At 62.5% G+C, this 55,588-nt stretch carries 58 protein-coding genes and 1 pseudogene (1 of these 59 cut by a window edge); 40 read left to right on the top strand and 19 right to left on the bottom strand.

The window, feature by feature from the left end:
• Positions 1-729 precede the first annotated feature (729 nt).
• Positions 730-1,482, top strand: a complete 753-nt coding sequence (locus JQ600_RS33815) for a hypothetical protein (protein WP_212387421.1) — start codon at positions 730-732, stop codon at positions 1,480-1,482.
• 64 nt (positions 1,483-1,546) lie between these two features.
• Here JQ600_RS33815 and JQ600_RS33820 read toward each other — a convergent pair whose 3' ends face one another.
• Both JQ600_RS33820 and JQ600_RS33825 read right to left on the bottom strand, forming a co-directional pair.
• The gene (locus JQ600_RS33820; protein WP_212387423.1) at positions 1,547-2,614 is read right to left on the bottom strand and encodes a putative sulfate exporter family transporter; all 1,068 of its coding nucleotides are present in this window, start codon (positions 2,612-2,614) and stop codon (positions 1,547-1,549) included.
• Between the two features lie 131 nt (positions 2,615-2,745).
• Entirely contained in the window at positions 2,746-2,967 is a 222-nt protein-coding gene (locus tag JQ600_RS33825) for a hypothetical protein (RefSeq protein WP_211997678.1), read from the bottom strand.
• Between the two features lie 206 nt (positions 2,968-3,173).
• On the opposite strand from JQ600_RS33825, the gene JQ600_RS33830 reads away from it, so the two are divergent.
• The gene (locus tag JQ600_RS33830) at positions 3,174-3,407 is read left to right on the top strand and encodes a hypothetical protein (RefSeq protein WP_212387909.1); all 234 of its coding nucleotides are present in this window, start codon (positions 3,174-3,176) and stop codon (positions 3,405-3,407) included.
• Here the strand turns inward: JQ600_RS33830 and JQ600_RS37325 are convergent.
• The 4 genes and pseudogenes from JQ600_RS37325 to JQ600_RS33845 form a co-directional block, all read right to left on the bottom strand.
• Positions 3,357-3,572 (bottom strand): SDR family oxidoreductase, encoded by a 216-nt coding sequence (locus JQ600_RS37325; protein ID WP_312010935.1) that lies wholly within the window; start codon positions 3,570-3,572, stop codon positions 3,357-3,359. The two genes, JQ600_RS33830 and JQ600_RS37325, sit on opposite strands and share 51 nt — an antisense overlap.
• A gap of 79 nt (positions 3,573-3,651) precedes the next feature.
• Positions 3,652-4,227: pseudogene (locus JQ600_RS37330) on the bottom strand (SDR family NAD(P)-dependent oxidoreductase); the annotation flags it as partial.
• Between the two features lie 21 nt (positions 4,228-4,248).
• Positions 4,249-5,169: a hypothetical protein gene (locus JQ600_RS33840; RefSeq protein WP_249136221.1), complete on the bottom strand. Its 921-nt coding sequence runs from the start codon at positions 5,167-5,169 to the stop codon at positions 4,249-4,251.
• 117 nt (positions 5,170-5,286) lie between these two features.
• The gene (locus JQ600_RS33845; protein ID WP_212387426.1) at positions 5,287-5,925 is read right to left on the bottom strand and encodes a TetR/AcrR family transcriptional regulator; all 639 of its coding nucleotides are present in this window, start codon (positions 5,923-5,925) and stop codon (positions 5,287-5,289) included.
• A gap of 163 nt (positions 5,926-6,088) precedes the next feature.
• On the opposite strand from JQ600_RS33845, the gene JQ600_RS33850 reads away from it, so the two are divergent.
• Together JQ600_RS33850 and JQ600_RS33855 are read left to right on the top strand one after the other, a co-directional pair.
• Positions 6,089-6,298, top strand: a complete 210-nt coding sequence (locus JQ600_RS33850; protein ID WP_192740598.1) for a ferredoxin — start codon at positions 6,089-6,091, stop codon at positions 6,296-6,298.
• Positions 6,299-6,362: 64 nt separating this feature from the next.
• Positions 6,363-7,586, top strand: coding sequence for a cytochrome P450 (locus JQ600_RS33855; RefSeq protein WP_212387429.1), 1,224 nt, complete (start codon positions 6,363-6,365; stop codon positions 7,584-7,586).
• 62 nt (positions 7,587-7,648) lie between these two features.
• On the opposite strand, the gene JQ600_RS33860 is transcribed toward JQ600_RS33855, so the two are convergent.
• Together JQ600_RS33860 and JQ600_RS33865 are read right to left on the bottom strand one after the other, a co-directional pair.
• Positions 7,649-8,617, bottom strand: a complete 969-nt coding sequence (locus tag JQ600_RS33860; RefSeq protein ID WP_212387431.1) for a tripartite tricarboxylate transporter substrate binding protein — start codon at positions 8,615-8,617, stop codon at positions 7,649-7,651.
• Positions 8,618-8,704: 87 nt separating this feature from the next.
• Positions 8,705-9,745, bottom strand: a complete 1,041-nt coding sequence (locus tag JQ600_RS33865) for a LacI family DNA-binding transcriptional regulator (RefSeq protein ID WP_212262716.1) — start codon at positions 9,743-9,745, stop codon at positions 8,705-8,707.
• Between the two features lie 213 nt (positions 9,746-9,958).
• On the opposite strand from JQ600_RS33865, the gene JQ600_RS33870 reads away from it, so the two are divergent.
• From JQ600_RS33870 to JQ600_RS33905, 8 genes are all read left to right on the top strand, one after another.
• Complete coding sequence (locus JQ600_RS33870) at positions 9,959-10,756, top strand: SDR family NAD(P)-dependent oxidoreductase (RefSeq protein WP_212387433.1); 798 nt, start codon at positions 9,959-9,961, stop codon at positions 10,754-10,756.
• Positions 10,757-10,769: 13 nt separating this feature from the next.
• Entirely contained in the window at positions 10,770-12,410 is a 1,641-nt protein-coding gene (locus JQ600_RS33875) for an NAD(P)/FAD-dependent oxidoreductase (protein ID WP_212387434.1), read from the top strand.
• 75 nt (positions 12,411-12,485) lie between these two features.
• Positions 12,486-13,019, top strand: coding sequence for a VOC family protein (locus JQ600_RS33880; protein ID WP_212387435.1), 534 nt, complete (start codon positions 12,486-12,488; stop codon positions 13,017-13,019).
• Positions 13,020-13,063: 44 nt separating this feature from the next.
• Positions 13,064-13,636 (top strand): carboxymuconolactone decarboxylase family protein, encoded by a 573-nt coding sequence (locus JQ600_RS33885; protein ID WP_212262708.1) that lies wholly within the window; start codon positions 13,064-13,066, stop codon positions 13,634-13,636.
• A gap of 63 nt (positions 13,637-13,699) precedes the next feature.
• Positions 13,700-14,125 carry a DOPA 4,5-dioxygenase family protein gene (locus tag JQ600_RS33890; protein WP_212262706.1) on the top strand — a complete coding sequence of 142 codons (426 nt, stop codon included), beginning with the start codon at positions 13,700-13,702 and terminating at the stop codon, positions 14,123-14,125.
• A gap of 189 nt (positions 14,126-14,314) precedes the next feature.
• Positions 14,315-15,304: a DUF2778 domain-containing protein gene (locus JQ600_RS33895; RefSeq protein WP_212387437.1), complete on the top strand. Its 990-nt coding sequence runs from the start codon at positions 14,315-14,317 to the stop codon at positions 15,302-15,304.
• Entirely contained in the window at positions 15,301-15,564 is a 264-nt protein-coding gene (locus tag JQ600_RS33900) for a hypothetical protein (protein WP_212037294.1), read from the top strand. The genes JQ600_RS33895 and JQ600_RS33900 overlap by 4 nt, the downstream gene beginning before the upstream one ends.
• 85 nt (positions 15,565-15,649) lie before the next feature.
• Positions 15,650-16,042, top strand: a complete 393-nt coding sequence (locus JQ600_RS33905) for a VOC family protein (RefSeq protein ID WP_212262702.1) — start codon at positions 15,650-15,652, stop codon at positions 16,040-16,042.
• Positions 16,043-16,214: 172 nt separating this feature from the next.
• On the opposite strand, the gene JQ600_RS33910 is transcribed toward JQ600_RS33905, so the two are convergent.
• Positions 16,215-17,255: a 5-methyltetrahydropteroyltriglutamate--homocysteine methyltransferase gene (locus JQ600_RS33910; protein WP_212387439.1), complete on the bottom strand. Its 1,041-nt coding sequence runs from the start codon at positions 17,253-17,255 to the stop codon at positions 16,215-16,217.
• Positions 17,256-17,663: 408 nt separating this feature from the next.
• On the opposite strand from JQ600_RS33910, the gene JQ600_RS33915 reads away from it, so the two are divergent.
• Together JQ600_RS33915 and JQ600_RS33920 are read left to right on the top strand one after the other, a co-directional pair.
• Positions 17,664-19,265, top strand: coding sequence for an alpha-amylase family glycosyl hydrolase (locus tag JQ600_RS33915; RefSeq protein ID WP_212387441.1), 1,602 nt, complete (start codon positions 17,664-17,666; stop codon positions 19,263-19,265).
• Positions 19,266-19,289: 24 nt separating this feature from the next.
• The gene (locus JQ600_RS33920; protein ID WP_212490319.1) at positions 19,290-20,297 is read left to right on the top strand and encodes a glycosyltransferase family 4 protein; all 1,008 of its coding nucleotides are present in this window, start codon (positions 19,290-19,292) and stop codon (positions 20,295-20,297) included.
• 25 nt (positions 20,298-20,322) lie between these two features.
• Here the strand turns inward: JQ600_RS33920 and JQ600_RS33925 are convergent, their stop codons facing one another.
• Both JQ600_RS33925 and JQ600_RS33930 read right to left on the bottom strand, forming a co-directional pair.
• Positions 20,323-20,565: a hypothetical protein gene (locus tag JQ600_RS33925; RefSeq protein ID WP_212262695.1), complete on the bottom strand. Its 243-nt coding sequence runs from the start codon at positions 20,563-20,565 to the stop codon at positions 20,323-20,325.
• 24 nt (positions 20,566-20,589) lie between these two features.
• Complete coding sequence (locus JQ600_RS33930; protein ID WP_212262694.1) at positions 20,590-20,832, bottom strand: hypothetical protein; 243 nt, start codon at positions 20,830-20,832, stop codon at positions 20,590-20,592.
• A gap of 316 nt (positions 20,833-21,148) precedes the next feature.
• Here JQ600_RS33930 and JQ600_RS33935 point away from each other — a divergent pair, with 316 nt between their 5' ends.
• On the top strand, positions 21,149-24,142 hold the full coding sequence (locus JQ600_RS33935) for an EAL domain-containing protein (protein ID WP_212387445.1): 2,994 nt from the start codon (positions 21,149-21,151) through the stop codon (positions 24,140-24,142).
• 24 nt (positions 24,143-24,166) lie between these two features.
• Here the strand turns inward: JQ600_RS33935 and JQ600_RS33940 are convergent, their stop codons facing one another.
• Positions 24,167-24,946: an SDR family oxidoreductase gene (locus JQ600_RS33940; protein WP_212387447.1), complete on the bottom strand. Its 780-nt coding sequence runs from the start codon at positions 24,944-24,946 to the stop codon at positions 24,167-24,169.
• A 191-nt stretch (positions 24,947-25,137) separates the two neighbouring features.
• Here JQ600_RS33940 and dctP point away from each other — a divergent pair, with 191 nt between their 5' ends.
• Genes dctP through JQ600_RS33975 form a run of 7 tightly spaced genes read left to right on the top strand, consistent with a single transcriptional unit; the run spans position 25,138 to position 32,944 of the window.
• Entirely contained in the window at positions 25,138-26,142 is a 1,005-nt protein-coding gene (dctP, locus tag JQ600_RS33945; RefSeq protein ID WP_212490320.1) for a TRAP transporter substrate-binding protein DctP, read from the top strand.
• 1 nt (position 26,143) lies between these two features.
• Positions 26,144-26,653 carry a TRAP transporter small permease gene (locus tag JQ600_RS33950; RefSeq protein ID WP_212387449.1) on the top strand — a complete coding sequence of 170 codons (510 nt, stop codon included), beginning with the start codon at positions 26,144-26,146 and terminating at the stop codon, positions 26,651-26,653.
• Positions 26,650-27,954, top strand: coding sequence for a TRAP transporter large permease (locus JQ600_RS33955; RefSeq protein ID WP_212490321.1), 1,305 nt, complete (start codon positions 26,650-26,652; stop codon positions 27,952-27,954). Before JQ600_RS33950 ends, JQ600_RS33955 begins: the two co-directional genes overlap by 4 nt.
• A 29-nt stretch (positions 27,955-27,983) precedes the next feature.
• Positions 27,984-28,988 carry a VOC family protein gene (locus JQ600_RS33960; RefSeq protein ID WP_212490322.1) on the top strand — a complete coding sequence of 335 codons (1,005 nt, stop codon included), beginning with the start codon at positions 27,984-27,986 and terminating at the stop codon, positions 28,986-28,988.
• A gap of 9 nt (positions 28,989-28,997) precedes the next feature.
• Positions 28,998-29,696: a GntR family transcriptional regulator gene (locus JQ600_RS33965; protein ID WP_212387453.1), complete on the top strand. Its 699-nt coding sequence runs from the start codon at positions 28,998-29,000 to the stop codon at positions 29,694-29,696.
• Positions 29,693-31,273, top strand: a complete 1,581-nt coding sequence (locus JQ600_RS33970) for a bifunctional 3-(3-hydroxy-phenyl)propionate/3-hydroxycinnamic acid hydroxylase (RefSeq protein WP_212387456.1) — start codon at positions 29,693-29,695, stop codon at positions 31,271-31,273. Before JQ600_RS33965 ends, JQ600_RS33970 begins: the two co-directional genes overlap by 4 nt.
• Before the next feature lie 57 nt (positions 31,274-31,330).
• Entirely contained in the window at positions 31,331-32,944 is a 1,614-nt protein-coding gene (locus JQ600_RS33975) for a GMC family oxidoreductase (protein ID WP_212387462.1), read from the top strand.
• Positions 32,945-33,119: 175 nt separating this feature from the next.
• On the opposite strand, the gene hemE is transcribed toward JQ600_RS33975, so the two are convergent.
• Positions 33,120-34,163 (bottom strand): uroporphyrinogen decarboxylase, encoded by a 1,044-nt coding sequence (gene hemE / locus JQ600_RS33980; RefSeq protein ID WP_212262688.1) that lies wholly within the window; start codon positions 34,161-34,163, stop codon positions 33,120-33,122.
• A 124-nt stretch (positions 34,164-34,287) separates the two neighbouring features.
• On the opposite strand from hemE, the gene JQ600_RS33985 reads away from it, so the two are divergent.
• From JQ600_RS33985 to JQ600_RS33990, 3 genes are all read left to right on the top strand, one after another.
• The gene (locus JQ600_RS33985; protein ID WP_212262686.1) at positions 34,288-34,509 is read left to right on the top strand and encodes a hypothetical protein; all 222 of its coding nucleotides are present in this window, start codon (positions 34,288-34,290) and stop codon (positions 34,507-34,509) included.
• A gap of 21 nt (positions 34,510-34,530) precedes the next feature.
• The gene (locus JQ600_RS37335; RefSeq protein WP_283814686.1) at positions 34,531-34,665 is read left to right on the top strand and encodes a hypothetical protein; all 135 of its coding nucleotides are present in this window, start codon (positions 34,531-34,533) and stop codon (positions 34,663-34,665) included.
• A 98-nt stretch (positions 34,666-34,763) separates the two neighbouring features.
• Positions 34,764-35,030, top strand: coding sequence for a hypothetical protein (locus JQ600_RS33990; RefSeq protein WP_192738391.1), 267 nt, complete (start codon positions 34,764-34,766; stop codon positions 35,028-35,030).
• 54 nt (positions 35,031-35,084) lie between these two features.
• On the opposite strand, the gene JQ600_RS33995 is transcribed toward JQ600_RS33990, so the two are convergent.
• Both JQ600_RS33995 and JQ600_RS34000 read right to left on the bottom strand, forming a co-directional pair.
• Positions 35,085-35,300 (bottom strand): SlyX family protein, encoded by a 216-nt coding sequence (locus tag JQ600_RS33995; protein WP_212262684.1) that lies wholly within the window; start codon positions 35,298-35,300, stop codon positions 35,085-35,087.
• Positions 35,293-36,045, bottom strand: a complete 753-nt coding sequence (locus tag JQ600_RS34000) for a rhodanese-related sulfurtransferase (RefSeq protein WP_212387464.1) — start codon at positions 36,043-36,045, stop codon at positions 35,293-35,295. The genes JQ600_RS33995 and JQ600_RS34000 overlap by 8 nt, the downstream gene beginning before the upstream one ends.
• A 201-nt stretch (positions 36,046-36,246) precedes the next feature.
• Here JQ600_RS34000 and ggt point away from each other — a divergent pair, with 201 nt between their 5' ends.
• The 7 genes from ggt (at position 36,247) to JQ600_RS34035 (ending at position 44,428) form a co-directional block, all read left to right on the top strand.
• Positions 36,247-37,833, top strand: coding sequence for a gamma-glutamyltransferase (gene ggt, locus JQ600_RS34005; RefSeq protein WP_212387466.1), 1,587 nt, complete (start codon positions 36,247-36,249; stop codon positions 37,831-37,833).
• Between the two features lie 232 nt (positions 37,834-38,065).
• Positions 38,066-39,313, top strand: coding sequence for an NAD(P)/FAD-dependent oxidoreductase (locus JQ600_RS34010; protein WP_409363285.1), 1,248 nt, complete (start codon positions 38,066-38,068; stop codon positions 39,311-39,313).
• 332 nt (positions 39,314-39,645) lie between these two features.
• Positions 39,646-40,125, top strand: a complete 480-nt coding sequence (locus tag JQ600_RS34015; protein WP_212490326.1) for a low affinity iron permease family protein — start codon at positions 39,646-39,648, stop codon at positions 40,123-40,125.
• A 90-nt stretch (positions 40,126-40,215) separates the two neighbouring features.
• Entirely contained in the window at positions 40,216-41,178 is a 963-nt protein-coding gene (locus JQ600_RS34020; protein WP_312017273.1) for a hypothetical protein, read from the top strand.
• A 203-nt stretch (positions 41,179-41,381) separates the two neighbouring features.
• Positions 41,382-43,517, top strand: coding sequence for a catalase (locus tag JQ600_RS34025; protein WP_212387470.1), 2,136 nt, complete (start codon positions 41,382-41,384; stop codon positions 43,515-43,517).
• 8 nt (positions 43,518-43,525) lie between these two features.
• Positions 43,526-43,861, top strand: a complete 336-nt coding sequence (locus tag JQ600_RS34030) for a low affinity iron permease family protein (RefSeq protein ID WP_212387472.1) — start codon at positions 43,526-43,528, stop codon at positions 43,859-43,861.
• Between the two features lie 108 nt (positions 43,862-43,969).
• Complete coding sequence (locus tag JQ600_RS34035) at positions 43,970-44,428, top strand: FKBP-type peptidyl-prolyl cis-trans isomerase (protein WP_211997718.1); 459 nt, start codon at positions 43,970-43,972, stop codon at positions 44,426-44,428.
• A 91-nt stretch (positions 44,429-44,519) separates the two neighbouring features.
• On the opposite strand, the gene JQ600_RS34040 is transcribed toward JQ600_RS34035, so the two are convergent.
• Positions 44,520-44,735 carry a CsbD family protein gene (locus tag JQ600_RS34040; protein WP_212262665.1) on the bottom strand — a complete coding sequence of 72 codons (216 nt, stop codon included), beginning with the start codon at positions 44,733-44,735 and terminating at the stop codon, positions 44,520-44,522.
• Positions 44,736-44,868: 133 nt separating this feature from the next.
• Between JQ600_RS34040 and JQ600_RS34045 the strand changes: the two genes are divergently transcribed.
• Both JQ600_RS34045 and JQ600_RS34050 read left to right on the top strand, forming a co-directional pair.
• Complete coding sequence (locus tag JQ600_RS34045) at positions 44,869-45,402, top strand: cupin domain-containing protein (RefSeq protein WP_212387474.1); 534 nt, start codon at positions 44,869-44,871, stop codon at positions 45,400-45,402.
• Between the two features lie 212 nt (positions 45,403-45,614).
• Entirely contained in the window at positions 45,615-46,046 is a 432-nt protein-coding gene (locus tag JQ600_RS34050) for a VOC family protein (protein ID WP_212262661.1), read from the top strand.
• A 123-nt stretch (positions 46,047-46,169) separates the two neighbouring features.
• Here the strand turns inward: JQ600_RS34050 and JQ600_RS34055 are convergent, their stop codons facing one another.
• Both JQ600_RS34055 and JQ600_RS34060 read right to left on the bottom strand, forming a co-directional pair.
• Positions 46,170-47,348 (bottom strand): hypothetical protein, encoded by a 1,179-nt coding sequence (locus JQ600_RS34055; RefSeq protein ID WP_212262657.1) that lies wholly within the window; start codon positions 47,346-47,348, stop codon positions 46,170-46,172.
• A 1-nt stretch (position 47,349) separates the two neighbouring features.
• A complete protein-coding gene (locus tag JQ600_RS34060; RefSeq protein ID WP_212262655.1) occupies positions 47,350-48,072 on the bottom strand; it encodes a FecR domain-containing protein in 723 nt (240 codons plus the stop codon).
• 284 nt (positions 48,073-48,356) lie between these two features.
• Between JQ600_RS34060 and JQ600_RS34065 the strand changes: the two genes are divergently transcribed.
• Complete coding sequence (locus JQ600_RS34065; RefSeq protein WP_212387884.1) at positions 48,357-49,565, top strand: phospholipid carrier-dependent glycosyltransferase; 1,209 nt, start codon at positions 48,357-48,359, stop codon at positions 49,563-49,565.
• Between the two features lie 213 nt (positions 49,566-49,778).
• Here the strand turns inward: JQ600_RS34065 and JQ600_RS34070 are convergent, their stop codons facing one another.
• Positions 49,779-50,408 (bottom strand): OmpA family protein, encoded by a 630-nt coding sequence (locus JQ600_RS34070; protein ID WP_212387476.1) that lies wholly within the window; start codon positions 50,406-50,408, stop codon positions 49,779-49,781.
• Positions 50,409-50,913: 505 nt separating this feature from the next.
• On the opposite strand from JQ600_RS34070, the gene JQ600_RS34075 reads away from it, so the two are divergent.
• The 5 genes from JQ600_RS34075 to JQ600_RS34095 all read left to right on the top strand — a co-directional run.
• Positions 50,914-51,144, top strand: a complete 231-nt coding sequence (locus JQ600_RS34075; RefSeq protein ID WP_212262649.1) for a hypothetical protein — start codon at positions 50,914-50,916, stop codon at positions 51,142-51,144.
• A gap of 57 nt (positions 51,145-51,201) precedes the next feature.
• The gene (locus JQ600_RS34080) at positions 51,202-52,371 is read left to right on the top strand and encodes a winged helix-turn-helix domain-containing protein (protein WP_212387478.1); all 1,170 of its coding nucleotides are present in this window, start codon (positions 51,202-51,204) and stop codon (positions 52,369-52,371) included.
• Positions 52,372-52,502: 131 nt separating this feature from the next.
• Entirely contained in the window at positions 52,503-53,837 is a 1,335-nt protein-coding gene (locus JQ600_RS34085) for an MFS transporter (RefSeq protein ID WP_212387481.1), read from the top strand.
• A gap of 156 nt (positions 53,838-53,993) precedes the next feature.
• Positions 53,994-55,100 (top strand): efflux RND transporter periplasmic adaptor subunit, encoded by a 1,107-nt coding sequence (locus tag JQ600_RS34090; RefSeq protein WP_212387484.1) that lies wholly within the window; start codon positions 53,994-53,996, stop codon positions 55,098-55,100.
• A gap of 38 nt (positions 55,101-55,138) precedes the next feature.
• On the top strand, positions 55,139-55,588 hold the 5' portion of the coding sequence (locus JQ600_RS34095) for an efflux RND transporter permease subunit (RefSeq protein WP_212387486.1). It continues 2,703 nt past the right edge of the window; 450 of the gene's 3,153 nt are visible here — the first part of the coding sequence; the start codon lies at positions 55,139-55,141; its stop codon lies off the right edge, out of view.

Below are 55,588 nucleotides of genomic sequence, written 5' to 3' on the forward strand. Positions count from 1 at the left end.
TTGAACCTCGGAACCGTGCAAGAGCCAAACATGTCTGGACGTCGTTTATCGCTGCGATAATTCGAAGCCGGGTTTTTAGCTTGTGCGCTGTCTCACAAGCGTGTAGCACAGCCTCAGTAACGGAGCGTGAAAAGCGCGTATTTTCAATGGGTTAGGTGCGATCTCGATGGGGTTCGATCCCTCCCGCCCAGGCTGGTGGCCGACCACCCTGAAAACGCCGGCTGAGGAGCCGCACAGTTCTGCGATACATTCCCTGCTGCAAGGATGTCGCGTGTTCCGATGGCTGTCCGTATCCTCCACCGCGAGACTAGCTACGATACCGTAGATCCTGTATCACGGACACCAGACACAGGTGACGTTGAACGCCTCGATTCATTGTTTTTGTTGAAGAAATTGTCCTTGTGGTAGCGGCTCCCTCTCTCGCTACCATCATCACCCCCTATGGAACGGGCGGGAACGCGAGCATCCCGGCTGGTTCGGACAGCCTGCCTTTGATGTCGATGGAGAAGCCGCTGGTGTTTGGTTCGGCGTGCACGATCACGTCCTTCACCAGCCGATCCTGAATCCGGCCGCCGCTCGGAAGCAACGGCGCAGACCGCTGCAGGATTACGCGCGCCCGCACGGGCCATCGTCGATCCGGATTTGCGCCCGGCTCGGAGTTTCCCGGATAACGGTCTTGAACGGGATATTGTGCTAGTTCTGTGAACCCATCAGCAGACGTCTTGTAGCATGCCTTCAGAATTAACGGCCGCCATCGAGGAAGCCTACCGGGTCTTCGGCGCGCATCGATTGGGCCGTGGCCTCGTCGTATGCCATTGCCGTTGTTGCATGACCGAGGAGACAGAACGACAGCTGGCCAACACGCCCTTGCGGTCAATCCCGGCCGATCTGCTGGCCGAGTACACCAACTCCGCGCATGACTATGACGATGGTCAGGTCTCGCGTGAGCTACGCTACTTCCTGCCGCGTTATTTCGAGCTGATTGCCGCGCATGATTACCCTGACCACATCGGACTGGATATTTGCCTGCGCCGGCTTGGCCAGGCCGACCACCGGAACAAGTGGCCTCGAGCGGAGGTGGAGAGCATCGACCGCTTCTTCGATGCATTCCTGAGCGACAGCCTGACCCGCCTCGACCTGGAGGTGTGGCCTGCTGGATATCGCCTCGCCTTCAATATCAGGAGCGTCGTCACGCTAGTTGTGACCGCAGGCGGCGATATCGATCGGCTGTTGCACAATTGGGTCGGTGCCGAGGACCCGGCCGCGGCCATCCATATGGCCGCGTTGCGCGAGTACGTGATCGAGGAGCGGGATAAGACCTATCTCCACTCTGCCTGCCTGGAGAGCCACGAGGAGGCGGCCAAAACAGTTGGTGAATGGCTATTGCAGCCGAACCTGACGGCACGAATAGAAGCCGCATTCTTCGCAGTAAGCGATCCCAGACTGCAGGCGATCCTGTCCAACGGAATGAGATCGGCCTAGAGATCAGCTGCTCTGACGCGCGGCTGGATCACGCCAGTTGCGAATTGCCAGGGCGGCGGCTTCATCAGAAGAAATGCACAAGTCCGATGCTCAGGCCGAGCAGCAGGAGCAGCGACAGCGTGACGGCGGCGGTGACCCTTCCGCCGACCGTTGAGAGAACGCGTACGTCGACACCAAGCCCGAGCGCGGCCATCGACAGCACGGTAAGGATGGCCGCGGTTTTTGTAACCGGCGCGACCGCGATATCCGGCACGAGCTGCAGCGAGCGCAGCGCGGCGAGCACCAGAAAGCCGATGATGAACCACGGCACCAGCTTGAACGGGCTGATCGCAACCGCCCTGGTCGCGTCGGCATGGCGCTTGCGGCGGTGCGCGGCGACGAGCGAGAGGGCGACCACGATCGGCCCCAGCATCAGCACGCGCACCAGTTTCACCAGCGTGCCGATCTGCGTGGCGCCGATACCGGCGGGGACCGTTGCCGCCAGCACCTGCGGAACGGCATAGACGGTAAGACCCGCCAGAATGCCGTATTGCGTCGCGGACAGGGCGAGCAACGGGATCAGCAGCGGCAGGCCCAGCACCATCAAGACGCCGAGGATCGCGGTGAAGGAGATCGACGAGGCGACGTCGTCGCCATCGGCGCCGATCACGGGCGCCACCGCGGCGATTGCCGAATTGCCGCAGATCGAGTTGCCGCAGGCGATCAGGATCGACAGTTTGGTCGGCAGGCCGAGCATCCGGCTGAGGCCGTAGCTGACAGCCAGCATGATGACGACGGTGGCGACGATCGCTGCGACCAGAAGGTAGCCGGACGCCACGATCGCGGCAAAGCTGACGGAAGCGCCGAGCAGCATGACGGCGACCTCGAGCAGCTGTTTGGCGCTGAAGGCAATGCCGGAGCGCCAGCGCTCGGACGGTTGCCAGGCAGTGCGAATCGCCATCCCGAGCAGGATCGCGATGACCAGCGCTTCGACATAGGGGTGGGCGAAGATGCGCTCTTCGACCAGTTGGGCGCCAAGCGAAACGGCGGTGATCGCGCCGCAAAGTGCGATGCCGGGAATGAGGGCCAGGCTGCGCCTGAAAGCGCCTGGGTCCGACCTTATCCCGTCCGTCTCGTGGTCTTGTTGCGGCACATGCCCCCCGTTTTGGAGAACAGTTTATGCGCCGGCCTGCTCGGCTTCACCAATAAATTTTCGATTCAGCAAGATAGGGAGAGTATTCTTCTTCCGGCTTCCAGCAAGGGCGGGCGCATCGCGTGTGCGCCCTAGAGCAACCCGAACAGGCCCTGCGCCCACGCCACGGCCTGCCCGAAGCTGAAAGCGCCCGGCTCGAAGTACATCGCGCGTGCCAGCACGATGACGCCGACCAACCCCCAGAACAGCCCGACACCGGCCGATTTCAGCCAGTTAGAGTCGCGTTCCGGCGCGGCCGCCGAATCGGCGGTCGGGACCAGTTCTCCAAAGGGATCGAAGGCGGGCGGACTCATGACGGCTTCCATTGAACGGGCCCCTAATGTCGCCCAGTTCGGCCCGGAAGCAAGGGTAGCGGTATGCAATCTGCGGCCAGAATGTGGAAGTCCCTTTCCCGCCGCCGTTCGGGGGTAGGGTTTTCTTCTCCTGGCCCACAATTCATGCCGCTTGACCCGGCCGTATTCCCAGCCACACTGGTGCGAATCCGAAACAGGAGCCGTCCATGGTATTTCTCATTACCGCGCTCGATACATCGGGAACCGTGACCTTGCGGCGGGAGTCGGTGCTGGCCGCGATGAAAAAAGCCGATGAACTGATATCGGACGGCTGCTGGGACGTCGAAATCGTTACGCCTGACGGCGCCACCTACCATTCCGGCGAGTTTGACCAGTTGAGAGAACGGGTATCAGGCCGCCCAGCACTGTCCGGCGCCATCGACGCGCAGCACCTGTCCTGAGACGAACGCCCCCATCGGCCCCGCGAACATTTCGACGACGCGCGCGACTTCATCGACGGTGGCGATGCGGTCGAGCGTGCCGGTTTCGACCAGACGATTTTGGTCGACCGCGCGCGTGCCCATGAAGCGGCCGGTACGGGTGTCGCCCGGCGCGATGCAGTTCACATTGATGTCGTAGGAGCGCAGCTGATCGGCGAGGCAGCGCGTGTTGCGTCATGCCGGCTTTGGCGACGGCATAGATCGAACCGTTGGTGCGGCCCTTGAAGGCCGCGACCGAGCCGATGGTGACGATGCGGCCCTGGCGCCGCTTCATCATCTCCTGCGCCACCGCCTGGCAGGTCAGGATCGTGCTGAGCAGGTTGCGATCGAGCACCGCGCGCACGTCCTCTTCCTTGATGCCGATGGCGTCGTTCGGATCCGGCTTGCCGCCCTTGGCCGCGATGTCGCCGCCGGCATTGTGGACGAGGATCTCGACCGGCCCCAGTTCTCGCGTCGTGGTCTCGACCACGCGCGCGATGTCGGCACCTTGCGTGAGGTCACCGAGCACGCGAATGGTGCGCACGCCATGCGCCTTGGCGATATCTTCCGCGACCGCCGTCAGCGTCGATCCCTCGCCATATTCCGCCGGTCCGTTCTCGCGCATGCCGTGGATCGCGACGTCGGCGCCCATCGCAGCCAGTTTTTCGGCGAAGGCGCGGCCGAGCCCGCGGCCCGCGCCGGTCACCAATGCAACCTTGTCCTTGAGCGTCCGAGCGCCGTCGCTGGATGTCATGATGTCTTCTCCTGGATGTGAATGTGTCAGTGTGATCAGCGGCGGCATCCGCTGGTGCCGGAATGCGCCTTAATTCTTGATCGCATAGAGCGGCGTCCTCACCGTCAGCTGATAGGACGGCTTCGGCGTCCAGGCGATCTGCGCGGTGACGCCGAACAGGCGGTTGTCGTCATCGTCCATGCGATCGAGATCGAGCCGTACGATCGGCTGGGTGAAGGCCGGGAACGGCGTGAGATTGAGAAGCTGCGCACCGCCGAACGATTGCACGCCGAAGCGGCCGGTCAGCTTCCAGTTGTTGTCCCACTGATAGTAGCCGCCGACATAGCCCACATAGCCAGGCTTCACTTCAGCGAATATGGAATCGACGATGATTTTTGTGTATTGCGCGCCGGCGAGCAGTCCCCGCGTTTCATCCGGGTTCAGCGCGTAGCCGAATTCGAGGATCGTATTGTAGGAGGTCGTGGCCAATGGCGCGTCGGAAATCGATCGCGATGCATTGCTTTGTATCGTCACCGTTGGAAACATGCCGCCGTTTTGCTGATAGAGGTCGGCCTGAAATCCGACCGTAAAACCGTAGATATCGAACGACGACCAGGGCAGGCTGCCCGATTGGGACGAAGCGCCGCTGACGCCGCCATAGACCGACAGCTGCTCGTTGACGTCAACCGTCACGGGAATGTCGAGATTGATGCTTCGGCTGGCCGGCGACGACAAGGTCCCGAGCGATGTCAGGTTCGACAGCGTCGACAATAGTGGCGGCGCGCTGAAGCCGATCGAGAGCGTACCGGCCGGCAGGGTGGTGTAGATCGTCCGCAAGTCGAGATAGATGTTAGGCAATACCGGCTTCGGCTTGGCCGGCGCATCTTCGTCCTCGCCATTGTCCTTGCTGTTGTTTTGGCCGGACGCCAGACCGGAACAGCACAGCGACATCAATATCCCGAGCGCCAGCCGCCGGCCGGTTCGCGCCGGCCGGGTGTGCGCAAATCTCATTTTCAATCGAACCTGCACCGGCCCACTCGCATCCAAGGCAGCCGCTTTCCGGCAACAGCTACGCAAGCCCCATGGTAACGGATTTGCGGACGCCGCACCATGAGGACCGGGCGAGCGTTATCGGCCGTTCTTGTCCGCCGCCTTGACGGCCACCGCCAGCGCCACCTTGGTCTGCTTGACGATATCTTCGACCAGCTCTTCCCGGCTGACATTGGCAAGCTGGCCGGTGAGAAGTCCCTGTTCGGCCAGCATCACCACGCCGTGCAGCGCGGCCCAGATTTGCAGGGCGCTGCGTTCGCGCAGCAATCCGACCGCGGGCGCTTCGAGGGATTCCAGCAGCAGCTCGAAAGTTTCCATCGCGGCAACATGCAGCTCGCTGCCCTTGGGTGCGCATGCCATGATCCGTGAGGCGAACATCAGGCGGTAGACGCCGTTGCGGCGAAGACCGAAATCCAATGTGGCTTGCGCCAGGCGCGACAGCTTCGAACGCCTGGAGGGTTTTCCGATCGACTCGCGCAGGATGGCGTTGAACTGGCGGAAGGCTTCGGCCGTTACCGCCGTGAGCAGGCTCTCGCGATCGGCAAAATGCTTGTAGGGAGCCGGCTGCGAGACGCCGAGCCTCTTGGCCAGCGCGCTGATGCTGATCGCTTCGGGGCCGCCGAGTTCCACTTCCCCGAGCGCGGCCTGAACCAGGGCATCGCGGAGATCCCCGTGGTGATAGGTGTTGAGCGCTTTACGTGCGGGGCGAGGTGGCATTCAGTGTAATGATCTATAACTTTCCGCTTGACAGCACAATCGCGACGATAATGTAATACGGTATAACTTGAAGAGGCAGACCGGCCGCGGTTGGTAACGCCCAAATCAACATGAGGAAATGCGACGCGCCGGTTGAGCGCGCGCGGCTTGAAGGAGCGCTCGCATGTCGGGAAAGCTGAAGATCCGCGTCGATCAGGACAAATGTCAGGGACACGCACGCTGCAAGTCGCTGGCGCCGGAACTGTTCGAGCTCGACGAATTCGGCAATGCCCATGAAGTCGGCGACGGTTCGGTCCCCGCGGGCCTGGAAGACAAGGCCTGGCTCGCCCAGACCAATTGCCCCGAAATCGCGATCGAAGTGCAGGAAGAATAGGGGCGATAGTCCGGTCCTGAAATCAAGCTCGTCCTGAACGAACCAAGCAAAAGGAATTTGCGCGATGTCCGATTCCGTCAGCATGATGCCCGAACATCCTCCGGTCACCGATTGGGTCAACGATTTCGATCATACCGATCCGCGCTGGACCGAGAATCCTTTTCCGATCTGGGACGAGTTGCGCAACGAATGCCCGGTGGTGCACACCAAGCGTTTCCTCGGCTGCTATCTGCCGACCACCTATCAGGCGGTGAAGGAGATCGCCTACGACACCGAGCATTTCTCCTCGCGGCGCGTCATCGTGCGCGACGTGCGGCCCGAAGTGACGCGAAACGCCGCGCCCCCGATCACGTCGGATCCGCCCGAGCATAAGCCCGCCAAGCAACTGCTGCTTCCGCCGTTCACGCCGGACGCGATGAAGAAGCTGGAGCCGCGGGTCCGTGCCATCTGCAACGAGCTGATCGACGAATTCATCGCCGACGGTCAATGCGACGCCGCGGCGCGCTACACCAAGCATGTTCCGGTGCGCGCCATCGCCCACATGCTGGGCATTCCCGAGAAGGATGGCGATCTGTTCGTCAAGTGGATCCACATGATCCTCGAGCTCAGCATCAAGAACGAGAGCATGCTGGTGCAGGCAGTGCAGGAGATGAGCGCCTATTTCGCCGGCCATATCGAGCATCGCAAGACGCATCCGACCGACGATCTGATCTCGACGCTGATGAAGGCCAAGGACAAGGACGGCAATCCCCTGGACGATTCCCAGGTGCTGGGTTCGCTGCGCCTGCTGCTGATTGCCGGCATCGACACCACCTGGAGCGCGATCGGCTCCTCGCTGTGGCATCTGGCGAATACGCCCGCCGACCGCGACCGCCTGATCGCGGAGCCGGAATTGATGCCGAGCGCGATCGAGGAATTCTTGCGGGCCTATTCGCCGGTCACGATGGCGCGCGAAGTGATGAAGGAAACCACTATCAGCGGCTGCCCGGTCAAGCCGGGCAACATGGTGCTGCTGTCGTTCCCGGCGGCCAACCGCGACCCCGCGATGTTCCCGGATGCCGACAAGGTGGTGATCGACCGCAAGGAGAACCGCCATGCCGCGTTCGGCCTCGGCATTCACCGCTGCGTCGGCTCCAACCTCGCGCGCATGGAAATGACGGTCGCGATCGAGGAATGGCTGAAGCGGATTCCGGACTTCAAGCTCGATCCGGCCGGCAAGGTCACCTGGTCGGAAGGCACGGTGCGTGGCCCGCGCCAGCTTCCGGTGCTGTTCGGCAAGAAAAACTGAGCAGGAACTGAGCCTGCTTCGGGCGCGGCGCGCCGGCAATTTCGACCGGATTGCCCGCGCGTTCACTTGATCTCGATTTTGGCTTCTCTGGCGACCACCTTCCAGGCCTCGATGTCGCGCACGTTGATGTCGCGCTGCCGGTCTCCGGGGATGAAGTCCGCGGTGACGCCGAGCGCGAGCAGCCTTTCGGTCATATCCGCTTCGGCGATCGACTCCTGCAGTGCAGCGGAAAGCTTCTTCGCGGCGATGTCGGGGATGCCAGCGGGCGCGTACATGACCCAGGACAGGCTGCGCTCAAAATCGATCCCCTGGTCCTTGTAGCTTGCGACTTCAGGCAGGCTTGGCGAGCGATCCCCGCATGTGCCCAGCGCCTTTACTTTTCCATCCTTCACCAGCGGCGTCGCCGTCGCCATATCCAGCGTGCCGAGCGAGATGTGGCCACCGATAAGATCATTGGCAACCTTCGCCGCGCCGCTGAACGGCACGTGTTCGAGTTTGATGCCGGCTTTCTGCGACAGGATTTCCGCGCAGAAATGTCCGGTCGAGCCGACGCCCCAGGATCCGTACTGGATCTGATCGCCCTTTTTCGCCATCGCGATCAGGCCGCGCAGGTCGCTCGCCGGAAAATCCTTCGAGGCCACCACCAGGATCGCCGACGTTCCGATGCGGCCGATGACTGCAAAATCCTTGATCGGATCATAGGGCAGGCTGGTATAGGACGCGGGCGCAAGCACATGCGTGGTCATGCCGCCGATCATGATGGTGTAACCGTCCGCCGGCGAGGTCGCGACCATCTGCGTGCCGATGGTGCCGGCCGCTCCCGTGCGGTTTTCGACGAAAATGGTCTGCCCCAGGCGCTTGCCCATCTTGTCGGCCAGCAGCCGGCCGATGACGTCGCCGCCGCCACCGGCCGCGAACGGCAACAGCATTTTTATTTTTCTGGAGGGGTAGTCCGACGCGTCCTCGGCCCTTGCCGAACAGGTGGCCAGGACGAGCATCAGCAACGTCAGCATCGTTGTGCGGAACTTCATACGCAACTCCCTTGGGTTTCCCGGTACTTGTTTTTTTGTTAGCGGTCGTCAAATCTGGCAGATCGGCAGGGCAGGCAATTCCTCAAATCACTTGGCGCGCGGCTCGGCGCAGGAATGTCGAAGGATGAATCGGGTCGGCAGATAAATCGGCCTTGTGTCCTGGGCCTGATCGCCGTCGCGCACCCGCTCAAGCAGGGTTTTTGCGGCGATCCTGCCGATTTCGCTCAAGTCCCATGTCAGCGCGCTGATTGCCGGCGTCGCGTGCCGGGCCAGATCCGTGTCGCCGATACACACGAGCGAGATGTCGCTCGGATAGCGAATGCCGTTGCTGGCGAGCGCGTCCATCACGCTGGCGAGCATGTGCGTTCCCAGCGTGATGATCGCAGTGGGCGGCGCAGGCCCTTGCAGCAACTGGCAGACGTCGCTGAAGGCGATGCCCGAGCCGTGCACCTGCGGGCGGACGAGATCGAGATCGACCTCAAGTCCGGCTTCGATATGCGCCTGCCGATATCCGGCTACCCGCTCCGTACTCGGCAGCACCGCCGCAGGCCCGGTCAGCAGCGCGATACGGCGATGGCCGAGGCCGATGAGATAGCGCGTCACCTCAAAGCCGCCGCCGCGATGATCGGCGCGCACCGACGGCGCGCCCGGCACCTCGCGGTCGATCCCGACACAAGGCAGGTCGAGCGTAGCCAGCGCGCTTGTAAAATCCTTGTGGGTGTTGTCTCCGGCGAACAGCAGCAATCCATCCATCCGCCGCCGGCGCACCGCGGATATGAACGCGGTTTCGCGTTCCTCGGCGTGCCGGGTTGCGCCGAGCATCAGGACGTAGCCGGCGCGTTGCAATTCCTCTTCCGCGGCGTTGACCATCTCGCTGTAGAGCGGGTTGGAGATATCGGAGACCATGCAGCCGATCGTGTTGCTGGCGCGCGAGCGCAGCGCTTGCGCGGCGGAATCTGGCTCGAAGCCGAGGCGGTCCACGACGCGCATGATCCGGGCGTGCAGTTCAGGACTGATGTGCGGCTCGCGGTTCAACACCCGGCTGACGCTGCTGACCGACACGCCGGCTTGCGCAGCGACATCGCGGATGGTCGGCCGAAGGGATGGGGTCGGCTGGGTTCTGGCCATCGGTCCTGCTCGCCCACTGTCTCGTCCTAAGTGCCCGGATTCGTTTGCATTCGAGCCCGGTCGGCTCAAAGTCAGCTGCATCTGGAAACGTTATTTGAAGCACTTTGCCTATTAATATTGACATCAGTGGAAACATCAAGCTCAATCATGGAAACGTTTCCAAGAACAACCCTCGACCGGGCCGGGAGGATTTTGCGTGAACGGGCAGAGCGCATGAAACGGCGGGTCGAAGGCAAGGTCGCGCTGGTGACCGGCGCCGCCAACGGGATCGGGCGCAGCGCGGTCATTGTGTTGGCGCGCGAGGGCGCGAAGATCGTCGCGACCGATCTGCAGGACGAGAAGGGCGAGCGCCTGCTGGGCGAACTGCGGTCGGCTGGATGCGAGGCGGAATATCTCCATCACGACGTGACCAGCGAGGAAGACTGGCAGTCGGTGATCGCCAAAACCAAAGCACGGTTCGGCCGGCTGGACGTGCTCGTCAACAACGCCGGGATCGGTCTCTCCAGTCCCGTCGTCGACATGTCGCTCGCCGACTGGCGACGCCAGGTTGCCGTCAATCTCGACGGCGTCTTCCTCGGCGTCAAAACCGCGCTTCCGCTGATGCGCGCAGGCGGTGGCGGCAGCATCATCAATGTTTCTTCGATTGCGGGCATCAAGGCCTCGCCAAACGTGTCCGGTTATTGCGCGACCAAGGGCGGCGTCCGTCTGTTCACAAAGTCCGTCGCGCTGGAATGCGCCGCCGCCAAGGACGGCGTCCGGGTCAACTCGCTTCACCCCGGCATCACCGAAACCGCGATCTGGGACACGCTGATCGGCACCGCCGAGGAGGGTTCGAATTCAGGGCCGCCGCGCGGCGCGACGCTGGACAAGCTGACCGAACGCGCGGTGCCGCTCGGTTTCAAGGCGATGCCGGAAGATATCGCGAGCGGCATTCTGTGGCTCGCCAGCGACGAGAGCCGCTACGTCACGGGCACCGAACTCGTGATCGACGGCGGCCGTTCGATCGGCTGACAGGAAATAGACCATGGCAACTCAGGCGAACAAGCAAGACCACACCCGGGATCGCGTCGAACGCGCGGCGGTCGAGGGCGACTATGACGCGGTCGTGGTCGGCGCAGGTTTTGGCGGTCTCTATGCGTTGCACCGGCTGCGTGAGAAGGGCCTATCCGTGATCGGCTTCGAGGCCGCCCCCGAAGTCGGCGGCACCTGGTACTGGAACCGCTATCCCGGCGTGCGCTGCGACGTTCCGAGCCTCTATTATTCCTACACATGGTCGGAGGAGTTGCGGCGGGACTGGCGCTGGTCGGAGAAATACGCCGCCAGGCGCGAGATTCTGGACTACGCCAAATACGTCGCCGATCGTTTCAAGCTGCGCGATTTGCTGCGGTTTCAGACCCGCGTCATTTCGGCGTCATTCGATGAAGCCAGCGGGCGCTGGCTGGTGCGGACCGATCGCGGCGACCAGATCCGCGCCCGCTTCTGCATCATGGCATCAGGCGCGCTCTCGGTGCCGAACAGCCCGAAGACGCCGGGCCTGGAGAGCTTTCGCGGTCCGATCTACCACACCGCCCGCTGGCCGGAACAGGAGGTCGACTTCTCTGGTCTGCGCGTCGGCGTCGTTGGCACGGGGTCATCGGGCGTGCAGGCGATTCCCCTGATTGCGGATGCCGCCAAACACGTCGTGGTGTTCCAGCGCACACCGAATTTCTCCGTGCCCGCGCGCAATCGCGCGCTTGGGGACGAGGACTTCAAGCAGTTTGATGCGGCCTTCCCGGCCTACTGCGAGAGCCTCGCAAGTCCGAATGCCGGCCGCGTGAATTCGTCCGCATTCGAGGCGCCGATACCCTCGCGCGACGAACAATGGCGGCGCTACGAGGAGCTCTGGCAGGAAGGAGGCGGCGGGTTTTTGCTGTCGTTCCCGAATCTCCTGACCCATGAGGCCGTCAACGACGTCGCCTGCGATTTCGTGCGCGAGAAGATCCGCCAGATCGTCAAAAATCCCGCAACCGCCGCGGCGCTGAGCCCATCGGGATATCCCTTGGGCGTCAAGCGCATCTGCGTCGATACGAATTATTACGAGACCTTCAACCGCGACAATGTCGAACTGGTGAATCTCAAGGAAGAGCCGCTCGAGGCGCTGACGGCCGACGGCGTCAAGACCTCGGCGCGCCAGTTTGATCTGGACGCGCTGGTGTTCGCGACCGGCTTCGACGCCATCACGGGCGCGCTGTTCGCGATGGACATCCGCGGACGAAACGAGCTTCGTCTGCAGGACGCCTGGGCTGAAGGACCGCGCGCCTATCTCGGCATCGCCGTGGCTGACTTTCCCAACCTGTTCATCATCACCGGCCCCGGCAGCCCGTCGGTGATAGGCAACATGATCAACGCCTGCGAACAGCATGTCGACTGGCTGACCGACTGCATCGACCATATGCGCGCGCAGGATTTTCGGATCATCGAGCCCGATCCCGCAGCCGAGCGCGCCTGGATGACGCATGTCGCCGAGATGGCCGAACGAACGTTGTTTCCGAAAGCGGACTCCTGGTATCTCGGCGCGAACATCGCCGGAAAACCGCGCGTCTTCATGCCCTATGTCGGGGAAGGCTACCGGCACCGCTGCGCGCAGATCGCCGCGCGTGGCTATGAGGGTTTTCACCTGACCTGAGGCGCGGAAGCGGAAACAACATCAGGCGCGGCGATCCGCAAGAAGCGGGCGAACGCCGCCGACAACGGAGGTATCATGAGTCGCATTTTTGGCGCCGTCTGTCAGAACGGATATGTGGTGCGCGACATCCGCGCCGCGATGGATCACTGGATCAACGTGATGGGCGTCGGGCCCTGGTTCTACATCGACCGGGTCAAGACCGACTATTTCCGTCACCGCGGTGCCGAGTCCGGCGTGGAGATGAGCATCGCGCTCGCCAATTCCGGCGATCTTCAGATCGAGCTCATTCAACAGAGGAACGATGCGCCTTCCATGTACAAGGAGTTCCTCGATTCCGGCCGCGAAGGCATGCAGCACATGTCGTACTGGACGAGGGATTATCAGGCTCTCTACGACCGCGCGTTGTCGCTGGGCTACAAGGTTGGGCACGAGGGCCAGATCGGCGGCGAGCAGGGCCGCTTCTGCTATTTCGACACGGAATCCCATCCCGGCACCATCGTGGAGATCTCCGACATCAGCGGTGGCAAGGGACGGTTCTTCGAACATATCAAGCAGATCGCCGCCGGTTGGGACGGCTCCGAGCCGATCCGTGACGTCAGAGCTCGCTGAGCCGCCGGTCAACGTCGAAAAAACAGCAAACACAAGGGACGCACATGGCCAGATTACCCCTGATCGACCCCGAGAAGACCAGCGGCGACACCCGCACGGCCTTCGACAGGATGCCGGTGAAGCTGAACATCTTCCGGATGCTGGCGCATGCCGAAACCAACTTCATTCCCGCGATGCGGTTCGCCAACTCCATCCTGCACAAGCAGAAGCTCAGCCACGTCAATCGCGAACTGCTGATTCTCCAGGCCGCGCAGCGGGAAGGCGGCGCCTATGAGTGGCGCCAGCATGTCCCGATCGCGCTCGGGGTCGGCGTCACGCAGCCGCAGATCGACTGCATCGAACAGGGCAATTACGCCGACGCCGCGTTCAATGCAGCCGAACAGGCGCTGCTGGCTTTCGGCCGGGAAGTGGTCGACAATGTCCGTGTGCCTGAGCCGGTGTTTGCCGGGATGCGCGCGCATTTCAGCGAGCAGGAAATCGTCGAATCGATCATGACGATCGGCTTCTACATGATGATGGCGCGCCTGACCGAGGCGACCGAGACCGACCTCGATCCCGCCGCCGGGATGACCGTTTACGAAAGCAGCAAGCGCGGGAAGGCCGCCTCTGCGGATTGACCGCGCCGTCGGCACCAGCGATCATCGCGACCGGTTTGAACGGTAAGAGGCGGAGCGGTTGCGATGAGCGAGTTGCCGGAGAAGGATGGTCCGCGATCCCTGAGCGAGATCGCCAGCTACCACGCGCACATCTATTACGATCCGGCGACAACGCGGGGCGAGGCCGAGCAGTTGCGCGGCTGGATGGGCGAGCGCTTTTCGGTGACGCTCGGCCGGTGGCACGACGTCAAGGTCGGTCCCCACGATCAGGCGATGTACCAGGTGGCCTTTGCCAAAGAGGTGTTCCCTGAACTGGTGCCCTGGCTGATGCTGAATCATGGCAGGTTGAGCGTTCTGGTCCATCCGAACACGACCAATCCGCGCCGCGACCATCTTGCCGATCCGATCTGGATCGGGCCCGCGCTATCGGTGCATGCGGACAAGCTGCCGGAACACTCGGAAATGGAACAGGCACCGGCACCAAATACCAGCCCGACGCTCCGGCCCTGAGCGTGGCCGTCACACAGGGAACCGGCGCTGTTTACCAAGATTGCCCGGGTCGCCGCGGATTCGATTGATGACCATAGCCGTGGTCCGGTGTCTCGATTATGCCTTACTTTGAATTGCATTATATTTGGGCTTATTCGGTGAATCCCTTGCAGAATCAGGTCTGATTCCGAAGCGCCGAGCCGGGGACGGATGGATTACAGGACCACGAGCACGACCGGGCATGCTTCGAGCCGCGGTTTTCCATTGGTCGGCAAGGCCGCCTTTGCCGCTGCCTTGCTCGTGGTGACGTCGGCGCTGGCCGCTTGGGCGATGAATGTTGATCTCGTTGCCTGGCTACGAAACCCGCAAGCCGCCAAAAGCGCCGGCGCATTCTCGTTCGATGACAGGTTCGGATCGGGCGCGGCGCGCAACGCGCCGTCCATCAGGTATCCCTCGCGTCCCGTCTTCCGTCCGGCGCGAACGGATTTCGACGCCGAGTTCGGTCACATCGAAAGCCAGCTGGCCGAGCAGTCGCCGGATGCGCAGGCCGACCAGCCCGCAGCGCCGGCCGGGCCTGCGATTCCGCTGCCGAGGTCGCGGCCCGCCGAAGCCGTTCTGGCGCTGAGGGTTGATCTGCCGCCGCCTCCGCCGGCGCGGTCGGACGACCGGTCCATGTTCCAGAAGCTGGCCGATATGGTGCCGATGCGTTTTTCGCTGGCGTCCCTGACGCCGGGCGACGGCCTGTTCGGCAACAAGCCCGATCTTGGCGCGCTCGGATATGACAACGTTACCGCGGTCTACGACATCTCGGCGCGGACCGTTTACATGCCGAACGGCGTCAAGCTCGAGGCGCATTCAGGGCTCGGCGGCCTGATGGACAACCCCGCTTCTGTCAGCATGCGCATGGTCGGGGCGACGCCGCCGAACGTCTATGATCTGAAGCCGCGGGAGAAGCTGTTTCACGGTGTCGCGGCGCTTCGCATGACGCCAGTGGGTGATGCCGACACCCTCGGACGAACCGGATTGCTGGTGCATTCCTACTTGCTCGGGCCCAATGGCGATTCCAACGGCTGCGTCTCGATCAAGGAATATGACAAGTTCCTGCAGGCCTATCGAAACGGGCAGGTCAAGCGCCTCGTCGTGGTGCCGAGCCTGAGCGAGGGCTTGACCGCGTCGCGGCGTTCGACGTCGCCATCATGATTGCGAACAACGTTTCCAATTCCGACACGCCGCTGCGGGCCACGTTCAAGATCAGTTTGAACGGCAAGACGGTATCGATTGGTACCGTCGGCCAGGCCTATCAGTTTATCACCAATCTGAGCTCGGTCGAATGGATCGAGTTCAAGTCGTTGCACGCCGATGCGGTCCGTACGCTGCGAGGCGCCGCTGACAATGCGATGCTGACGGTGCAGGCGACCGCCGCGTTGCGCGCGCTGTTCGTTCGCGCCAAGCTGCTTTGACGATGTAGTCCCAAAAGAGCTATCATTTTCGTTGGCCATCTCGCGGCGTCATTTCAAATCGATTTTTCTCAGAGGTGGCAGCTGCATGAGTCTCGGTGACATTCGCAATCTCGACTACACCGTTCTGCTGTGTTCGAAGATGCAGGAGACCAAGCAATTCTATCTCGACGTGATGGGCTTTCCGATCGCTCACGACAGTGAGAACTGGGTCAGCTTTCAGGTCGGCTCCGCGCTGCTCACCTTGAGGCCGCGCGGTCCCTGGGCTGCGTGGCACGATGGTCCGATCGCGCCCGGCTCGGCTGCGGTCCAGCTCGCCTTCCGGGTCGCGCCGCATCTGATCGATTCCTGTTATGCGACGTTGCAATCCAAGGGCGTGACGATTTTGAGCCCGCCCCGGGACATACCGAGCTGGCACCATCGCGCGCTGTTCTTCCGCGACCCCGAGGGAAATGTCATCGAGATCTACGCCGAGGTTTGAGTCCTCGCACGGTCTTGCGTCATCCCCGGACGAACGCATTTGCGTTCGCTCGGGAAGTGCGCGCTCTTGCGCGCCTCGAAGGATGAATGTGCCCGTGGCCCATCCTTCGAGGCTCGCTGCGCTCGCACCTCAGGATGACGGGTGGGTTCAATCCACCTAAACACGCTACATTCTAGCTGATTTCCTTGCGTACGATTGCAGCCGCCTCGCACATCGCCTTCAGCTTTCCGAACGCGATGTGGCGCGGCATGTATTTCATGCCGCAATCGGGTGCCACCACCAGACGTTCGGCCGCGACATGCTTGAGGCCGTTGCGGATGCGGTCGGCGACGATGGCGGCCGTCTCGATCTCGGGATTACCCAGATCAAGCACGCCCAGCATGATCTTCTTCGATGAGAGATCCTTGAGTACACCGAGATCGAGCTTCGGCTGCGCGGCTTCGATCGAAATCTGTTCGGCGCTGGTGTCGGCGAGTTCGGCAAGGAACGAATAACCCGCCGGCTTGGTCGAACCCGGCACGACTGCGGCATAGCCGAAGCACAGATGCACGACCGTCGGCACGGTGATGCCGGCCAATGCGCGGTTGATGGCCTTGACGGCATAGCGCCTTGCGAGGTCCGGATCGTTGCGCACCCAGGGCTCGTCGAGCTGGATCACGTCGGCGCCGGCCTTTTGCAGGTCCAGCGCTTCGGCGTTGACGGCCTCCGCAAACGCCATCGCGAGTTCTTCGTCGTCCTTGTAGAACTCGTTCCTGGCCTGCTGGCTCATCGTGAACGGGCCGGGCAGGGTAATCTTGGCCGCGCGGTCGGTGTTCTTGCGCAGGAACTCCATGTCGGGCCGTTCGACAGGCCCGCTGCGCCTCACCGGGCCGACCACGCGCGGCACCGGCGTTTGATGCCCGCTGCGCGAGGTGATCATCGCCGGCTTTTCGTCGTCGATGCCGTCGAGCGCTGTCGCGAACCGGTTGGAGTAGCTTTCGCGGCGGATTTCGCCGTCGGTGACGATGTCGATGCCGGCGCGCTCCATGTCGCGAATAGCGACGATGGTGGCGTCGTCCTGCGCTTCCTGCAGATGCTCCGGCGGCAGCCGCCACATCGCATGCATGCGCGTCCGCGGCACCACCTTCGACAGCATCGCGCGGTCGACCAGCCATTCCGGCTGCGGATAGCTTCCGACCACGGTGGTCGGCAGCAAATGCGTTGGCAGGTTCATCACGGTATCCTTGCTCTTGTTGTTATGGCGTCGACAGCGTTTTCAAGCGAAGCATGCCCTCGGACTTGATCCGGGGGTGGATTCCGGTTCGCGTGCAGAAAACGCGTCAAACAGATAAAGCCTCGGGCCGCGCGAGTGCGTCCTCTTGCAGGCGGTGGCGATCGTGGCTTTTTGACCTCATGGATGGCATCATAATTGCCCAATCGGATGCCTGGATAGGGCTTAGTGTCGCTTCGCGCCGCGAGAACGGGAGAAAACCGTCGACTTCCGATCGCAACAGGAACAGAGTCGTTTTGCCGCTGCTCGTCGCAATCCGTCGGGTTGACGCGGTGGATAGGTGGATGAGTTTTGACGACCTCACGTGATCAATAAACGGCAACCGGCGCGTCTACCAAAGGCGGTGTCGGCATGACCACGCCCTGGTGGCAGAATGGCGTGATCTATCAGATCTACCCGCGTTCCTTTCAGGACACCAACGGTGACGGCATAGGCGACCTCAGAGGGATCGAGCGGCGGCTCGATTATCTTGTCAGCCTTGGCGTTGATGCGATCTGGATCTCCCCGATCTATCCGTCGCCGATGGTTGATTTCGGCTATGACGTTGCCGACTATTGCGACGTCGATCCACGCTTTGGGACGCTGGCAGACTTCGACGACCTGCTGATGCAAGCCCATCGGCGGGGGCTCAAGGTTCTGCTCGACTTCGTGCCCAACCACACCTCCGACCAGCATCCATGGTTCGTCGAGAGCCGCGCTTCGCGTGGAAATCAGAAAAGAGATTGGTACATCTGGCGCGATGCTGCGGCTGACGGCGGACCGCCCAATAACTGGATCAGCGATTTCGGCGGCTCGGCCTGGGCATGGGACGAAACCACCGGACAATATTACTACCATGCCTTCCTGAAGGAGCAGCCGGATCTCAACTGGCGTCATCCAGCCGTGCGGGCGGCGATGTATGACGTGATGCGTTTCTGGTTCGATCGCGGCGTCGACGGTTTCCGCATCGACGTGCTCTGGCACATGGTGAAGGCCGCAGATTTCCCGAACAATCCGCCCAACCCGGCCTATCGGCCCGAAATGGGTGAAATGCACCGCCTGCTTCAACTCCATTCCACAGACCAGCCCGAGGTGCACCGGATCGCCGCCGAAATGCGTGAAATCGCCGACGGCTATGGCGCCAGGGGACAAGGCGAACGGGTTCTGATCGGTGAGATCTACCTGCCGGTCGATCGTCTGATGCACTATTACGGCGGTGAGCGCCCGGAGGTGCACTTGCCCTTCAATTTCCAGCTCATCGATACGCCGTGGCAGGCGCGCGCCCTGGCGGCGGCGATCACCGGCTATGAGGCAGCGCTACCTTTGGGTGGCTGGCCAAACTGGGTGCTCGGCAACCATGATCGGCCGCGCGTTGCGGCCAAGCGTGGGCAGGCCCAGGCCCGCGTCGCGGCGGTGCTGTTGCTGACGCTCCGTGGCACGCCCACGCTCTACTACGGCGACGAACTTGGTTTGAGCGATGTCATGATCGAAGCATCGCAAGTGCGAGACCCGCGCGAGTTGCGTGAGCCCGGTTTGGCGTTGGGCCGGGATCCCGTGCGCACGCCGATGCCATGGGATGACAGCGAAAATGCCGGTTTCACCAACGCCAAGCCATGGCTGCCGCTCAATGCCGACTGGCCGACGCGCAACGTGGCGCGGATGTCGGAAGATCCTCACGCAATCCTGACGCTTTATCGTCGGTTGCTTGTGTTCAGGCGCGATTGCCCGGCTTTGTCGATCGGTGACTTCGTACTGTTGAATGTAGAGGACGAGATGCTGGTTTACGAACGCCGGCACGATTCGGAGCGGCTGATTGTGGCGCTCAACCTCGGCGCACAGTCGCATCGACTGCCGTTGCCGGATTGGGCGCATAGGAGCCGGGTGCTCCTGTCCACGGTCGAAGATGCGGCGCTGGTCGAAGACGGTGCCCTCCTGCTAGGGTCGAATGAAGCTGTCGTGCTCGAGGCCGGATAGCCCACAGCAGAGAAGGATGATCACGTGCGCATTGCCATGCTGGCGCCGATCTCCTGGCGGACACCGCCGCGCCATTACGGCCCCTGGGAGCAGGTGACCAGTCTCTTGACCGAGGCTTTGGTCGCGCGCGGCGTCGATGTCACCCTGTTCGCCACCAAGGACAGCCGGACGGCAGGCAAGCTCGATGCCGTCTGCCCGGCGCCCTATTCCGAGGATCCCGCGATCGACGCAAAGGTGTGGGAGATGCTCCATGTCGCCCACGTCTTTGAGCAGGCCGGTGAGTTCGATCTTATTCACAACCAGGCCGATTTCGTCCCGCTCGCCTTTTCGCGGCTGGTCGGAACCCCCGTGGTGACGACGATCCACGGTTTCTCTTCCGCGCGCATCCTGCCCGCCTACAAGGAATACGAAAATCGCGTCCACTATGTTGCCATCAGTGACGCCGATCGCCATCCGGACCTGCGCTATGCCGCAACAATCCACCATGGCATTCCGCTGGAGGATTTCCCCTTCGATCCGCACGGCAGCGAAGATCTGCTCTTCTTCGGCCGCATTCACCCGGACAAGGGGGCGGCTGAAGCGATCGCTGCGGCAGATCGGTCCGGCCGGAAATTGATCATGGCCGGCATCGTCCAGGACCAGAATTACTACGACGAGCAAGTAGCGCCCGCACTCGACGACAAATCCGTGGTCTATCTTGGCCCGGTTGGCGGAACGGTGCGCGCGAAGACTCTGGGCTCCGCGCGCGCGCTGCTCCACCTCATAAATTTCGACGAGCCGTTCGGTCTGTCGGTGGTAGAAGCGCTCGCCTGCGGAACGCCGGTCATCGCCCGCAACCGCGGATCGATGCCCGAGCTCATAGATGATAGCGTGACCGGATTTCTGGTCGACAGCCTCGATGCGGCGGTAGATGCGATAGCTCGCGTCGACGAGATCGATCGCGCTGCTTGCCGTGCTGCGGTATCGGCGCGATTCACGGTGGACCGCATGGCCGATAGATATCTGGGCCTGTACCGATCAATCCTCGGCTGAGAACCGGGGCGCGCACCCCTCGCGGTCACTCCGCCGCCAGATTGTAGTCGTGGCGTAATGCCTTCTGGATATCGAGCGCGGCGCGTGCCGCCGCGTTGGCATCGGCGTCGCCCGCGGACACCACGCACATCGACCAATTGTTTTCAGCCCGCTCATCCGTGGCGCGATTGATGGCGATCTTGCGAACGTTCGAGCAGCCGGGTTGATTGCGGAGCTCTGCCAACGCATGCGCTTGCAAGTCTTGCATCGAAAGCAGGATCTTTGCCATGCCGGTCTTTACCTGTGCGAGGCGTTACTTCGCGGATTTCGCGATCTTGTGTTCGAGGTGGCCGGTCTCGTAATCCCGGCGCAGCTGGCTCAGCGACGTCTCGTTGAGCTGAAGCAAAACGTCGCTCAGCTTCTCGGTTGGCGGATAACCGGCGGCGAAACCCTGCCCGTAAATCTTGCGAAACGTGCCAACCAGCGTGGCGCCGTGCTTGTGGCTGATTTCGCCGTCGTGGTTGCGGTGGCGATTGTCGAGACCTGTCTTGCTCATGTCGCGCTCCCTTTGCCCATAGCCGACAGCATCCTCCCGCCGGGACCAAAGGGCAACCGATGACTTGGCTGCTCTCTTGGACCGCTCTCTTGGGCCGGGCCGCGGCCTTGGGGATCGCGCGGATGCTCGCATCCGCGGCTGCCAGTTCCAAAGGCTGGCGTCCGGTCGAGATGTGGTCCGGGGAACTACGTACGACTAATCCGGAAATCTTAGCCGCCCGTTATTCTTAAGCCCGATTCATTCCTTGTTTACCGCTTTTCATAACCCTGGTTTGGCGGCGAAACGTCAACTTGCTCCGCGACATAGGGGATCGATGATGTTGCGTACCAATTTGGCGCGCATGTTCGGAGCGCTCAGCGCCACCAATGAAGCCATCCTGCGGGCCAAATCGGAGGATGAGCTTTTTCAGAGGGTTTGCGACGCGGCGGTGTTTGGCGGCAAGTTCCTCGGCACGGGCATGCTGCTCGCCGACGGCAACGGCCGTTTGCGTTGTGTTGCCGGCGCCGGTCTTGGCGTCGATACGCTGAAGAACGCGGACAATGCCAGTTCGGTTCACGCGGACTCGGACGATGGAACGGGCCTGGCACCGTCCGCATTTCGTACCGGCCGCTCGTTTGTCTCCAACGACTACACCAATGATGAGCGAACAAAACGCTGGCATGTCCAGGCGCGTCAGATCGGAGCCCGGTCGGCCGCCGCCGTGCCGATCAAGCGGCACGGAAAACCGATCGGCGTGCTGCTGTTTTATCTGGAACAACCCGATGCGTTGAACGAAGAAACGGTCGGCCTGCTCGAACGCATGGCTGAAAACGCCTCCTTTGCACTCGACAATTTTGACCGCGACAATGCCACGGCGCGCATCACCCGGATGTTCGCCGCGCTCACCGCGACCAACGAAGCGATCATGCGGGCGCGCTCGGAAGACGAGATGTTCACGCGGGTCTGCGAGGCCGCCGTCGAGCAGGGAAAACTGCTGGGCGCCGCCATCTTCTTGCCCGAGCCGGACACCACCTGGTTCAGGCTGGCCGCGCAGGCGAGCGTCTATCCCGAAATCACCGCGAGCCTGCGTTTCTCCTGCGATCCCGCGATCCCGCAAGGACAGGGCATGGGCGGGACGGCATTCCGGACAGGCAAGCCTTGTCTTAGCAACGACGTGCCCAACGATCCGCGCTCGCGCCCGTGGTTGCCGCTGGTGGAAAAAGCAGGGCTGGCGGCGTGCGCGGTGTTCCCGCTGTTCGCCGGCGCCAGGGTCGTAGGGGTCATGTACTTCTTCTTCGGCGGCGGCGACCGGCTCGATGACGAGATGACCGCCCTGATGGGGCGGATCGTCGAAAACGTCTCGTTCGGGCTTGATGTGCTGGCGCAGGAGGCCGAGCGCAGCGCCGCCGAACGGCAAAAGGAGCGGATTGCGCGCCTGCTGGCCGCCCTGGGCGCCACCAACGAAGCGATCATGCGGGCAAGCACGCGCGAAGAGCTGTTCCGGCGGGTATGCGAAGCGGCGGTGCTGGGCGGTGATTTCACGTCCACGGTCATTGCGCTGGCGCGCCCCGACAGCGAGTTTCTGGAGGTGGTCGCCGCAGCGGGGCCCGGACGGGATCGCGTGATCGATCTTCGCTTGTCCGCGCATGCGCATCACCCGGAAGGACAGGGCGTTACCGGCATCGCGATGCGTACGCGCAAGGCGTGCATCAGCAATGACTATCTCGCCGACTTTCCGGTGAACAGCCACTTCTACAATCGCGCCAAGGACCGTGCGACCATGTCGGGCGCGGCATTGCCGCTGATGCGCGGCGGAGAGGCGCTTGGCGCGCTGTTGTTTCTGTCGAGGGAACGCAACGCATTCACTCCTGAATTGACCGAGCTGCTGCAGCGTCTTGCCGACAATGTCGCGTTCGCACTGGAGAATTTTGAGCGCGCCGACGCGAAAACGATCGCGGATCAGCGCATCGAATATCTCGCCTCCCACGACAGCCTCACTGATCTGCCGAACCGCGAGTCGTTCAACCAGCTGCTGCACTTTGCAATCGAGTCGGCGCGGCGCCAGGATCGGCAATTGGCCGTGTTGTTCATCGATCTCGACCGCTTCAAGGTCATCAATGATTCGCTCGGCCATGACGCCGGCGACCGGCTGTTGACCGAGATCGGCGCCCGGCTGCGGCGCAGCGTGCGCGCTTGCGACGTCGTCGCCCGGCTTGGCGGTGACGAGTTCGTCCTTATTCTGGAGGATGTTTCGGGGCGGGAGGACGTCGAAGGCGTCGCGCGAGACCTGCTGAGGATTTTAAGTGAGCCGATCCAGCTCAGCGGTCACGAATGTAACGTCACCGCCTCGATTGGCGTGGCGATCTATCCTGCTGATGGCACCGACATTCAGACCCTGACCGCGAATGCCGACACGGCGATGTATCTCGTCAAGGGCGATGGCAAGGACGGATTCAGGTTTTTCACCCGCGACACCAGGACCCAGCCCATCGAGCGGCTCACGATGGAGACCAACCTCCGGCATGCGCTGGAGCGCGACGAGCTGCTGCTGCATTATCAGCCCAAGATCGATCTGAACACCGGCGAGATCACCGGCGTCGAGGCGCTGTTGCGCTGGCGGGCGCCGGACGGAGCCATGCTGCCGCCGTGCCAGTTCATTCCGCTTGCCGAAGAAACCGGCCTGATCGTTCCGATCGGCCGTTGGGTGCTCAGGGAAGCCTGCGCGCAGAACATGATTTGGCAACGCCAGGGGATGCGGCCGGTCTCGATGGCGGTCAACCTGTCCCCGCGCCAGTTCGTCGACGAACGCCTGTTGCAGGACATCGATGCGGCGCTGGCGATCAGCGGCATGCCGCCGAACCTGCTCCAGCTCGAGGTCACCGAAAGCATGGTGATGCAGAACGTCGCGCGCGCCGTGCGTGTGCTGGACGGGATCGAGAGTCGGGGCATTCATATCGCCATTGACGATTTTGGCACCGGTCACTCCTCGATGTCGCTGATGAAGCAATTCCCGATCGACACCATCAAGATCGATCGATCCTTCGTTCGCGACCTCGCGGAGGACATGGAGGACCAGGCGATCGCGCAAGCCATCATCAGCATGGGCAAGGCACTCGGCATGACCGTCGTGGCCGAGGGCGTGGAGACCATCGAGCAGCAGGCGTTTTTGCGCCGGCACGGCTGCGACGAGATGCAGGGCTACCTGTTCAGCAAGCCGCTGCCGCCGGGCGGCATTGCGGATCTGCTGCGGCCGCCTCATGCGGCGTCGCCGTCGCTCCAGCCGGGCGCCGATGGTGATTGCAACGCAGCAGAGCTTGCGATCGACCAGTGAAGGCGAGGGATCGGGGCGATCGATCTAGATCAACGCGGGATACGATCCGCCATCCAGATGGAGGTTCTGGCCTGACATAAAACCTGCCAGAGCGCTGCACAGGAAGGCGCAGGTCGCGCCGAATTCCCTGGGATCGCCGAGCCGTTTCGCGGCGATCGATTCGATCTGGCGCGCACGAGCCTCTTCATAGGAAATATTCTCGCGCGTCATCGCGGCCTTCGCCATCTGGTGCTGGCGGTCGGTGTCGAACCGCTCGGGCAGCAGATTGTTGATAGTCACATTGTCGCGCGCGACCTCGAGCGAAAGCCCCTTCATTGCCGCAGTCAGGCCGCCGCGCGCGCCGGAGGACAGCGTCATGTGCGGACGGGGCGTCGTTACCATCGCGGAGGTGATGTTGACGATGCGTCCGAAGCGCCGCTGCCGCATCGTCGGCAGTACCGCGCGGATCAGCATCAGCGGCGCGATCATGTTGGCCTCGATCACCGCCAGCCAGCGTTCGCGCTCGATGTCGGCGAAATTGCCGGGCGAGGGACCTGCATTGTTGTTGACGAGAATGTCGGGTGAGGGACACGCCGCGATCAGCCGTGCCTGGCCGTCCGCGGTCGTGACATCGGCCGCGACCGCGGTCACGTTGCCGCGGGCCTTCTCGCGCAGCGCGGCGGCTGTCGCGTCGAGTTTTGCCGCATCGCGCCCGTTGATGACGACGTGGACGCCCTCCTGCGCCAGGGCTTGAGCGCAGGCCAGCCCGAGCCCCTGACTGGACGCGCAAACCAGCGCAGTGCGGCCTTCGATCCCAAGATTCATGTGTTCTCGCTCCCAGAGCTTATTGTTTGAAATCACTTGCCTTTTTGTCGAATGTCGCGCTATTCTCCCATTTGAATAATCGATTATAAAGAAAATTACTATTGAAAATCGATTATTTTTCCGCGATGACTCCCATCAACGCGGTGGCAGCGGCGACATCAAACCAGCCGCTGCATCATGGGGAGGACAGGATGACGCGACTTTGCATGGCATTGCTGGCGTGGTTTGCAGCGTTCCTGCCGCTGAATGCGGGCGCCGAGCCGGTGACGCTCAAGCTGTCGTTCTTTGCATCGGACACCGAGGTCAATTACGCGCGCGCCATCAAGCCATGGATCGACGCCGTAAACGCCGATCCGAGTGGCGCGGTGAAGATCGAGGCCTTTCCGAATGGCGCGCTCGGCAAGGCGCTGCCGGCGCAGCCGCAGCTGCTGCTCGACGGCGTCGCCGACATCGCGTTCGTCAATCCGAGCCTGGGGCCCGGCCGCTTTCCGGACGATCAGGTGTTCGAACTACCGGGCCTGCTGCAAAACCTGAAAGAGGGTGTAAAGCTCTACGAAGAGCTGCTAAAGGCCAATCTCTTGCGCGGCTATTCCGACTATTACGTCGTGGGCGCCTTCATGAACCCGCAATACATGGTGTTCGCCCGCCGCCCGATCAAATCGCTCGCCGACCTAAAGGGCATGAAGGTACGCATCAACGGCGCGGTGATCGGGCAGACCGTCAAGGAACTCGGCATGGTGCCGGTGCTGATGCCGCCGAATGAGGTGGTCGAGGCGATGGGGCGCGGCACGATCGACGCTACCACCACCGTTCCGGCGGCCATCGTCGATTTCGGCATCGACCGCGTCACCAGCCACGATTATCTGCTGCCGCTCGGCGCGGGTCCGCTGGCCGTCCTGATGAATCGCAAGAAGTTCGAGTCGTTGCCGAAGCCGGCGCAGGACGTGATCGCGAAATACTCGATCCGCTGGATCGACGACACCTATATCCGCGACCTCGGGCAATACAACGACGAGCTGATCGCAAAGTTCAAGGCCGATCCCAAGCGCACCGTGGTCGCGCCCTCGCCGGCGGATCTCGCGAGCCTGCAGCCGGTCTATCAGAAGGTCACCGCCGAATGGGTCGCCAAGGGCCCTGGCAATGCCGAGCTGCTAAGCAAGGCGCGCGAACTCTTGACCCGGATCAGGGCCAACTAGCGTGAAGGCGGCGCGAACCATCGTCACCCGCGTCGCGAACGCGTTCGCCGTCGCCGGGTTGTCGTTGCTGCTGATCCTTGCCGTCTTCACGCTGCTCGACGGGCTGCTCAGGGCTGTCGCGAACACGCCGATCGACCTGGTGCGCGAGATCGGGGACATGATAGCGGCGATCTGCGGCACCTGCTGCCTGCCGATCGTGCTGCTGCACCGGAACAATATCGTGCTGCGGATCTTCGATCGGATCCTGCCGCGATCCGGTGTTCGCGTCATCGACACAGCTGCGGCGCTGGTGATCGAGATCGTCATGATCGGCATGGCCTGGCAATTCTGGCGCTTCGGCATCAAGACCATGCAGGCGGGCGACGTCACCTGGCTGCTCAACTGGCCGAAGGCGCCGTTCTGGTTCGCCGTTGACGGCATCCTGTGGGTGGCGGTGGCCGTGCAGACCTTCGTGCTGATCGAGGAGATCACCGGTGCGTCCCGGCGCCGCGATCCGGAGCCCGCGGCATGACCGCGACCGGTATCGGCATCGGCGGCATCGTGGCGCTGTTCGTGCTGGTGGCAATGCATATTCCGCTGGCGTTCGCCATGATCGTCGTCGGCGTCGTGGCGTTCGCGCTGCAGACCAACTGGGCTTCGGCGCTGACGTTTCTCGCCACCGAGCCGTCGCAGGTGCTCGGCAGCACGGATCTTGCGGCCGTGCCGCTGTTCCTGATGATGGGCGCGTTCGTCAACGTTTCGGGCTTTGCGCGCGATCTTTATGCGGCGGCCGCGGCGCTGCTCGGCCACCGGCGCGGCGGGTTGTCCTATGCGACCATCGGCGGCAGTGCTGCGTTCGGGGCGATCTGCGGATCGTCGCCGGCGACGGTTGCGACCTTTACCCAGGTGGCGCTGCCGGAGATGCTCAAGCGCGGTTACTCGCCCGGATTTTCCGGTGCGACCATCGCCGCCGGCGGCGCGCTGAAGGCGCTGATCCCACCCTCGCTCAGCATGATCCTCTATTGCGTGGTGGCGCGGACCTATATTTTCGACGTGTTCATCGCCGCCGTCATTCCGGCGCTGATCACCATAACGGCCAATCTGATCGCCATCGCCGTGATGGTGCGCCTTGATCCTGCGATCGCGCCGGTCTCCGAGCGCGTGTCGCGGCAGGACAAGCACGCGGCCGTGCGGCGCGCCGCGCCGGCGGCGTTGCTGATCGCGATCATCTTCGCCGGCCTCTACAGCGGCGTCTTTACCGTCAACGAAGCGGCTTCAGTCGCAGCCGTCGTATCATTTGCATTTGCGCTGATGCGCCGCACGATCACGCCGACGAATCTGGTTTCCAGCCTGCGCGAGACCGCGCTGATCGCCGGCATGATCTATTTCGTGCTGATCGGCTCGTCGATCTTCACCTATTTCATCAGCCTCGCAAAAATACCGGAACAGCTCATCGCGTTGCTGGCGCATGTCAATCTGCCGCCGATCGGCATCATCGTGCTGATGCTCGCCGCCTACCTGGTGCTCGGCGCCGTGTTCGACGAACTGGCCGCCATGGTCGTCACTCTGCCGTTCGCGCTGCCGATCATCGTGCATTTCGGCTATGATCCGGTATGGTGGGCGATCATCAATGTGATCATCGTCGAGCTCGGCCTCGTGATCCCGCCGATCGGTCTTGTCATCCTGATCATCAATGCGATGCGGCCGGATATTCCATTGCGGGCGCTTTACCGCAACATCGTCGCCTTTGTGGCGGCCGACATCGTCGTGCTGGCGTTATTGACGCTATTTCCGCCCCTGGCGCTGTGGCTGCCGGCCTTGCTGCGCGGCTGAGCTGACAAGATGAAACGAAAGGCGAGCGAATGAGCCTCCCAACCACGAATTTCGATCCGGGGTTTCACGTCACCCGCGCAAGCCATGTCGTGCTCACGGTCCGCGATCTCGCGGCGAGCCGGCAGTTCTATTCCGAGGTGATCGGCCTGATCCTGACCGCGGAGGAGGACGACACGCTCTACTTCCGCGGTGTCGAGGAAGCGTGCCATCACAGCCTGGTGCTGCGAAAGGCCAAGGATGTCTCATGCATGCGGATCGGGCTGCGGGTGTTCACAGATGCCGATCTCGAAAAGCTCAAGGCCTTCTTCGAGGCCCACGGCTGCCCGGCTGCGTGGGCTGACGTGCCGCATCAGGGCCGCACGCTGCACGCGACCGATCCGGCCGGGACGCCGCTGGAATTCTGCGCCACGATGCCGGTGATGCCGCGCATGATCACCAAATTCACGCGTCACGCCGGCGGCTCGGCGCTGCGGCTCGACCACTACCAGATCCTGACGCCGGAGGTTCGCAGGGCCTGCGAGTTCTATATGGCGGCGGGCTTCCGACTGAGCGAATATATCGCACCCGCAGGCACGTTCGACCTGCGCGGCGTGTTCCTGCAGCGCAAGGGCAACCCGCATGACATCGTGTTTTTCAACGGCACCGGCCCGCGCCTGCATCATTTCGCCTTCCTGGCGCCGGAGGTGCATCATCTCTTGCATGCCTGCGACGTCGCCGGTGAACTCGGCTATGGGACCCGCATCGAGCGCGGCCCGGGGCGGCACGGGCCCGGACATGCGATGTATGTCTACATGCGCGACCCGGACGGCCATCGCGTCGAGCTGTTCAACACCCACTACCAGATCATGGATGTCGAGAACGAGCCGGTGGGCTGGGATCCTTCGGATCCAGCGATTGCCCACCCCTGGGGATTGCCGGCGCGCCAGGCCTGGTTCGAGGAAGCAACGCCGTTCGCGGGCGTTACCATGAGCGAGCCGCAGATCAAGCCGACCCCGATGACGCTCGAGAAATATCTCGCAAAGCGGAATACCTAGAGGCCTCCCATGCCCGAGATCGCGCTCGACAGCCCCGAAACCGCCAAGGAGACGCTGGCCTCGCACGTCTATGACCGGTTGCGCCAGGATATCATCTCGGTTGCGATCGAACCGGGCGAGAAGCTGCATATCCGCTCGCTGTGCGAACGTTTCGAGGTGGGCTTAAGCCCGATGCGCGAGGCGCTGAGCCGCCTGTCGAGCGAGGGGCTGGTCGCGCAGAGTGATCACCGCGGTTTTGCGGTCGCGCCGATGGGCGAGGAAGACCTCGTCGACATCACGCGCGCGCGCTGCTGGCTCAACGAGCTTGCGATCCGCAAATCCATCGCCCATGGCGATGCCGCCTGGGAGGAGCAGGTGGTGCTCTCGTTCCATCGGCTGTCGCGGACGCCACGCTTCGAACCTGGCCAGGAGCGCGAGCGCAGTCCGAAATGGGAAATCGCCCATCGTAATTTCCATTCCAGCCTGATCTCGGCCTCGGGTTCGCGGCGGCTCGAGCAGTACTGCGAGCATTTGTTCGATTCCTCCGAGCGTTACCGCCATGTCGGCCGCAAGGCGGGCATCAAGGGCGTGAACCGCGAGAAGGAACATCGTGCCCTGATGGAGGCGGTGGTGGCGCGCGACGCCGATGCGGCCGCGCGGCTGATCACCGACCATTTCGAGCGCACCGCCGAACTGGTTCGGCAGGTGCTGAGGGACCGCGTGCCTTGAGCAAGACCCCGGAGTATGACGTCGCCATCGTCGGTTATGGACCCGTTGGCGCCATCTTTGCCAATTTGCTGGCGAATTATGGCCTGAGAATCGCGGTGATCGAGCGGGCGGCGGCCGTTTATGACAAGCCGCGCGCGATCACGCTGGATCACGAGGCGCTGCGGGTGTTTCAGGCCGTTGGCCTCGCCGAGGTCATGGAGAATGCGATCGCGCCGCATAACGGTTCACACTACCTCGGCGTCGACGGCGAAGTAATCAAGATGTTCGATCCGATGCCGCCGCCTTATCCGCTCGGCTGGATCCCGAATGTGACCTTCGTCCAGCCCGATGCCGAGCAGGCGTTGCGCGACAAGCTCGCCGGATACCAGGGCGCCGATGTTTTTCTCTCGGCCACCGCCGTAGCTTTGGCGCAGGAGGAAGCATCGGTATCGCTGCAGGCGAGGGCAGAATCCGGCGACGCGTTCGATATCCGCGCGCGCTATCTGGTCGGATGCGACGGCGCCAACAGTTTTGTTCGCAAGCACCTCGGTATCGCGCTTGAAGACCTCGCCTTCGACGAATGGTGGATGGTGGTGGATACGTTGACCAGCGAGCCCGCCAAGCGGCCCGCAAGGGCCTTCCAGTATTGCTGGCCGTCACGTCCCGGAACCTTCGTGCCGGGTCCCCGCAATCTGCGGCGATGGGAGATCAAACTGTTGCCGGGCGAAGATCCGGAAGCCGCCGGCGCGCCCGACAATGTGTTGAAGTTGCTCAAGGGCTTTACGGATACCTCCGATCTGACGATCTGGCGTTCGGCGGTCTATCGCTTCCACGCGCTGCTCGGGCAAGGATGGCGCGACCGTCGCGTGCTCCTGATGGGCGATACCGTGCACCAGACGCCGCCGTTTCTCGGACAAGGCCTCTGCGCGGGCATCCGCGATGCGGCCAATCTCGCCTGGAAGCTGGCGCTGGTGATGCGCGGCCATGCGGGTGATGCGCTGCTCGACAGCTACGAGGTCGAACGCAAGCCGCATGTCCGCTCGGTGGTCGCCAGCGCCAAGGAGTTCGGCAAGATTATCGGCGAACTGGATCCCGCAGCTGCGGTGGCCCGCGACGCACAGTTGCGCGCCGAATTGAAGTCCGGAAAGGCCCAGACTGTCCGGCAGAAGTTTATTCCCGATCTTGTGGGCGGCCTGATCGCATCCGGAGCCAAGCTTGCCGGTGGCTTGTTTGTGCAGCCGCATGTGCGAGCCGTCGACGGCCGCCTGAGGCGCCTCGACGATCTGCTCAAGCCGGAATTCGCGATTTTCGCAGCGACACCGGCGGCGATGTCCGGGATATCGGAAGCTGCGCTTTCGAGCTGGCGGCAGCTCGGGGGAGAACGGGTGGTCATTGCCGGATCAGGAGAAAGTTCGAACCGGGACGGCATCATGACCGTCGTGGAAAATGAACGGCTGTTTGCGGACTGGATGCAGGCCAATGCCGTCGAAGCCGTCATCGTGCGGCCCGATCGCTATGTGTTTGCAGGCGCGGAAAATCCGCAACGATTGAGCATGCTGATAGAGCAATTGATCCAGAACCTGCACGCAGGGCCATAGGCTTTTCAAGGCGCGGCTTTGTCTGTACCACCGGTGATGTGATGCCCGGGGGAAACAGTGAACAATAATAATGACGCTGCCGAATTCGATTACGTCATCGTCGGTGCCGGCTCGGCCGGCTGCGTGCTCGCCAATCGGCTGAGCGCGGACGGCAAGCATTCGGTGCTGCTGCTGGAGGCCGGACCAAGGGACAGCAATCTCTGGATCCACGTGCCGCTCGGCTACGGCAAGCTGTTCAAGGAAAAATCCGTCAACTGGATGTACCAGACCGAGCCCGAGCCGGGCTTGAACGGCCGGCAGGTGTTTCAGCCGCGTGGCAAAGTGCTGGGCGGCTCGAGTTCGATCAATGGTCTGCTCTATGTGCGTGGCCAGCACGAGGATTATGATCGCTGGCGCCAGCGCGGCAATGCCGGCTGGGGCTATGACGACGTGCTGCCCTATTTCAAGAAGGCCGAGAACCAGCAGCGCGGCGGCGACAAGTATCACGGCACAGGTGGCCCGCTGCCGGTGTCGGATTGGCGCCATGCCGATCCGCTGTCGGAAGCCTTTGTGGTCGCGGCCGCCGAGGTCGGTATTCCCACCAATCCCGATTTCAACGGCGCGACCCAGGAAGGCGCCGGATTTTTCCAGACCACGACGCAGCGCGGCCGCCGCGCCAGTTCGGCGTTCTCCTATCTTCGTCCGGCCAAGAACCGCAGCAATCTGCATATCGAAACCTCGGCGCTGGCGCAGCGCATTGTGTTCGAAGGCCGCCGCGCCAGGGCGGTCGAGTACAAGCAGGAAGGCCGTGTGCGCGTTGCACGGGCGCGCAAGGAAATCCTGGTCTCCAGCGGCGCATATAATTCTCCGCAATTGCTGCAGCTCTCCGGCGTCGGGCCGGCGGATCTCCTGAAGAGCCACGGCATCGAGGTGGTGCTCGACGCGCAAGGCGTCGGCAACGATCTGCAGGATCATTTGCAGGTCCGGCTGGTGACGCGTTGCGCCCAATCCATCACGCTGAACGACATCGTCAACAATCCGGTACGGCGGGTGATGGCCGGCCTGCAATATGCGGCGTTCCGCAAGGGCGCGTTGACGATCGCGGCCGGCACCTCGGGCGCGTTCTTCAAGACCAGTCCGCGGCTGGCCTCGCCCGACATCCAGATTCATTTCCTGCCGTTCTCGACCGACAAGATGGGCGAGAAGCTGCATGCGCAATCGGGCTTCACGGCCTCGGTCTGCCAGCTGCGCCCCGAAAGCCGCGGCTCGCTGCGCATCAAGAGCGCGGACCCGAGCGTGGCGCCGGAAATCCGTATCAATTATCTCGCGACCGAAACCGACCGCCGCGCCTTCATCGATGGCATAAGGATATTGCGCAAGATTCTCGCGGCACCCGCGCTAAAGCCGTTTGCGGTCGGCGAGGTCGATCCCGGGCCGAAGGTCGCGAGCGACGACGAGTTGCTGGATTTCTGCCGCCGCACCGGCAGCACGGTCTATCATCCGACCTCGACCTGCCGGATGGGCAACGATCCCTTGGCGGTGGTCGATCAGCGCTTGCGCGTGCGCGGCATCGAGGGCCTGCGCGTGGTCGATGCCTCAATCATGCCGGACCTGATGTCCGGCAATACCAACGCGCCCACCATCATGATCGCCGAAAAAGCTTCCGACATGATTCTGGAGGATGCGCGGTAAACGCGCGTTCTGACCGAGACTGCTTCGGCAACACCGGTGTCATCATCCGCCACCGGGTCGGCCGATGACTGGCTCCGGCGGATGATCCAATATTCCAGAGACGGTTGGGATTGATCCGAGAGGTCGCGGCGTACTGGATACCCGCCTTCGCGGGTATGACAGTCTCGCGCTTGGCTCAGCCCTTGTACGCCCGCACCCGCTTCAGCATCTGCTCGACATGGGCGATCGGCGTCTCCGGCTGGATGCCGTGGCCGAGATTGAAGATCAGCCGGCCGCTTGCGTAATTCGCGAGCACGTCGTCGACAGCGCGATCGAGCGCCGCACCGCCGGCGATCAGCGCCAGCGGATCGAGATTGCCCTGCACGGCGACGCGGTTCTGCACGCGCTCGCGGATCAATGACGGCTCCGCCGCCCAATCGATGCTGACGGCATTGACGGCGGTGGCTTCGACGTAAGCGGGCAGCATGGCACCTGCGCCGCGGGGAAAGCCGATGATCTTGGCATCGGGCGCTTGCGCCCGCACACCCGCGACGATGCGTTTGGCGGGCTCGATCGACCAGCGCTGGAATTCGCGCGGCGGCAGCACGCCGGCCCAGGTGTCGAAGATCTGCAGCACGTCGGCGCCGGCCTTGAGCTGGCCGAGCAGATACTGGATCGAATTCTCGACCAGCACGTCGATGATTTTCGAGAACGCCTCGGGATGGCGATAGGCCATCATCCGGGCCGGCGCCTGATCCGGCGTGCCCTGGCCTGCGACCATGTAGGTCGCTACCGTCCACGGCGCGCCGCAGAAGCCGATCAGCGCGATGTTGGGATCGAGCTCGCGGCGAACGCGGCGCAGTGCTTCATACACCGGTTCAAGTTTGCTGAAGTCGGCCTGCGTGGCGAGGCTCGTCACCTGCTCCGGCGTATCCAGGGGGTCGAGCCGCGGGCCTTCGCCGGCCTCGAAGCGCACGGAACGGCCGAGCGCGTAGGGGATGACGAGAATGTCGGAAAAGATGATCGCGGCGTCGAAGTTGAAACGTCGGATCGGCTGCAGCGTCACTTCGGCGGCGTATTCCGGCGTGAAGCACAGATCGAGAAAGCCGCCGGCCTTGGCGCGCAGTTCGCGATACTCGGGCAAATAACGCCCGGCCTGCCGCATCATCCAGACCGGCGGCACGTTCTGCCGATGGCCGGACAACACGTCGAGAAACGGCTTCTGGGATATCTGGGTCAACGAAAGGTTCCTGCGTGAAGGGCTGATATTTGATGCCTCTGATAACAGCAGGTTCCAGCTTGGCCAAGGCGAGATATGGAACAGGCGCAGATCGGGGGCGTTATCTCGGCAATGGAGGAACCACATGGCTGAGAAATTCAATCCCGCGGCGCATGACAAGCACGCCGATGACCCCCGTGATGCGCTGTTGGCCGATCGGGAAATGCACGAAAAACTCGATGCCGGGCTGGAGGGCAGTTTTCCGGCCTCCGATCCCGCCAGCGCCGCGCAACCGGCGCCGTCGAAACATGACGGCGATCGCGCCAACGGAACGCTGTGGGACAAGGTGCTCGCGGTGTTCCGCTAGCACTTATTGGCAGGTGATGTGATGAAGACTGAGTTCAACCATGCCGCCAACAACTCGCCGCGTAGCGGCAGTTCTAAGAAAGTCACGCCTGTGGTCTGGGCCGCGATCGTGGCCATGATGATCGCGCTCGCGATCTGGTTCGGCCTGCACGCGTAGTGCAATTGCAGCGCGCGTGATGGCGCCGGAACAATTCATATCACCGCGAATTGCTCCCAGATAACTCACAGAGATAAATTCACAGAGAGGAACATGCGATGATCAAGCATCTTGTCATGGCTGCCGTCGCGGTAGCCGGAATTTCCTTCGTTCAGCCGGTGAGTGCGCAGGATGTCGGCGTCGGCGTCGGCGTTGGACCGGGAGGCGCTGGCGTCACCGTCGGCCGCGTCGACCGTGACCGCTATCGCGACCGTGAGGTGATCCGTGAACGTGAGTACCGTGATCGCGACGAGACCGTCGTGATCAAGCGTAAGCGCGATTACGATCCTGACCGCAAGGTCATCATCGAGCGCGAGCGCTATTAGTCCGCGTTGAGTTTGAAGCGGCCTCCTGCGCGGAGGCCGTTTCTCTTTGTGCCTTCAGTAATGCGGCGGCCGTTCGTTGACCGGACCGGTGACGCTGCTTTCGGCGTCCTGCAGCCGCTCCTTGAGCTCTGCGAGCTGGCGCGTGAGCGCGTCGATCTGCTTCCACTGTTCGGTGATGGTCTGGTTCAGCGTCTCGATGGTTACGTCCTGAAACGTCAGCCGCATTTCCAGCGCGTCGATGCGCTCGCCGAGCGCGTTGGTGTCACTCATGGGAGCCACCATTGGGTTGCCGCTCCTCCAGGCCGTGGCCGAGCGCGACCCGTTCGTCGAACACGAAGCATTCGCCGCGCCAGCGGCTTTGTTCTTTCGGCACGCCTTCCAGATAACGAAGAATGCCGCCTTTGAGGTGATAGACTTCGTTAAATCCATGCGCCAGCAAATAGGCGCTGGCCTTTTCGCAGCGAATGCCGCCGGTGCAGAACATCGCGATCTTGCGGTGTTTTGCGGGATCCAGCTGCCGCGCGGCAAAATCCTTGAACTGTCCAAAACTCCTGATTCCGGGATCGACCGCGCCCTCGAACGTCCCCATCGCGACCTCGAATGCGTTGCGGGTGTCGATCACGAGCGTGTCCGGCGCTGATATCAGCGCGTTCCAGTCGGCCGGCTCCACATAGGTGCCGACCTGCCGGGTCGGATCGGCAATCGCGTCGCCGAGCGTGACGATTTCCTTCTTGAGCCGGATCTTCAGCCGCGCAAACGGCTTCGCGGCGGCGTGCGAGAATTTGAGTTCGAGGTTGTCGAGCCGGCCGCCGAACAGGGTGCCTGCTTGCAACTCCTCGGCCAGGGCGTCGATCGCTATGGCGTCTCCAGCCAAGGTACCGTTGATGCCCTCATGCGCCAGCAGCACGCTGCCTTTCAGCCCGAGGCCCGCGCAGATCGCGCGCAGGGGCTCGCGCAGCTCCCGGAAATCCGGCAGCGCGGCGAATTGGTAGAAGGCGGCGACCTTGAGGGGCATGGCGACCGTTTATCAGGCGGGCAGGGAGGGGGAAACCCTGCAAAATCAGCCGCCAGCCCCTGCGTTTGCCGGCCTGCCCTCGGGGCCAAATCTCTGGCATACCAGCCATTGCCCTGCCCGGGATGAATATGCAAAGAACCCGCGGTTAGCCCGCGCATGACCCGCGTGGCCAAAGAAAACGCTGAAAAGAAAGCTTTCCTGATGAGGAATTTCCATTTCGCCGGCCGCTCCACGGTCCATGCCCAAAACGCGATGGTGGCGACCTCGCATCCCGCCGCGGCACTGGTGGCGGTCGACGTGATGCGCGCGGGCGGCACCGCCGCGGATGCCGCGGTCGCGGCCTGCGCGCTGCTCGGCGTCATCGAGCCGCAATCGACCGGCATCGGCGGCGATTGCTTTGCGCTGATCCAGCCCAAGGGCGAAGGCAAGATTGTCGCCTATAATGGCTCCGGCCGCGCGCCGATGGCGGCAAACGCCGAATGGTATCTCGAGCGCAAGATCAACTCGGTGCCGCTGACCTCGGCCCACGCCGTCAGCATTCCCGGCGCCATCGACGCCTGGGATACGATTTTGCGCGATCACGGCAAGATGGGCTTCGATACCCTCCTGCAGCCGGCAATCAAGGCCGCCGAAGAAGGCTACATCGTCGCGCCGCGCATCGCGTTCGACTGGAAGAACGGTTTCGAGAAACTCAAGAACGGAACCAACACCGCGCGCTATCTGTTGCCGCACGGCAAGCCCGCCTCCGCCGGCGATGTGATCCATCAGCCGGAACTCGGCAAGACGCTGCGCGCGATCGCCAAGAATGGCCGCGACGCGTTCTATACCGGCGAGATCGCCGCCGACATGGTCGATACCCTGCGCGGCATCGGCGGCCTGCACACGCTGGAGGATTTCGCAGCCCACTCTACCGAGACGACTTCGCCGATCGGCACGATCTATAAAGGCCACGACGTCTGGCAGTGCCCGCCGAACGGCCCGGGCATCACCATGCTGGTGATGCTCAACATTCTCTCGCGCTTCGACCTGACGAAATATCCCGCGCTGAGCGTCGAGCGTTTTCATCTCGAGGCCGAGGCCGCGCGCATCGCCTACATGATGCGCGAGCAATATATCGGCGACCCCGCGCAGGTTCACGTCGATGTCGCCGGCATTCTCGCCAAGGAATTCGCCGAGGAGCACATCAGCAAGATCCGGATGGACGGACTGCTCGACCTGCCCAACGTCGCGCCGCCGATGAATCCGTCCACCGTCTACATCACCGTGGTCGACAAGGACCGCAACGTCTGCTCGTTCATCAACTCGATCGCGCATTCGTTCGGCTCGGCGATCGTTTCCAACAACACCGGCGTGCTGCTGCAGAACCGCGCCGGCGGTTTCCGGATCCAGCCCGGCCATCCCAATTGCATCGCGCCGGGCAAGCGGCCGCTGCACACGATCATCCCGAGCCTCGTGACCAAGAACGGCCGCGCGGTGATGCCGTTCGGCGTGATGGGCGGGCAGTATCAGCCGGTGGGCCAGAGCCATGTGCTGACCAACATGCTCGACTATGGTTGCGACGTGCAGGAAGCGATCGATATGCCGCGCGGCCTGCACTACGAGGGCGTCTACCAGCTTGAGGACAGCATCCCGGCTGACATCGTCGAGGGCCTGAAGAAGATCGGGCACAAGACCACGAGCGTGGTCGGCCCGCTCGGCGGCGGCCAGGCGATCTGGATCGACTGGGACAAGGGCACGCTGGCCGGCGGTTCCGATCCCCGCAAGGATGGTTGCGCGCTGGGATACTAAGGAGCGTTTTCCAGCGAAGTGGATACCGGTTCGCGTGAAGAAAACGCGTCAAAATAAAGTTTAGAGCGTTGATTCTGATGCAATCAGAACCAGCGCGCTAAGCGATCGGGCAGGTTTGCTGCCCGCCCGCTGCCTCTCACCTCATCGACTCGGAACCAGTTCCCATCGCTTTCGTTAAGCGATGGGCGCGGACGTGCGCCGGTTTGTCTCCTGCGTCAGCCCACTGAGGTCCGTGATCAGCGTTCTCGATACCGACGACACCGAACAAGCCGATCTGCACGGCGGACAATCGCCGTGGTTTGCGGCGGCCGGACATCTGGGGCGCCGTGAGGTCAGCGAGAATCTCAAATGCGATGCGCTGATCGTCGGCGCGGGGATCACCGGATCGCTGGTCGCCGAGCGCCTGACGCGCCAGGGCCTCGACGTCGTGATCGTCGATCGCGAGTTGCCGGGTCGCGGCAGTACCGCGGCCAGCACCTCGATGCTGCTGTGGGAAATCGACCGCTCGCTGACGGAGCTGACCGAGGCTTATGGTTTCGAGCGCGCCTCGCGCGCCTATCGCGCCAGCCTGAACGCGGTCACCGGCCTGAAATCGCTGGTAGCACAGCTCGGCATCGCCTGCGATCTGCATGACAGGGATTCGCTTTATTTGGCGGCCGGTGACACCGGCGGCGAGTTGATCGAAGAGCATCGCCTGCGCCAACGCGCCGGTCTGCCCGGCGAATATCTCGACCATGCCAGGCTGCTCGATACTTTTGGAATCGCGCGCGCAGGGGCGATCGTATCAAAGGGCGCCGCCGATGCCGATCCGATGCAACTGGCGCGCGGGCTTCTCAAGGCGTCAGTTGCGCGGGGCGCCCGTTCGTTTGAAGGTGATGCCGTGGCGTTCGACTCCGCCGGCCGCTCAGTTGGCGTCGCCATGGCCAATGGCCGCGAGATCGAGGCGCGTTCGGTGATACTCGCGACCGGCTATACGATGCCCGATATCGTCAATTCGACGGTGCATGCGGTGTCATCGAGCTGGGCGATCGCGACCACGCCGCAGCCGCAGAACATCTGGAAAGACGCCGCGTTGATCTGGGAGAACAGCAAGGATTATCATTATGCGCGCACGACGCGGGCAGGGCGGATCATCATCGGCGGCGAGGACAGCGAGGATGTGATCGAGCCGGAGGCGCGCGACCGCCTGATCCCCGAGAAGTCCAGGATTCTCGCACAAAAGCTCGTGGCGCTATGGCCGATCGCGAACACCGAAATCGAATTCCGCTGGTCCGGCACGTTCGACACTACGCGCGACGGGCTGCCGCTGATCGGGCCGGTGCCGGGACACAAGGGCGTCTTTGCGGCTTACGGCTATGGCGGCAATGGGATCACGTTCAGTTATCTCGCCGCTCACATGATCGGCGATTTGATTGCCGGCGCGAGTTCGCCCTTGCTGCACGATTTCGCGCTGGACCGGGATGGCGGATCGATCGGTTGACCGGTTGCACTATTGGAACCTGGCTCAGCGCCACGCGTTGTCCATGCAGTCATCAATACATGGAGGCTGACATGGGTTTCGGAAAAGGCGCGCTTCTCTGGTTAATCGGAATTCCGCTTCCGATCATTTTGCTTCTTGCACTATTCATGAATCGCTAGGTAGCGAGCGTCCGGAGCCCGCGACGGACAATTCCGCAGTGAGGCTCCGGATGCAGCTTAATCACCTTATGGCGCTGTCGAAATGATCCAGGACTTCGCTCCGTGGATCGGAGCCTGCGCCGCTGCCGGCGTGTCGCGCTGGGCGGTCAGGCATTGAAGGAGCAGATTTCGTCGATGGCCGGCCAAAACACCTATCCGCAGGAAAACAGATCCGTAGAGCACCACGGCGGTTTCAGTCGCTTCTTCGGTGATCTCGCGAACAAGACGTCGCTGGCGGCTGGCCGCGCCTCCGCGTTCATGGTCGCGACCGGAGTCGTTCTGGTCTGGGCGATCACGGGGCCGTTGTTTCAATATTCAGACACATGGCAGCTCGTCATCAATACAGGCACGACGATCGTCACCTTCCTGATGGTGTTCTTGATCCAAAACTCCCAGAACCGCGACAGCGCAGCCATTCAGGTCAAGCTGGACGAACTCATTCGCGTCAGCACCGCGCAGAATTCCTTTGTCGGAATCGAGCATCTCACCGACGACGAGCTTGAGGAAATCCGAGACAGGTGCGAGCGGCGCGCCGAAGCTGAAAAGGCCGGCGAAGAGTCCGTGAAGAAGACAGGCAAGAAAGCCAAGGATGCCGCGGATCGCGCGGTAGGCTAGGCCGATTCATCGTCACACAGACAATAGCGATCACGCGCCCTCGGAAAAAACCGAGGGTGCGCGCGTTGTCGTGTTCAGTCGGTGCTTCCGATGCCTTTCGGCAAGAAGAAGGCAATGCTCCGGAACCAAAGTTCTCACAGCACATTGGTGCGGCATCTGAACAACAATGCGGCACTTGAAATATCTGCCGTCAGCTGGGAGCGCGCTATTATGGATGCAGTCGTTATTCAAGCGGGAGTCGATACGGCCGAGCCGTCCGTCTCCGGCGTTTCGTGGCCCGCGGTTACTGCTGGCGCCGTCGTCAGTTGTGCGCTCACGCTGGTATTGCTGGCGTTCGGCATCGGTCTGGGTCTCTCCGTCGTGTCGCCCTGGAGCGGGTCTGGTGTGTCAGCAACGACCTTCAAAATCGGAACGGGCCTTTATCTCATCGTCATTGCGATGCTCGCTTCCTCGATCGGCGGCTATATCGCCGGTCGCCTGCGGACGCGATGGACCGGGGTTCACACCGATGAGGTCTATTTTCGTGACACTGCGCATGGCTTTATTGCCTGGGCGTTCGCTTCCGTGCTCGGCGCGATCCTTCTGGCATCGCCGGCAAGCAGCTTGATCGGTGGGGCGGCTTCCGGCGTAAGTCAGGCGGCGACATCAGCGGCCAGTCAGTCCGGCCCGATGGACGGTTACGTCGACGCGCTGCTGCGCGCAGACTCCCCAGCGTCCGCCAGCGCGGGCAATGCGCAGGATCCGCGCGCTGAAATGACCCGCATGTTCACGTCAGGTTTTCGCAACGGTGGCGAGTTGAAGCCGGTTGACAGAACTTACGTCGCCAAGGTCGTTGCTGCGCGAACGGGCCTGAGCCAGGCCGATGCCGAAAAGCGCGTCAACGATGTCGTCACGCAGATCAAGGCAGATGCTGATGCCGCCCGCAAGGCCACCGCGCAACTGGCGTTCTGGCTCGTGGCTTCCCTTTTGATCGGAGCGTTCTGCGCTAGCCTTGCTGCGACCGAAGGCGGTGCCCTTCGCGACGGCACATGGCGACGCGCGGCTCACCGCTAACTCTGCAACATGAAAGGAAAGTCCCATGCCCATTCTTCTTTGGCTCGTCGGAATTCCGATTCCGTTGATCATCCTGATCCTGCTGCTGCGATAGGTAGTTGAAACCAGAGCCGAAAATCCCCCGCGGTCGCGGGGGATTTTTGCCTTCCACGACATTTCGATGGACCGACGCCTGGTGCCATTGTTTCTAACTAGGAAAATTCATGGCCAAATCTTCAAAGTCCGCCGTCAACGATAAAGCAATATCCGCCCGGTCGGTAACGATTCACGATCAAAAACTTAGTCGCGGCGAGGGCGGCGAGCTGCATCAGGTTGCGACAGCTGATGTGCCGGTGCTGACCACCGCCCAGGGCGGTCCGGTGTCGGACGATCAGAACTCGCTCAGGATCGGCCCCCGCGGACCAACGCTGCTCGAAGATTTCCATTTCCGCGAAAAGATATTCCACTTCGACCATGAGCGCATTCCGGAGCGGGTGGTTCATGCCCGCGGCTACGGCGCACACGGCTTCTTCGAGAACTACAAGCCGCTTTCGAAATACACCCGTGCCGACCTGTTTCAGCGCGCCGGCGAGCGAACGCCGGCCTTTGTGCGGTTCTCGACGGTGGCGGGCGCAAAGGGCTCGTTCGATCTGGCGCGCGATGTGCGCGGGTTTGCCGTCAAGCTTTATACGCAGGAAGGCAACTGGGACATCGTCGGCAACAACATTCCGGTGTTCTTCATTCAGGACGCGATCAAGTTTCCGGACCTCGTTCATGCGGTGAAGGAAGAGCCGGACTGTGCGTTTCCGCAGGCCCAATCCGCCCACGACAATTTCTGGGATTTCATCAGCCTCACCCCCGAAAGCATGCACATGATCATGTGGGTGATGTCGGACCGCGCCATCCCGCGCTCGTTCCGTTTCATGGAAGGGTTCGGCGTGCATACATTCCGTCTCGTCAACGCGAAGAACGAGTCGACGTTCGTCAAATTTCACTGGAAGCCCAAGCTCGGCCTGCAGTCGGTGTTGTGGAACGAGGCCGTGAAGATCAATGGCGCCGACCCGGATTTCCATCGCCGCGACCTTTGGACGGCCATACAGACCGGCAATTTTCCGGAATGGGAACTGCAGTTTCAGCTGTTCGATCAGGCCTTCGCGGACCGTTTCGAGTTCGATGTGCTCGATCCCACCAAGATCATTCCGGAAGAAATGCTGCCGCCGATCCCGGTCGGCCGTCTGGTGCTGGACCGGATGCCGGATAATTTCTTTGCCGAGACCGAACAGGTCGCGTTCATGACCCAAAACGTGCCGCCCGGCATCGACTTCTCCAACGATCCGCTGCTGCAGGGGCGCAATTTTTCTTATCTCGACACCCAGTTGAAGCGGCTGGGGGGCCCGAACTTTACCCATATTCCGATCAACGCGCCGAAATGTCCGTTCGCTCATTTCCAGCAGGATGGTCATATGGCGATGCGCAACCTGGTCGGTCGCGTCAACTATCAGCCCAACTCGTTCGGCGAAGGACCGCGCGAGTCGGCGCAGCGCGGCTTCGTGCCATTTGCGGACGTGGAGCAGGGCGCCAAACGCCGCCTGCGCGCGGAGAGCTTTGCCGATCACTACAGCCAGGCGCGGCAGTTCTTGATCAGCCAAACCCGCGGCGAGCAGCATCATATCGCGGCGGCGCTGACCTTCGAACTCAGCAAGGTGAAAACCCCTGTCATTCGCGAGCGGATGGTGTCGCATTTGCTGAACATCGACGAGACGCTGGCCGGCAGGGTCGGCACAGGGCTCGGGCTGAAAGCGATGCCCAAGCCGGCCGCTGCGGCACTGCCGACGCGGCAGGACCTCGATCCGTCCCCAAAACTGAGCATCGTCGAAAACGGGCCGCAACGGTTCGAGGGCCGCAAGCTCGGTATTCTCGTCACCGACGGCACCGATGCGGCGTTGCTGAAAGCGCTGCAGAAGGCGCTCGCCAAGGAAGGCGCCACGTTCGAAATCATCGCCCCGAAAGTCGGAGGAGCCAAGGCCGGCGACGGCAGCTGGATCGAGGCCGATCAGATGATCGATGGCGGTCCCTCGGTATTGTACGACGCGGTTGCGCTGCTGCCGGCGGCTGCGGCAATGGACGATCTGCTGCAGGAATCCACGGCGCGGGATTTCGTCGCCGACGCGTTCGCTCATTGCAAGTTCATCGGTCACGTGGAAGCGGCAGCGCCGCTGTTTGGGAAAGCCGGGATCGCCGAGGCCGATATCGACGAAGGCTTCATTTCGCTGGCTTCGCCAAGGGACGTGGCAGGCTTTGTCGGCAAGCTGGGTCAATTGCGGGTTTGGGGCCGGGAGCCCGGCGTCAAGATGAAATAGCAGGAGCGATGGCGAAGGTACCCGAGCAGCATTGGACAACCCACGTCGGGCAAGCGGCGGGACACCCCGCCGCCTTCCTTGGGGTCGTCGCCTACGGTGCGCTGTGGTTCGCCTTTGCTGGGGATAGCTTCGGTTGGGAGGCCGTCGGCACACTGGCGGTTTTCATGATGACGCTGTTCATCCAGCGCACCAACCGGCGCGATAATCTGGCACTTCATGCCAAGCTGGATGAGCTTTTGCGCGTGGATCGCGATGCAAGGTCGGAGCTTACTCACCTCGACGAGCAGGAGCCTGAAGACATTGAGCGGCATCGGGATAAAGAAGTGAGCAAGGATGCCGATTGACAACGCCGGATGCGCACCGATTCCATGCGTATTTGCCTGCGCCGGCGGGGTGACAACATCAGCTCCGGTGCGCTAGACACGTTCCGACTTATCGAGAAAGGTAACGAGATGCGATCTTCCAGACGCACGATCATTCAGAGCGCGTTTGCCGCCGTGGCGGCGGCTGCTACTTCAACCCTTATTCCGGCCCCGGCATCGGCCCAGACCGCAGGAAAACCCATGACCACAGCTTCAGGCTTGCAGATCATCGACAGCACGGTCGGTACCGGCGCTTCGCCGAAACCCGGCCAGACCTGCGTCATGCACTACACCGGCTGGCTCTATGAAAATGGCCAGAAGGGCAAGAAGTTCGACTCTTCGGTCGACCGCAACGAGCCGTTCGATTTTCCGATCGGCCAGGGCCGCGTCATCAAGGGTTGGGACGAGGGCGTCGCCTCGATGAAGGTCGGCGGCAAGCGCACGCTGATCATTCCGCCCGCGCTGGGCTACGGCGCGCGCGGTGCCGGCGGCGTCATTCCGCCCAACGCGACGCTGATGTTCGATGTCGAATTGCTGGCGGTGAAGTAACCGCCGCTTCTCGCTTGCTGCGGACCATGGCGCAAACAAAAAAAGACCGGTCCCAAAGGACCGGTCTTTCAGTTTCACGCAATCAGCACGATCAGAGGTTCTTGTTCGCCGCCGCGGCGGCCTTGTCGATGGCTTCCTTGGTGGCTTCCTTGGCGTCGCCCATCGCCTTCTGGCCCTTGCCCTTGACTTCCTGGATCACGCCTTCGCCCTGCAGTTGCTCGGAACCGGTGGCTTCGCCGATGCCCTGCTTGGCCTTGCCGATCGCTTCGTTGGTGGCGCCTTTAACCTTGTCTGCCGTGCTACCCATGGAACATTCCTTTTGATGTTTGTACTTCGATAGAGCAACGCACCAATGCGCCAGCGGTTCACTCTAAACGCTGGTTTCTGTTCACGTTTTTATGTACGCTTGGCCATCGAACGATTTTACGGAAAGCAGCGCGATGTCAGGTTCTCACGACCATCCACATGATCATTCTCACGGCGATCACTCGCACAGCCACGACGCCGATCGCTGGAAGCATGATGGCGTCCGTGTCATTCCCGGCAATCAGCTCGATCCCAACGTGCCGTCGACCGCGGGCATGGACCGCAAGGCCGCGATCAATTTTGCCCGCGTCGGCGCCCAGAAATTATGGGCGGGCACCGTGACGATCCGCCCCGACGCCAAGACCGGCGCGCATCATCACGGCCATCTCGAAAGCATCATCTATGTCGTGAAGGGCAAGGCGCGGATGCGCTGGGGCGAGCAGCTGCAGTTCACCGCCGAAGCCGGGCCCGGCGATTTCATCTTTGTGCCGCCCTATGTGCCGCACCAGGAGATCAACGCCAGCCGCGACGAGGTGCTGGAATGCGTGCTGGTGCGCAGCGACGGCGAAGCTGTCGCGATCAACCTCGACATCGAGCCGATCGAAAAGCCGGAGACCGTGCTGTGGGTGGATCCCGTGCACCGGGACCCCGCGGAGAAGAAATCGTAGCTTCTCGTCGCCCCTCGCGATGACGGTTAAAGTTGTCATGCCCGGCCTCGTGCCGGGCATTTCAGTATCGGCTTGCCGAAGTTAGTTTGTCGAAGTCCTGGCAAAGCCCCGTCATGACACGGAAAATCGGACCGAAAAAATCTCCAAAACCGATGTCGGATCGATGCCGGCTCATTCGTCCTCTATCCGAACCCCTCGAAAGGAGCCCATTCATGGCCAAAATGATCTTCGTCAACCTGCCGGTCACCGATCTTGCCCGCGCCACCGCGTTCTACCAGGCGATCGGCGCCGTGATGAACGAGCAGTTCAGCGACGGCACCGCGTCCTGCATGGTGTTTTCCGACACCATCCACGCGATGCTGCTGACCCATGAAAAGTTCATGCAGTTCTCGCCGAAGAAGATCGCGGACGCCAAAACTTCCTGCGAGGTTCTGATCTGCGTCTCGGCCGACAGCCGGGCGGAAGTCGACGATGTCGTCGGAAAGGCGCAGAAGGCGGGCGGCGGCGTCGATCCCTGCCCGAAGCAGGATTACGGCTTCATGTACGGCCGCAGCTTTGAGGATCCCGATGGCCATATCTGGGAAGTGATGTGGATGGACGTCGCGGCCGCGAATGCAGCGCAACCGGCTGCGGCCAACGCCTGATCTTAGTGGTTTGAGGGATGCGTAGGGTGGGCAAAGGCGCAACTGCGCCGTGCCCACCATCTATCGCGAGTCACAAATGCAAACGGTGGGCACGCTTGCGCTTTGCCCACCCTACATTCTTCGCTAATACGTGATCCGCAAGCCGACGCCGCCATGCAGGGTGTTGCCGACCGGCTGCGGGCCAGCGGTGCCGTTGACGAAGAGGTCGGCGACCCAGCCCTTGCTGATCCGGAAGCCGAGGCGGCCGCCATATTCGAACCAGCCCTGGTTGCCGATCGTCGGCACCACGGTGCCGTTGCCGGTCACGGTGGCGACGATGCCGGACTGCGTGCCGAACGATTGGACGAACCCGCCATTGATATTGGCCTCGACATTGTTGCCGAACAGATGCGTCCACTGTCCGCCGATCTTGACCAGATTGGTCTTGTCGGTGCCGCCGGCGATCGAGGCGTCGAACGGATTGAACGCGGCGGCGGGATCGGCATAGCCCTTCACGCGCTGCCACAATTGCCAGACCTCGACGGAGGCGGCGACCTCGTCGCGCGGCGACAGCCGGCTGATCCAGCCTGCGCGGCCATAGACGCCGTAATTGTCGCCGGTGGTGTGGCTGTCCAGCGATACCGCGCCGAGGCTGGTGGCGTAGGTGCGGCGATAGCGTATCTTCTCATAGGGCGTCAGGATGGCGCCGATGTCGAAGAACGGCCGTGACGATCCCCAGTCGGCGAAATCGTAACGCAGCGCGAACGCGCCGATCGGGGCCGCCGTGACGCTGTAGCCGCCTTCGCTGTAATGGGTGTAGGCGATGCCCGCCAGCAGCGACAGATTGGCGGTCAGGTTCTTGCGGCCGTGAATGCCGGCCGAGAACGACCCTGCCGAACCGAAGGCGCTGACGCAATCGCCGCAATTGACCTGCTCGTTGATGCCGAGCAGCACGGTGCCGAGCACGCGGTTGGTGATCATCTGGTTGAAGCGCTGCTTGGCCAGATCGTTGATCGATCCCGCGCTGGAATCCGCGCCGGTTGGGCCCGGACTCGGCGTTGGTGTCGGCGTTGGCGACGCAATGGGGGTCGGTGATGGCGAGGGCGTTGGTGTCGGTGAATATGTGGGGGTTGGTGCTGGTGATGGTGAATACGTCGGCGTCGGCGAGGGAGAGCCGGACGGGTTCGGATTCGGATTGGTGCACTCTGTGCAATCGTCGAGAGACTGCGCCGACGCGGGCGATACCTGCATCGGCGCCAGCCAAAACAAAACCCCCGCGGTCAGCGCGGCCGATACGATGAAGCCCTTGATGCGGTTTGCCATGTCAGCGTCCGCACAGCATGCCGGTGGGATCGCTGCCGTCATCGACCGGCGGCGTCACCGTCGGCGAGGCGTTGGCATATTGCGTCGCGCTGCAAAGCCCCGCCGCGGCGCTGCAGGTCTTGGCGAAGGTCCATGGCGGGTTGTTGGTCTTCTTGATGGTGGTCTTGCCGCCGCTCAGGGTGATGACAGCGGTATCGCCGGGACTGGTGAGCTGGACGCATTCGAAGCTGACGGTGCAGACCGAGGCCTGGCCTTCCCTTAAGTTGACGACGGTCTGGCCGCGCTGCGACAGGATGTCGAGCGTGGTGCCGCGGACGCCGATGGTCGCAAGCGGCGTCGTGATCTTGTAGGCGGCTTTTTCCGAATTGCCGGTGACGAAGCGGAACGCGCCGGAGGTCAGGCGGATCGCGACGTCGCGATAATGGGTCTCGTCGTCGAACACGGTGCGGTCGAGCTTGAGCGACGCGCTCGGCCCGAGCGAAAGGTTGGTGCTGTCGGACATCACCAGCCGCGCGGCGCTGTCGAGGCCGGTGCGCACGATTTCGTCGCGCAGCAATCCGTCCCCGACATTGAGCTGGCTGGTTGCCGATCCGGCAACACGGAGAACCTGGTTCTTGACGACGGCGGCTTCGCCGACGCGCGTTTGTGCTGAAAGCGGACTTGCCGCCAGCACCGCGATTGCGCCAAGCACAAAAAGAAAAACAGAGTAGTTACGCGATTTCATTTCAAAGCCGATCGATTATCCCGACATCGTACCGGATCGCGCGCGCAAGCGATGTGGCAGAATTATCACAAGCGGCGCCTTACTAGCCCGTCGGTTAGTGGCGTCGGATTCGAATCGCGTTCAATGCGATGGACATAAAAATCTGTACCGCCCACACTCAATTCTGCCGCAATTTCATTTAGTTCGTGAAGACAGTGCCAGAATCACCAACTTCTATTCCCGATCAGACAATTGCGCGCACCGCCATCATCGCGGGTACCCTGTTTTTTTTCGCGCATTTCGCGATGCTGATCGGCATCACCACGCCCGAAAAATTCTACTTTGACGAAGTGCATTACGTGCCGGCGGCGCGGCAGATGCTTCTGCCCGTGATGCCGCAGCCGATGCTCAACCCGATGCATCCGCCGCTGGCCAAGCAGTTCATCGCGCTGTCAATCCACACCTTCGGCGACGTGCCGCTGGGCTGGCGTTATCCGGCGGTGCTGGCAGGCGCGCTCGCCATTGTCGCGGTGTATCTGTGCGGCCTCGCATTGTTCGCGGCGCAGGGGCCGGCCATCGCCGCGAGCCTGCTCGCCTTTTTCAATCAGATGCTGTTCGTGCAATCGCGGATCGCGATGCTGGATATTTTCGCGCTGACTTTCAGCCTGTTCGCCATTGCCGCGTTCATGCACGGCTTCCGGCAGCAGCGGCCGCATCTGTGGTTCGCGCTGACCGGGCTGTGTTGCGGTTTTGCGATCGGCTGCAAATGGAGCGGGCTGTTCGTGCTCGTGGTCTGCGTCGTCATCGTGGCGGTGATTCGCCTGTTGCAAAGCTGGCGCACGCAATTTGCCGACGGCAATGAAGACGACTGGTACCGGCCCGACCTGTGGCCCGGTTTCAAGGCCTGGCATTTCGCGGCCTGCTTCCTCCTGATCCCGGCGCTGGCCTATCTCTCGACCTTCGTCCCGCTCTATGGCCTGTCGGTCCCTGACATCATCGAGGCGCAACGGCGGATTTTCAGCGACAACACCACGACCGCGATCGCGGGCCACACCTATATGAGTTCGTGGCCGTCCTGGCCGTTCCTGGTGCGCCCGGTCTGGTATCTGTTCGACAAGGTCAGCGACGACAGGATCTCGGCGGTGGTCTTTCTCGGCAATCCCCTGATCCTGTGGCCGGCGTTGATCGCGCTGTTGGTTTGCCTGCGCGACTGGATCGTGACGCGGCGGGCGGATGCGTTTCTGGTGCTGGCGTTTTATGTCGGCCCGTATCTCGCATGGGCGTTGCTGCCGCGAACGCTCGGCTTCATCTACTATTATCTGCCGGCCGCGACCACCGCGAGTTTCGTGCTGGTCTATGCGCTCCGCCGCGGCAACACGCCACGCTGGCTGCTATGGGCCTTTGTCGCGGTGGGGTTTGCGGGCTTCGTTGTAATGCTGCCGATCTCGGCCGCGTTCGTGGAAACATCGATGGCGACGTTCAACCGCCTGATGATTTTCCAGAACTGGATATAGGACGGCGTGATTCTCTCAACGAGTCGTCCCGGCGAAGGCCGGGACCCATACTCCGCGGCGATAATTGTTACGGGGGATGGCTGACGTCTTGCCCTCTTCATGGGCCGGTGGTTATGGGTCCCGGCCTTCGCCGGGACGACGATGGATTTGGTCCGCATTCAAGCGCGCAAAATCCGCCTGCCGTTTCCGGCAGGCGGATCGAAGCGCGCGAACTTACTTCGACGCGGTCTTGGTATCCATGTTGACGACCTGAACGCGGCGGTTGACCGGGTCCATCGGTGCGTTCGGATCCTTCGGCCGGGTCTCGCCGTAGCCGACGGTCACGAGGTCGGAGGCGTTGAGGCCGTATTGCTCGGTGAGAAACTTCTTGATCGTATCGGCGCGGCGCTCGGAGAGGTCCTGGTTGTATCCGTCGCTGCCGACCGCATCGGTGTGACCGGCAACCACGAAGGTCGACCCCTTCAGGCTGGCGTCCGAAAGCGCCTTGCCGAGTTCCTGCACCGCCGACATCGAACTCTTGCTGATGTCGGCCGAGTTGTAATCGAAGCGGATTTCGAGATCGATCTTCGGCTTGGTCGCGGCGAGCTCCGCAATTTCCTGGCGCTCGCCGATCGAGAGCGAGCGGGTTTTGCGGTTGCGCAGCGTATCGACGAAGCTGGCTTCCTTGGCCTGCGCGGCGGTATTGGCCTGCGGGCCCATCGAAAGGCTGCGGGTCGCCGACGTCGGCTTCAGCGCGTTCAGGATCTTGTCTGCCGAGACGGTCTCACCGGCAAACGCCACGCCCGCCGTCATCGACAGCGCGGCGCCGATTGTCAGGATGGAAAATCCATTAAAGCGGGTCATTGTCGTCTTCCTCACTGTTACGCCTGCCATATTGGCTGGTTGGCGGTTTGATGCTGCGAAGATAAGACAGGTTCAAATCGACCAATGTGATCTAGGTCACGTTCAAAGCGGCTGGCTTCCGTTGATTTGGGTCCACCCTGTTACTCTGTGTGATCTAGATCACTGTGTTCCCTGCGACTTCTGTAAAGGGCGCTTGCCAGCCGCCCGCGATGATCCAAAGCGCAATTGCCTCGTGTTGCAGGTATCAGCGAACCCGCGCCGCTTCCCGGCTTCTACTTTGCTGTTTGCTGGTCTCATTGCCGTCGCGTCAGCGCCGATCTGCGAACAACAAATCGGCATGATGGGCACCTAGCACCATTCTCCACGAGAAAATCCCAAAAGAAAATCCAAGAAAAGGTTTGGGCAAGCAAGAGCAGGCGGGCGGGTGTTTCAGTCGGTAAAGCGTCAACGCGAGTATCAAAATTATCGTAACGTTCCACCGGAGCTCACGGGCTCGGCAAGTTCAATGCCGACCTTGATCGGCGCGGCGATGATCGCGGCGGCGATCCTGCTGTCGACGTTCATCAACGCGCTCGGCACCCGCTATACCGCCTTCGACGGTCCGACCGAAGAGAGCGCGTGGCTGGTCGATCGCCTGACCGGCAGCGTCTACAAATGCCGCGCCCCGGACCATGGCAAGGCGTCCTGCGAGGCGGATATCGCTACCGGCAGCGTTACTCAACGGCCGAAACGCTGATTTCGCTCCCAAATCCAGGACTCCTCCGATGAGCGAATCCGATTACATTGCCGGGCGATGCCCCGCGCGACAAAACCCCACCCCCTGACCAAGGCCGAGGCCCGGCGAATCTGGCTGCGTGCCCAGCGGCTCGATACGCCTGACCCGTTCGGCGAGGGGCCGGGGGCCACTGCCGCCGCGGTGGAGCATCTCGGCTATGTGCAGATCGACACCATCAACGTGATCGAGCGCTGCCACCACCACATTCTCTTCAGCCGCATTCCCAACTATCGGCGCGCGGACCTGCGGCAGGCCCAGAGCGTCGACAAGAGCGTGTTCGAATACTGGACCCATGCGCTGGCCTATGTGCCGTCGAAGGATTTTCGCTTCTTCGTGCCGGGCATGAAGCTGCACAAGCGCGAGGGCCATAAATGGTTCGCGTCCGTCAGCCCCGCCGACACCCGCAAGGTGATGCGGCTGCTCAAGCGCGACGGCGCGCTGACCATCCGCGACATCGAGGACGACGTGCTGACCGAGAAGGAGCATCTGTGGGCGAGCCGCAAGCCGTCGAAGCGCGCGCTGCAGCTGGCGTTCTATACCGGCGCGGTCACCATTTCCGAACGCACCGGCATGCTGAAGACATATGAGCTGATGACGCGGCATTTCGGCTGGGACAAGCCGCCGAAGCCGGCATCGATCCTCGAGACGACCACCTATCTGCTCGACCGCGCCTTGCGCGCGCAGGGACTCGTCAGCCTCGATTCGATCTGCCATCTCGATGCGCCGAGCAAGGCCGCGGTCCGCCGCCTGATCGAGGCGCGCGTCCGCCGCAAGGAGATGGTGGCGATCGCCCTCGAAGGCGCGGGCAAGCAGGAACATTGGGCGCGGGCAGAGACGCTGGAGCAACCCGCAGGCGAGCGCGATGGCGGCCTCGTGCACGTCCTCTCGCCGTTCGATCCCCTGATCATCCAGCGCAAGCGCACCGAATTGTTCTTCGATTACGGCCATCGTTTCGAGGCCTATGTACCCCGGGAAAAGCGCCTGTTCGGCTATTTCGCGCTGCCGGTGCTGGTCGGCGAAGACATCGTTGCCGCGATCGATCTGAAGACCGACCGCAAGGAAAAGAAATTGCTGGTGCAGAAATGGAACTGGGTCGGCAAGGGCGCCGCGAAGGCTCCGCGCAAGGAGCACAAGCGCCGCATCGAGGAGGAACTGCATCGCTTCGAGCGGTTTCAACTGGCGGAGTGAAGCGCAGCCATTGCGTCCCGCGCATTGCCCCCATCCGATTGCGGATGCGCTGCTCCCGCAAATCGGATTGACACCGTTTTGCCAATGCTCAAAACCCCGGCAACAGCAACAAACGGCCCGGGAACAAACTTATGAGCCTTGCCACCACGTCAGTCGCCGCCGGCGGCGCCAGGAGCGACATCGAAACCTCGACCATCCGCACGATCTCATGGCGGCTCATTCCATTCCTTATCCTGGCCTATTTCTTCTCCTATCTCGACCGCGTCAATCTCGGCTTCGCCGCGCTCACCATGAACGCGGAACTGAAATTCACGCCGCTGATCTTCGCCTGGGGCGCCGGCATCTTCTTCATCGGTTATTTCATCTTCGAGGTGCCGAGTAACCTCGCGCTGGAAAAATTCGGCGCCAGCCGCTGGATCGCCCGCATCATGGTGACCTGGGGCATCATCTCGGCGGCGATGGCGCTGGTGAGTGGCGAACTGAGTTTTTACGTGCTGCGCTTTCTGCTTGGCGTCGCCGAAGCCGGCTTCTTTCCCGGCATCATTCTCTATCTGACCTATTGGTATCCGGCGGAGTATCGCGCGCGCTTCCTCGCCGCGTTTGCGATCGCCGTTCCCGTCTCGACCGTGATCGGCGCGCCGATCTCGGGCCTGCTGCTCGGGCTCGACGGCATGATGGGGCTGAAGGGTTGGCAGTGGCTGTTCATTCTCGAGGGTATTCCCTCCGTGCTGCTCGGCATCGTCACCTGGTTCTATCTCACCGATAAACCTGAGAAGGCGGATTGGCTCACATCGGAGCAGAAGGCGTGGCTGGCGGCAAAGCTGCAGGCGGAGATCGCGACCAAGCAGGCGGCAAAGCACCTGACGCTCGGGCAGGCGCTGTCGTCGCCGAAGGTGCTCATGCTGAGCGTCGTCTATTTCGGCTTCGTCGGTGCGCTCTACGGCATGCAGTTCTGGTTGCCGCAGATCGTCAAAGCATTCGGCCTCAGCAATGCGCAGACCGGTTTCGTCACCGCGATCCCGTTCCTGTTCGGCACCATCGCGATGACCCTGTGGGCGCGGCACTCCGACGCCACGCGCGAACGCGTCGCCCATGTCGGTGGGCCGCTGCTGCTCACCGCCGTCGCGCTCGGCGCCTCCAGCTACATCACCGATCCCGTCACGACGATGGTCCTGCTGACGATCGCCGCGATCGGCGTGTTCTGTACCTTCGCGGTGTTCTGGACGTTGCCGACGGCGTGGCTGTCGGGCACGGCCGCAGCCGGCGCGATCGCGCTGATCAATTCGATCGGCAACCTCGCGGGTTTTGGCGGGCCGTATCTGGTCGGCTGGGTCAAGGAAGCCACCGGAAGCACATCGACCGGCTTGCTGGTGCTGTCGCTGCTGCCGCTTGCGGCGGGGCTGCTGGTGTTTCTCGGCGGCCACGACACCAAGACCGAGTTCGGCGCAGCAGGGCAGAGGAAATAGTTTCTGTCCTCCCGGCCTAGTGCGCAATTGCGCACTAGGCCGGGACGACAACGGTAATACCCCGTTAACTCACGAATTGGTGTTCACTGACGAATATTGACATTCGTCAGTGAACACTCAATAATCTTCATCAGCATATAGCCGATGGAGAATTCGATGTTCGCCAGATCCATTTTTTCCAGCTATTACAGGCTCTTGACCGGCGCGATGCTGGCGTTGGCGGTGTTCGCGCTGACCGGCTGCAATGAAAAGGCGGCCGAAAAAGCCGCTCCCGGGCGTCCGGTTCTGGTCGCCACCGTGCATTATGAGGCGGAAACGCCGGAACGTAGCTTCGTTGGCACCATCAGGCCCCGGATCGAGACCGACATGGGTTTCCGGGTCCCGGGCAAGGTCGCAAAGCGCCTCGTGGAAGTCGGCCAGACCGTTGATGTCGGCCAGCCGCTCGCCACCCTCGATGAAGTCGATCTGAAGCTGCAGGCCGAGCAGTCCGAAGCGGAATACCGCGCCGCGACCGGCGTGCTGGCGCAGGCCTCCGCGTCCGAGCAGCGCGCCAAGGATCTGCGCGCCAAGGGCTGGACCACGGACGCGCAAATGGATCAGAGCCGCGCCGCCGCCGATGAGGCCCGGGCGCGCTTCTATCGCGCCGAACGTTCGGTCGAACTGACCAAGAACTCTCTTTCTTATGCGACGCTGGTCGCCGATACCCGCGGCGTCGTCACCGCGACCCTGATCGACGCCGGCCAGGTCGTCGCCTCCGGCCAGACCGCGGTCCGCGTCGCGCGCTTTGCCGAAAAGGAAGCCGTGGTCGCGATCCCGGAGACTCTGGTGGGCCGCGCCAAGGATGGCGCCGCCTCCGTCACGCTGTGGTCTGACGCCAACAAGAAATACGTTGCGAAGTTGCGCGAGATCGCGCCGACGGCGGATCCGGCAACGCGCACCTATCTGGCAAAGTTCTCGCTGCCCGGCGCCGGCGACAGCGTTTCGCTCGGCATGACCGCAACGTTGACGCTGTCCGATCCCGCCACCGAGAACGTCGCGAAGCTGCCGCTGTCGGCGCTGTACAGCCAGGGCGGCAATCCCTCGCTCTACATCGTGGACGATGCCGGCGCCGTGACGCTGAAGCCGGTCGTCGTGAAATCCTACGAGAGCAATTCCGTCGTCATCACCGGCGGCGTGCCTGAAGGCGCCAAGGTTGTGGCGCTCGGCGTGCAGAAGCTCGATCCGGCCCAGAAGGTCAGGGTCGTCTCGTCGCTGTCGTTCTGATCCGCGGTCGGTAGCAACGGAAAACGTTGGAGAGTGACATGAAGCGCTTCAATCTTTCGGGCTGGGCGGTAAGCCATCCGACGCTGATCCTGTTCCTGATGATCGCGCTGGGTGTGGCCGGCTTCTTCTCCTACGAGCGGCTTGGCCGCGCCGAGGATCCGTTCTTCACCGTGAAGGTGGTCAACGTCTCGGCGATCTGGCCGGGCGCCACGGCGCAGGAGATGCAGACCCAGGTCGCCGATCCCATCGAGAAGAAGCTGCAGGAGCTGCCTTACTTCGAGAAGGTACAGACCTATTCCAAGCCCGCGTTCACCGCGATGCAGGTCACGTTCAAGGATTCGACGCCGCCGGCGCAAGTGCCGTATCTGTTCTATTTGCTCCGCAAGAAGCTCGCCGACGTGCAGGGCCAGTTGCCGGCGGGCCTGCTCGGCCCCAACGTCAATGACGAATTCAGCGACGTCGATTCCATCCTCTATATGATGACCGGC

It is taken from the genome of Bradyrhizobium sp. AUGA SZCCT0176 (genome assembly GCF_018130145.1).
Taxonomy (GTDB): Bacteria; Pseudomonadota; Alphaproteobacteria; order Rhizobiales; family Xanthobacteraceae; genus Bradyrhizobium.

Excerpts from the sequence above, each read along its gene's own strand:
- JQ600_RS33960 (WP_212490322.1), top strand. The coding sequence starts at position 27,984 with ATGAGCCTCCCAACCACGAATTTCGATCCGGGGTTTCACGTCACCCGC.
- JQ600_RS33930 (WP_212262694.1), bottom strand. The coding sequence starts at position 20,832 with ATGAGCAAGACAGGTCTCGACAATCGCCACCGCAACCACGACGGCGAA.
- JQ600_RS34050 (WP_212262661.1), top strand. The coding sequence starts at position 45,615 with ATGGCCAAAATGATCTTCGTCAACCTGCCGGTCACCGATCTTGCCCGC.
- JQ600_RS34015 (WP_212490326.1), top strand. The coding sequence starts at position 39,646 with ATGGCCGGCCAAAACACCTATCCGCAGGAAAACAGATCCGTAGAGCAC.
- JQ600_RS33915 (WP_212387441.1), top strand. The coding sequence starts at position 17,664 with ATGACCACGCCCTGGTGGCAGAATGGCGTGATCTATCAGATCTACCCG.
- JQ600_RS33890 (WP_212262706.1), top strand. The coding sequence starts at position 13,700 with ATGAGCGAGTTGCCGGAGAAGGATGGTCCGCGATCCCTGAGCGAGATC.
- JQ600_RS33925 (WP_212262695.1), bottom strand. The coding sequence starts at position 20,565 with ATGGCAAAGATCCTGCTTTCGATGCAAGACTTGCAAGCGCATGCGTTG.
- JQ600_RS33965 (WP_212387453.1), top strand. The coding sequence starts at position 28,998 with ATGCCCGAGATCGCGCTCGACAGCCCCGAAACCGCCAAGGAGACGCTG.
- JQ600_RS33995 (WP_212262684.1), bottom strand. The coding sequence starts at position 35,300 with ATGAGTGACACCAACGCGCTCGGCGAGCGCATCGACGCGCTGGAAATG.
- JQ600_RS34085 (WP_212387481.1), top strand. The coding sequence starts at position 52,503 with ATGAGCCTTGCCACCACGTCAGTCGCCGCCGGCGGCGCCAGGAGCGAC.
- JQ600_RS33840 (WP_249136221.1), bottom strand. The coding sequence starts at position 5,169 with ATGAGATTTGCGCACACCCGGCCGGCGCGAACCGGCCGGCGGCTGGCG.
- JQ600_RS33830 (WP_212387909.1), top strand. The coding sequence starts at position 3,174 with ATGGTATTTCTCATTACCGCGCTCGATACATCGGGAACCGTGACCTTG.
- JQ600_RS33990 (WP_192738391.1), top strand. The coding sequence starts at position 34,764 with ATGATCAAGCATCTTGTCATGGCTGCCGTCGCGGTAGCCGGAATTTCC.
- JQ600_RS34080 (WP_212387478.1), top strand. The coding sequence starts at position 51,202 with ATGCCCCGCGCGACAAAACCCCACCCCCTGACCAAGGCCGAGGCCCGG.
- JQ600_RS34070 (WP_212387476.1), bottom strand. The coding sequence starts at position 50,408 with ATGACCCGCTTTAATGGATTTTCCATCCTGACAATCGGCGCCGCGCTG.
- JQ600_RS33935 (WP_212387445.1), top strand. The coding sequence starts at position 21,149 with ATGTTGCGTACCAATTTGGCGCGCATGTTCGGAGCGCTCAGCGCCACC.
- JQ600_RS33985 (WP_212262686.1), top strand. The coding sequence starts at position 34,288 with ATGGCTGAGAAATTCAATCCCGCGGCGCATGACAAGCACGCCGATGAC.
- JQ600_RS34090 (WP_212387484.1), top strand. The coding sequence starts at position 53,994 with ATGTTCGCCAGATCCATTTTTTCCAGCTATTACAGGCTCTTGACCGGC.
- JQ600_RS34065 (WP_212387884.1), top strand. The coding sequence starts at position 48,357 with ATGCTGATCGGCATCACCACGCCCGAAAAATTCTACTTTGACGAAGTG.
- JQ600_RS33880 (WP_212387435.1), top strand. The coding sequence starts at position 12,486 with ATGAGTCGCATTTTTGGCGCCGTCTGTCAGAACGGATATGTGGTGCGC.
- JQ600_RS33825 (WP_211997678.1), bottom strand. The coding sequence starts at position 2,967 with ATGAGTCCGCCCGCCTTCGATCCCTTTGGAGAACTGGTCCCGACCGCC.
- JQ600_RS33860 (WP_212387431.1), bottom strand. The coding sequence starts at position 8,617 with ATGAAGTTCCGCACAACGATGCTGACGTTGCTGATGCTCGTCCTGGCC.
- JQ600_RS34025 (WP_212387470.1), top strand. The coding sequence starts at position 41,382 with ATGGCCAAATCTTCAAAGTCCGCCGTCAACGATAAAGCAATATCCGCC.
- JQ600_RS34040 (WP_212262665.1), bottom strand. The coding sequence starts at position 44,735 with ATGGGTAGCACGGCAGACAAGGTTAAAGGCGCCACCAACGAAGCGATC.
- JQ600_RS34000 (WP_212387464.1), bottom strand. The coding sequence starts at position 36,045 with ATGCCCCTCAAGGTCGCCGCCTTCTACCAATTCGCCGCGCTGCCGGAT.
- JQ600_RS34020 (WP_312017273.1), top strand. The coding sequence starts at position 40,216 with ATGCCTTTCGGCAAGAAGAAGGCAATGCTCCGGAACCAAAGTTCTCAC.
- JQ600_RS33900 (WP_212037294.1), top strand. The coding sequence starts at position 15,301 with ATGATTGCGAACAACGTTTCCAATTCCGACACGCCGCTGCGGGCCACG.
- JQ600_RS33905 (WP_212262702.1), top strand. The coding sequence starts at position 15,650 with ATGAGTCTCGGTGACATTCGCAATCTCGACTACACCGTTCTGCTGTGT.
- JQ600_RS33885 (WP_212262708.1), top strand. The coding sequence starts at position 13,064 with ATGGCCAGATTACCCCTGATCGACCCCGAGAAGACCAGCGGCGACACC.
- JQ600_RS34060 (WP_212262655.1), bottom strand. The coding sequence starts at position 48,072 with ATGAAATCGCGTAACTACTCTGTTTTTCTTTTTGTGCTTGGCGCAATC.
- JQ600_RS34045 (WP_212387474.1), top strand. The coding sequence starts at position 44,869 with ATGTCAGGTTCTCACGACCATCCACATGATCATTCTCACGGCGATCAC.
- JQ600_RS33845 (WP_212387426.1), bottom strand. The coding sequence starts at position 5,925 with ATGCCACCTCGCCCCGCACGTAAAGCGCTCAACACCTATCACCACGGG.
- JQ600_RS33815 (WP_212387421.1), top strand. The coding sequence starts at position 730 with ATGCCTTCAGAATTAACGGCCGCCATCGAGGAAGCCTACCGGGTCTTC.
- JQ600_RS33865 (WP_212262716.1), bottom strand. The coding sequence starts at position 9,745 with ATGGCCAGAACCCAGCCGACCCCATCCCTTCGGCCGACCATCCGCGAT.
- JQ600_RS33870 (WP_212387433.1), top strand. The coding sequence starts at position 9,959 with ATGAAACGGCGGGTCGAAGGCAAGGTCGCGCTGGTGACCGGCGCCGCC.
- JQ600_RS34035 (WP_211997718.1), top strand. The coding sequence starts at position 43,970 with ATGCGATCTTCCAGACGCACGATCATTCAGAGCGCGTTTGCCGCCGTG.
- ggt (WP_212387466.1), top strand. The coding sequence starts at position 36,247 with ATGAGGAATTTCCATTTCGCCGGCCGCTCCACGGTCCATGCCCAAAAC.
- JQ600_RS33855 (WP_212387429.1), top strand. The coding sequence starts at position 6,363 with ATGTCCGATTCCGTCAGCATGATGCCCGAACATCCTCCGGTCACCGAT.
- JQ600_RS33850 (WP_192740598.1), top strand. The coding sequence starts at position 6,089 with ATGTCGGGAAAGCTGAAGATCCGCGTCGATCAGGACAAATGTCAGGGA.
- JQ600_RS37335 (WP_283814686.1), top strand. The coding sequence starts at position 34,531 with ATGAAGACTGAGTTCAACCATGCCGCCAACAACTCGCCGCGTAGCGGC.
- JQ600_RS34055 (WP_212262657.1), bottom strand. The coding sequence starts at position 47,348 with ATGGCAAACCGCATCAAGGGCTTCATCGTATCGGCCGCGCTGACCGCG.
- JQ600_RS33955 (WP_212490321.1), top strand. The coding sequence starts at position 26,650 with ATGACCGCGACCGGTATCGGCATCGGCGGCATCGTGGCGCTGTTCGTG.
- JQ600_RS34030 (WP_212387472.1), top strand. The coding sequence starts at position 43,526 with ATGGCGAAGGTACCCGAGCAGCATTGGACAACCCACGTCGGGCAAGCG.
- JQ600_RS33940 (WP_212387447.1), bottom strand. The coding sequence starts at position 24,946 with ATGAATCTTGGGATCGAAGGCCGCACTGCGCTGGTTTGCGCGTCCAGT.
- JQ600_RS33910 (WP_212387439.1), bottom strand. The coding sequence starts at position 17,255 with ATGAACCTGCCAACGCATTTGCTGCCGACCACCGTGGTCGGAAGCTAT.
- JQ600_RS34075 (WP_212262649.1), top strand. The coding sequence starts at position 50,914 with ATGCCGACCTTGATCGGCGCGGCGATGATCGCGGCGGCGATCCTGCTG.
- JQ600_RS33875 (WP_212387434.1), top strand. The coding sequence starts at position 10,770 with ATGGCAACTCAGGCGAACAAGCAAGACCACACCCGGGATCGCGTCGAA.
- dctP (WP_212490320.1), top strand. The coding sequence starts at position 25,138 with ATGACGCGACTTTGCATGGCATTGCTGGCGTGGTTTGCAGCGTTCCTG.
- JQ600_RS33895 (WP_212387437.1), top strand. The coding sequence starts at position 14,315 with ATGGATTACAGGACCACGAGCACGACCGGGCATGCTTCGAGCCGCGGT.